At 56.7% G+C, this 57,671-nt stretch carries 49 protein-coding genes, 1 tRNA gene and 2 pseudogenes (2 of these 52 cut by a window edge); 17 read left to right on the top strand and 35 right to left on the bottom strand.

Annotation, left to right across the window (positions count from 1 at the left end; all coding sequences use genetic code 11):
* Together pbpC and ACFPWW_RS18715 are read right to left on the bottom strand one after the other, a co-directional pair.
* Nucleotides 1-1,859, bottom strand: partial view of a penicillin-binding protein 1C gene (pbpC, locus tag ACFPWW_RS18720; protein ID WP_377312896.1) — the 5' portion only. The gene continues 223 nt to the left of window position 1, outside the view; only the first 1,859 of its 2,082 coding nucleotides appear in the window; the start codon lies at nucleotides 1,857-1,859; its stop codon lies off the left edge, out of view.
* Nucleotides 1,856-7,336, bottom strand: coding sequence for an alpha-2-macroglobulin family protein (locus ACFPWW_RS18715; protein ID WP_377312895.1), 5,481 nt, complete (start codon nucleotides 7,334-7,336; stop codon nucleotides 1,856-1,858). Before ACFPWW_RS18715 ends, pbpC begins: the two co-directional genes overlap by 4 nt.
* 201 nt (nucleotides 7,337-7,537) lie before the next feature.
* Between ACFPWW_RS18715 and msrA the strand changes: the two are divergent.
* The 3 genes and pseudogenes from msrA (at nucleotide 7,538) to ACFPWW_RS18700 (ending at nucleotide 9,917) form a co-directional block, all read left to right on the top strand.
* A pseudogene (gene msrA / locus ACFPWW_RS18710) lies at nucleotides 7,538-8,250 on the top strand (peptide-methionine (S)-S-oxide reductase MsrA).
* Nucleotides 8,251-8,476: 226 nt separating this feature from the next.
* Nucleotides 8,477-8,917 carry a response regulator gene (locus tag ACFPWW_RS18705; RefSeq protein ID WP_113500804.1) on the top strand — a complete coding sequence of 147 codons (441 nt, stop codon included), beginning with the start codon at nucleotides 8,477-8,479 and terminating at the stop codon, nucleotides 8,915-8,917.
* Nucleotides 8,918-9,110: 193 nt separating this feature from the next.
* Nucleotides 9,111-9,917 carry a Wzz/FepE/Etk N-terminal domain-containing protein gene (locus tag ACFPWW_RS18700; RefSeq protein ID WP_377312894.1) on the top strand — a complete coding sequence of 269 codons (807 nt, stop codon included), beginning with the start codon at nucleotides 9,111-9,113 and terminating at the stop codon, nucleotides 9,915-9,917.
* Between the two features lie 36 nt (nucleotides 9,918-9,953).
* Here ACFPWW_RS18700 and ACFPWW_RS18695 read toward each other — a convergent pair whose 3' ends face one another.
* From ACFPWW_RS18695 to ACFPWW_RS18620, 16 genes are read right to left on the bottom strand one after another with little or no spacing between them, the layout of a single operon-like run.
* On the bottom strand, nucleotides 9,954-10,748 hold the full coding sequence (locus ACFPWW_RS18695; RefSeq protein WP_112756849.1) for a glycosyltransferase family 2 protein: 795 nt from the start codon (nucleotides 10,746-10,748) through the stop codon (nucleotides 9,954-9,956).
* A gap of 55 nt (nucleotides 10,749-10,803) precedes the next feature.
* Nucleotides 10,804-11,976, bottom strand: coding sequence for a glycosyltransferase family 4 protein (locus tag ACFPWW_RS18690; RefSeq protein ID WP_112704364.1), 1,173 nt, complete (start codon nucleotides 11,974-11,976; stop codon nucleotides 10,804-10,806).
* The gene (locus tag ACFPWW_RS18685; RefSeq protein WP_377312893.1) at nucleotides 11,973-12,923 is read right to left on the bottom strand and encodes an NAD-dependent epimerase/dehydratase family protein; all 951 of its coding nucleotides are present in this window, start codon (nucleotides 12,921-12,923) and stop codon (nucleotides 11,973-11,975) included. The genes ACFPWW_RS18690 and ACFPWW_RS18685 overlap by 4 nt, the downstream gene beginning before the upstream one ends.
* A 6-nt stretch (nucleotides 12,924-12,929) precedes the next feature.
* Complete coding sequence (locus ACFPWW_RS18680) at nucleotides 12,930-13,784, bottom strand: class I SAM-dependent methyltransferase (RefSeq protein WP_113413997.1); 855 nt, start codon at nucleotides 13,782-13,784, stop codon at nucleotides 12,930-12,932.
* Between the two features lie 8 nt (nucleotides 13,785-13,792).
* Complete coding sequence (locus ACFPWW_RS18675) at nucleotides 13,793-14,374, bottom strand: acyltransferase (protein WP_377312892.1); 582 nt, start codon at nucleotides 14,372-14,374, stop codon at nucleotides 13,793-13,795.
* Nucleotides 14,371-15,462, bottom strand: a complete 1,092-nt coding sequence (locus tag ACFPWW_RS18670; RefSeq protein ID WP_113413998.1) for a glycosyltransferase family protein — start codon at nucleotides 15,460-15,462, stop codon at nucleotides 14,371-14,373. The genes ACFPWW_RS18675 and ACFPWW_RS18670 overlap by 4 nt, the downstream gene beginning before the upstream one ends.
* Before the next feature lie 4 nt (nucleotides 15,463-15,466).
* Nucleotides 15,467-16,828, bottom strand: a complete 1,362-nt coding sequence (locus ACFPWW_RS18665; protein WP_377312891.1) for an oligosaccharide repeat unit polymerase — start codon at nucleotides 16,826-16,828, stop codon at nucleotides 15,467-15,469.
* Entirely contained in the window at nucleotides 16,818-17,981 is a 1,164-nt protein-coding gene (locus tag ACFPWW_RS18660; protein ID WP_377312890.1) for an N-acetyl sugar amidotransferase, read from the bottom strand. The genes ACFPWW_RS18665 and ACFPWW_RS18660 overlap by 11 nt, the downstream gene beginning before the upstream one ends.
* Nucleotides 17,974-18,732: a HisA/HisF-related TIM barrel protein gene (locus tag ACFPWW_RS18655; protein WP_377312889.1), complete on the bottom strand. Its 759-nt coding sequence runs from the start codon at nucleotides 18,730-18,732 to the stop codon at nucleotides 17,974-17,976. The genes ACFPWW_RS18660 and ACFPWW_RS18655 overlap by 8 nt, the downstream gene beginning before the upstream one ends.
* Nucleotides 18,732-19,343, bottom strand: a complete 612-nt coding sequence (gene hisH, locus ACFPWW_RS18650) for an imidazole glycerol phosphate synthase subunit HisH (protein WP_377312888.1) — start codon at nucleotides 19,341-19,343, stop codon at nucleotides 18,732-18,734. Before hisH ends, ACFPWW_RS18655 begins: the two co-directional genes overlap by 1 nt.
* Nucleotides 19,344-20,942: a lipopolysaccharide biosynthesis protein gene (locus ACFPWW_RS18645; RefSeq protein ID WP_377312887.1), complete on the bottom strand. Its 1,599-nt coding sequence runs from the start codon at nucleotides 20,940-20,942 to the stop codon at nucleotides 19,344-19,346.
* Nucleotides 20,939-22,042 (bottom strand): DegT/DnrJ/EryC1/StrS family aminotransferase, encoded by a 1,104-nt coding sequence (locus ACFPWW_RS18640; RefSeq protein WP_112704371.1) that lies wholly within the window; start codon nucleotides 22,040-22,042, stop codon nucleotides 20,939-20,941. Before ACFPWW_RS18640 ends, ACFPWW_RS18645 begins: the two co-directional genes overlap by 4 nt.
* 47 nt (nucleotides 22,043-22,089) lie before the next feature.
* A complete protein-coding gene (locus tag ACFPWW_RS18635) occupies nucleotides 22,090-22,581 on the bottom strand; it encodes an acyltransferase (RefSeq protein WP_113500800.1) in 492 nt (163 codons plus the stop codon).
* Nucleotides 22,578-23,642 (bottom strand): Gfo/Idh/MocA family protein, encoded by a 1,065-nt coding sequence (locus ACFPWW_RS18630; protein ID WP_377312886.1) that lies wholly within the window; start codon nucleotides 23,640-23,642, stop codon nucleotides 22,578-22,580. Before ACFPWW_RS18630 ends, ACFPWW_RS18635 begins: the two co-directional genes overlap by 4 nt.
* 31 nt (nucleotides 23,643-23,673) lie before the next feature.
* Entirely contained in the window at nucleotides 23,674-24,792 is a 1,119-nt protein-coding gene (gmd, locus tag ACFPWW_RS18625; RefSeq protein ID WP_377312885.1) for a GDP-mannose 4,6-dehydratase, read from the bottom strand.
* Nucleotides 24,793-25,788, bottom strand: coding sequence for a GDP-L-fucose synthase family protein (locus ACFPWW_RS18620; RefSeq protein WP_377312884.1), 996 nt, complete (start codon nucleotides 25,786-25,788; stop codon nucleotides 24,793-24,795). It abuts the gene before it with no gap.
* Nucleotides 25,789-26,322: 534 nt separating this feature from the next.
* On the opposite strand from ACFPWW_RS18620, the gene ACFPWW_RS18615 reads away from it, so the two are divergent.
* Genes ACFPWW_RS18615 through ACFPWW_RS18590 form a run of 6 tightly spaced genes read left to right on the top strand, consistent with a single transcriptional unit; the run spans nucleotide 26,323 to nucleotide 33,144 of the window.
* Complete coding sequence (locus ACFPWW_RS18615; protein ID WP_377312883.1) at nucleotides 26,323-27,498, top strand: class I SAM-dependent methyltransferase; 1,176 nt, start codon at nucleotides 26,323-26,325, stop codon at nucleotides 27,496-27,498.
* Nucleotides 27,495-28,316, top strand: coding sequence for a phytanoyl-CoA dioxygenase family protein (locus ACFPWW_RS18610; protein ID WP_377312882.1), 822 nt, complete (start codon nucleotides 27,495-27,497; stop codon nucleotides 28,314-28,316). Before ACFPWW_RS18615 ends, ACFPWW_RS18610 begins: the two co-directional genes overlap by 4 nt.
* A 4-nt stretch (nucleotides 28,317-28,320) precedes the next feature.
* Nucleotides 28,321-29,268 carry a glycosyltransferase family 2 protein gene (locus ACFPWW_RS18605; RefSeq protein WP_377312881.1) on the top strand — a complete coding sequence of 316 codons (948 nt, stop codon included), beginning with the start codon at nucleotides 28,321-28,323 and terminating at the stop codon, nucleotides 29,266-29,268.
* A gap of 39 nt (nucleotides 29,269-29,307) precedes the next feature.
* Nucleotides 29,308-30,201, top strand: coding sequence for a glucose-1-phosphate thymidylyltransferase RfbA (gene rfbA, locus ACFPWW_RS18600; RefSeq protein WP_377312880.1), 894 nt, complete (start codon nucleotides 29,308-29,310; stop codon nucleotides 30,199-30,201).
* Nucleotides 30,194-31,342 carry a dTDP-4-amino-4,6-dideoxygalactose transaminase gene (gene rffA, locus ACFPWW_RS18595; RefSeq protein WP_113414011.1) on the top strand — a complete coding sequence of 383 codons (1,149 nt, stop codon included), beginning with the start codon at nucleotides 30,194-30,196 and terminating at the stop codon, nucleotides 31,340-31,342. Before rfbA ends, rffA begins: the two co-directional genes overlap by 8 nt.
* Entirely contained in the window at nucleotides 31,339-33,144 is a 1,806-nt protein-coding gene (locus tag ACFPWW_RS18590) for a hypothetical protein (RefSeq protein WP_377312879.1), read from the top strand. Before rffA ends, ACFPWW_RS18590 begins: the two co-directional genes overlap by 4 nt.
* A 25-nt stretch (nucleotides 33,145-33,169) precedes the next feature.
* On the opposite strand, the gene ACFPWW_RS18585 is transcribed toward ACFPWW_RS18590, so the two are convergent.
* From ACFPWW_RS18585 to ACFPWW_RS18540, 10 genes are all read right to left on the bottom strand, one after another.
* Nucleotides 33,170-34,789: a hypothetical protein gene (locus ACFPWW_RS18585; RefSeq protein WP_377312878.1), complete on the bottom strand. Its 1,620-nt coding sequence runs from the start codon at nucleotides 34,787-34,789 to the stop codon at nucleotides 33,170-33,172.
* A complete protein-coding gene (locus tag ACFPWW_RS18580; RefSeq protein ID WP_377312877.1) occupies nucleotides 34,773-35,147 on the bottom strand; it encodes an EamA family transporter in 375 nt (124 codons plus the stop codon). Before ACFPWW_RS18580 ends, ACFPWW_RS18585 begins: the two co-directional genes overlap by 17 nt.
* A complete protein-coding gene (locus ACFPWW_RS18575) occupies nucleotides 35,131-36,072 on the bottom strand; it encodes a hypothetical protein (protein WP_377312876.1) in 942 nt (313 codons plus the stop codon). The genes ACFPWW_RS18580 and ACFPWW_RS18575 overlap by 17 nt, the downstream gene beginning before the upstream one ends.
* Nucleotides 36,069-36,731 (bottom strand): acetyltransferase, encoded by a 663-nt coding sequence (locus ACFPWW_RS18570; protein WP_377312875.1) that lies wholly within the window; start codon nucleotides 36,729-36,731, stop codon nucleotides 36,069-36,071. Before ACFPWW_RS18570 ends, ACFPWW_RS18575 begins: the two co-directional genes overlap by 4 nt.
* 2 nt (nucleotides 36,732-36,733) lie before the next feature.
* Nucleotides 36,734-37,363 carry a class I SAM-dependent methyltransferase gene (locus ACFPWW_RS18565; RefSeq protein ID WP_377312874.1) on the bottom strand — a complete coding sequence of 210 codons (630 nt, stop codon included), beginning with the start codon at nucleotides 37,361-37,363 and terminating at the stop codon, nucleotides 36,734-36,736.
* 35 nt (nucleotides 37,364-37,398) lie between these two features.
* Nucleotides 37,399-38,100 carry a WbqC family protein gene (locus tag ACFPWW_RS18560; RefSeq protein WP_113414017.1) on the bottom strand — a complete coding sequence of 234 codons (702 nt, stop codon included), beginning with the start codon at nucleotides 38,098-38,100 and terminating at the stop codon, nucleotides 37,399-37,401.
* On the bottom strand, nucleotides 38,097-39,155 hold the full coding sequence (gene rfbB / locus ACFPWW_RS18555) for a dTDP-glucose 4,6-dehydratase (RefSeq protein ID WP_377312873.1): 1,059 nt from the start codon (nucleotides 39,153-39,155) through the stop codon (nucleotides 38,097-38,099). The genes ACFPWW_RS18560 and rfbB overlap by 4 nt, the downstream gene beginning before the upstream one ends.
* 147 nt (nucleotides 39,156-39,302) lie before the next feature.
* Nucleotides 39,303-40,421, bottom strand: coding sequence for an acyltransferase family protein (locus ACFPWW_RS18550; protein ID WP_113414019.1), 1,119 nt, complete (start codon nucleotides 40,419-40,421; stop codon nucleotides 39,303-39,305).
* Between the two features lie 176 nt (nucleotides 40,422-40,597).
* Complete coding sequence (locus ACFPWW_RS18545) at nucleotides 40,598-41,620, bottom strand: hypothetical protein (protein WP_377312872.1); 1,023 nt, start codon at nucleotides 41,618-41,620, stop codon at nucleotides 40,598-40,600.
* A gap of 128 nt (nucleotides 41,621-41,748) precedes the next feature.
* A complete protein-coding gene (locus ACFPWW_RS18540; protein ID WP_377313038.1) occupies nucleotides 41,749-43,926 on the bottom strand; it encodes an acyltransferase family protein in 2,178 nt (725 codons plus the stop codon).
* Here ACFPWW_RS18540 and ACFPWW_RS18535 point away from each other — a divergent pair.
* Nucleotides 43,916-44,278, top strand: a pseudogene (locus ACFPWW_RS18535) (tyrosine-type recombinase/integrase); the annotation flags it as partial. The gene ACFPWW_RS18540 and the pseudogene ACFPWW_RS18535 overlap by 11 nt on opposite strands.
* Nucleotides 44,279-44,479: 201 nt before the next feature.
* Here the strand turns inward: ACFPWW_RS18535 and ACFPWW_RS18530 are convergent.
* A tRNA-Val gene (locus ACFPWW_RS18530) sits at nucleotides 44,480-44,555 on the bottom strand.
* Between the two features lie 159 nt (nucleotides 44,556-44,714).
* On the opposite strand from ACFPWW_RS18530, the gene ACFPWW_RS18525 reads away from it, so the two are divergent.
* On the top strand, nucleotides 44,715-45,332 hold the full coding sequence (locus tag ACFPWW_RS18525; protein WP_377312871.1) for a class I SAM-dependent methyltransferase: 618 nt from the start codon (nucleotides 44,715-44,717) through the stop codon (nucleotides 45,330-45,332).
* A gap of 11 nt (nucleotides 45,333-45,343) precedes the next feature.
* Here the strand turns inward: ACFPWW_RS18525 and ACFPWW_RS18520 are convergent, their stop codons facing one another.
* A complete protein-coding gene (locus ACFPWW_RS18520) occupies nucleotides 45,344-46,369 on the bottom strand; it encodes an NAD-dependent epimerase/dehydratase family protein (protein ID WP_112756894.1) in 1,026 nt (341 codons plus the stop codon).
* A 309-nt stretch (nucleotides 46,370-46,678) separates the two neighbouring features.
* Nucleotides 46,679-46,936, bottom strand: coding sequence for a hypothetical protein (locus ACFPWW_RS18515; protein WP_377312870.1), 258 nt, complete (start codon nucleotides 46,934-46,936; stop codon nucleotides 46,679-46,681).
* Between the two features lie 1,016 nt (nucleotides 46,937-47,952).
* Between ACFPWW_RS18515 and ACFPWW_RS18510 the strand changes: the two genes are divergently transcribed.
* Nucleotides 47,953-48,846, top strand: coding sequence for a DUF3313 domain-containing protein (locus ACFPWW_RS18510; RefSeq protein WP_377312869.1), 894 nt, complete (start codon nucleotides 47,953-47,955; stop codon nucleotides 48,844-48,846).
* A gap of 240 nt (nucleotides 48,847-49,086) precedes the next feature.
* Nucleotides 49,087-49,656 (top strand): hypothetical protein, encoded by a 570-nt coding sequence (locus tag ACFPWW_RS18505; RefSeq protein WP_377312868.1) that lies wholly within the window; start codon nucleotides 49,087-49,089, stop codon nucleotides 49,654-49,656.
* A gap of 18 nt (nucleotides 49,657-49,674) precedes the next feature.
* Here the strand turns inward: ACFPWW_RS18505 and ACFPWW_RS18500 are convergent, their stop codons facing one another.
* From ACFPWW_RS18500 to ACFPWW_RS18485, 4 genes are all read right to left on the bottom strand, one after another.
* Complete coding sequence (locus ACFPWW_RS18500) at nucleotides 49,675-50,436, bottom strand: ABC transporter ATP-binding protein (protein WP_113500634.1); 762 nt, start codon at nucleotides 50,434-50,436, stop codon at nucleotides 49,675-49,677.
* A complete protein-coding gene (locus ACFPWW_RS18495) occupies nucleotides 50,433-51,422 on the bottom strand; it encodes a FecCD family ABC transporter permease (RefSeq protein ID WP_377313037.1) in 990 nt (329 codons plus the stop codon). The genes ACFPWW_RS18500 and ACFPWW_RS18495 overlap by 4 nt, the downstream gene beginning before the upstream one ends.
* A gap of 47 nt (nucleotides 51,423-51,469) precedes the next feature.
* Nucleotides 51,470-52,492: an ABC transporter substrate-binding protein gene (locus tag ACFPWW_RS18490; RefSeq protein ID WP_377312867.1), complete on the bottom strand. Its 1,023-nt coding sequence runs from the start codon at nucleotides 52,490-52,492 to the stop codon at nucleotides 51,470-51,472.
* Between the two features lie 196 nt (nucleotides 52,493-52,688).
* Nucleotides 52,689-53,672 carry a zinc-dependent alcohol dehydrogenase family protein gene (locus ACFPWW_RS18485; RefSeq protein ID WP_377312866.1) on the bottom strand — a complete coding sequence of 328 codons (984 nt, stop codon included), beginning with the start codon at nucleotides 53,670-53,672 and terminating at the stop codon, nucleotides 52,689-52,691.
* 188 nt (nucleotides 53,673-53,860) lie between these two features.
* Here ACFPWW_RS18485 and ACFPWW_RS18480 point away from each other — a divergent pair, with 188 nt between their 5' ends.
* The 4 genes from ACFPWW_RS18480 to ACFPWW_RS18465 all read left to right on the top strand — a co-directional run.
* On the top strand, nucleotides 53,861-54,208 hold the full coding sequence (locus tag ACFPWW_RS18480; protein ID WP_377312865.1) for an SPW repeat protein: 348 nt from the start codon (nucleotides 53,861-53,863) through the stop codon (nucleotides 54,206-54,208).
* A complete protein-coding gene (locus ACFPWW_RS18475; RefSeq protein ID WP_377312864.1) occupies nucleotides 54,205-55,467 on the top strand; it encodes an MgtC/SapB family protein in 1,263 nt (420 codons plus the stop codon). The genes ACFPWW_RS18480 and ACFPWW_RS18475 overlap by 4 nt, the downstream gene beginning before the upstream one ends.
* A gap of 144 nt (nucleotides 55,468-55,611) precedes the next feature.
* A complete protein-coding gene (locus ACFPWW_RS18470) occupies nucleotides 55,612-56,436 on the top strand; it encodes a universal stress protein (protein WP_377312863.1) in 825 nt (274 codons plus the stop codon).
* Between the two features lie 13 nt (nucleotides 56,437-56,449).
* On the top strand, nucleotides 56,450-57,671 hold the 5' portion of the coding sequence (locus ACFPWW_RS18465; protein WP_377312862.1) for an acetyl-CoA hydrolase/transferase family protein. Its footprint extends 269 nt past the window's final position; 1,222 of the gene's 1,491 nt are visible here — the first part of the coding sequence; the start codon lies at nucleotides 56,450-56,452; the stop codon falls past the right edge of the window.

Raw genomic sequence — 57,671 nt, 5'->3', positions numbered from 1 at the left:
CCCTCCGGCGGATAGACGATCTGGGGCGACGGCTCGCGTCCGGAAGCGGCGACCAGCCCGTTGGCATTGACGGCAAAACGGCGCTGGCTGAACGGCAGGTCTGCCTGGGCGATGCGCACGGCCCCTGCCGGTGCGCGCGGCAGCGGTGTCGTGGCGACGCCGGATTTCGCGAGCGCCTCGAAGAGAATGGGTGCGGCTGTGCCATAACCCGTCAGACCGGGTACGGCGCTGTTATCGGGCCGACCGACCCAGACACCCAGCACGTAGCGTCCGTCGTAACCGACCGACCAGGCATCGCGATAGCCGTAGCTCGTGCCGGTCTTGTAGGCGACGCCGCGTTGCGCTGCGCCGGCCGGCGGTATGACGCCCGAGAGTATGTCGGCGACATTCCAGACCGCGACCGGCTCCAGCAAGGGTTCACCGTCGATCTTGCCTGGCTCGCTCTTCACGCCGTCGCCGATCCTGACCGGCTGGCCGCGATTGGCAAGCGCCGTATAAAGCTGGACGAGATCCTTCAGCGTGATACCGACGCCGCCAAGGCCGATCGCCAGGCCCGGCGCCTCGTTCGGCGGCAAGGTCGGGCGCACCTCGGCACGGCGGAAACGCACCATGAGCCGTGACGGGCCAACCGCATCGAGCAGCTTGACCGCCGGCACGTTGAGGGAAAGCTGCAGGGCCTCGCGCACCGTCACGTCGCCCTGATAGCTCATGTCGAAATTGCGCGGCCGATAGCCGAAGAAATCGGCCGGCCGGTCCTCGATGATGGTTTCCTGGCTCACCAGCCCCTGTTCGAAGGCAAGGCCGTAGATGAAGGGTTTGAGCGTCGAGCCCGGCGAGCGGCTGATGCGCGTCATGTCGATCCAGCCGGAGCGGCTGGCATCGAAATAATCGGCCGAACCCACCTCGCCGACGATCTCGCCGGTTCCGGCGTCCGCCATCACCATGGCGAGCGACAGCTTCGGTCCGAGTTTCATCGTCGCGGCACGCGCGACGGATTCGAGACCGGTCTGGACCTGCTTTTTCAGCGTCGTGCGGTGCTCTACCGCCTTCGGGTCCTTGCGCAGGGCTGCCTCGGCAACATGCGCGGCAAGGGCCGGAAGCTGCAGCCTGCGGGCGGGAATGGCGACACCCTCGGCGCGCTCGGCCTCACCATCGCCGACGACCGCGGCCACCGCGATGCGGTCGAGCACCCGCTTGCGGGCCGCTTCCGCCGCCTTCAGATTTCTGTCCGGGCGGCGTTTTTCGGGCAATTGCGGCAGGGCGACCAGAAGGGCGGCCTCTGCCACGGTCAGCCGTTTCGGCTCCTTGCCGAAATAGGCAAGGCTTGCGGCGCGCACGCCTTCCAGGTTGCCGCCATAGGGCGCATGGGTGAGATAGAGATCGAGGATCTGTTCCTTGGAAAGCCGCCGTTCGATCTGCACGGCGCGCGCGATCTGCAGCAGTTTTGCCGAAAGGGACCGGCTTTCGCGCGGCTCGATCAGCCTTGCCACCTGCATGGAGAGCGTCGAGGCGCCGGACACGATGCGGCCGTTGCTGACAAATTGCAGCGCCGCGCGCCCGAGCGCCCAGACATCGATGCCGGCATGCTCGTAGAAGCGCTGATCCTCATAGGCGACCAGCATGCGGACGAATAGCGGATCGACATCGGAGACGGCGGTCTTCAGCCGCCAGCGCCCTTCCGGTGTCGCAAAGGCGCGCAGCAATTGCCCGTCGGCATCGAGCACTTCGGGCGAGACGGAGACGGCCTGTTCGAGCGGCGGCGGAAAGGCCCGGTCGGCGGCTTCAAGCGCAAAAAGCCCGGCGCCGGCAACGACAATGCCGGCTGCAGTCCCGATCGCAAGCTTGCGCCACCGTCTCATTGTTGAGCCGCAACCACCTCCATCTTGCCGGTCGCCGTGCGGGCAGACATATCGGGACGATACATGTCCTCGACGGTCGCTGCCGGATGGTCGTAGACGCCGGGAGTGACGGCGCGCACGACATAGGCGACGTTGAAATCGCGTGCCGCATTTTCAGTACGGTTGAAGGCGGCGACGAAGCGATCGTAGCGGAATTCGGTATGAGCGGCGGACATTTCGCCGAGCCAGTCGAAATTCGTCATCTGGGCGCTGTCGACAAGGCTCGGATTGTCGATCTCGAAACCGGCCGGCAGCAGATCGGTGATGACGATGCGCGAGGCCCAGTCGTTCTGCTCGGTCACATGAAGGACGACGACATAACGCTCGTTCTGCTGCGCCTCACTGACATTGGCCTCTTCGCCGTCGAGCGTGTAATAGCTGCGCTCGATGGTAAAGCCGTTACCACCGGCCGGCAGGGGCTTGACGGGGGCGGCGACCGTGGTGACGACGGCCGAGACCGTGTCGCCGGTGGCGCTCGTCAATGTCAGCGGATGGTCGATCAATGCGTCACCCGTCATCTTCGCCATATAGGCGCCGGTCCGCTCGGCGCCATTGACGTTGATCTTCAGGTCGTCGTCGCCGTTTTGCAGGGCGCGTGCGGCAAGCAGCATCCAGGCCTGTTCCTGAGTGCTCGTATATTTGCTGCGGTCCCATTCGCGGGCGACCGCCTTGGCAAGCTCGGGAATGACGGGCGGAACCGGCCGGCTCTCGGCCGCAAGCGCCAGGATCGCGGCGCCATCGCGCAGCACCGAGCCGTAGTCGGTGCGCGAGAAGTTCACGCGGGTGACCATCGACTGTTGCGACATCTGCAGCGCGTCTACGAAAATGTTTTTCGAACGCATTGCATCGCCATAGAGCGCCAGTGCCGCGGCGATATGGGCCTTGGCAAGCGGTGTCGGGAAATCGTTGATCATCGTGTCTGCATAGTAGCGCAGGTCGCTGACGGCAGCCTTCTTGTTGCGGGCAAGCACGTAGAGGGCATAGGCGATCTCATCGCCCTTGCCCTTCACGTCCGTCGTGTAGGAAAGCGAATTCTGCAGATTTTCCAGCGCCTGCACCAGTGCGCGCTCCGGCACGTCGTATTTCTGCTCGCGGGCGCGCGTCAGGAAATCCGTGACGTAGGAATCGAGCCAGAGATCGCCGGAATCCGGTCCCCACAGGCCGAAGCTTCCCGCATAGGCCTGGTAGGAAAGCACACGGTAGATCGCATCCTGCACGCGCTTGTGGATATCGTCATCCGTTTCATCCATGCCGGCCTGCTTGGCGACCTCGGCAAGATAGAGCAGCGGCAGCGCGCGGCTCGTCGTCTGCTCGGCGCAGCCGAAGGGATAACGATCGAGCGTCATCAGCAGGGCCGGAATGTCGAAAGCGGCGGAGCGCGTGACGTTGACGCTGATCGAGGCACCCGGCAGCACGCTGTCGGCCAGCAGGTTCTTGTCGATCGTCAGGCTTTTGCCGGGCGCAAGCGCGATGACGCGCCGTTCGGTGACCGGCAGCGACGACGGCCGCACCGGCACGTCCACGACCTGATCGAGCGACAGGCCCTGATCGTTTGACAGGTTGATCGCCACGCGGCCAGCGCCCGGCTCGCCGCCGATCAATGTCAGCGTCAGGTCGGACCTGGCACCGGCCTCGAGCTTCAGGGTCTGCTCGGCCGGCCCATCGATGCTGAGCGCGCTATTGCCCGTCAGCGTCAGTTTGTAGTCGCCGGCCGGCGCATCGGTATTGGCGATGTCGAGGCGCAGGTTGGCTTTGTCCCCCGGAGCAAGGAACTTGGGCAGGCTTGCGGTGACGACGACGGGATCGCGGATGATGACATCCCGGGCAGCGTGGCCGACACCGGTCTTCGTCCAGGCAACGGCCATGACGCGTGCCGTGCCGTTGAACTGGGGAATATCGAAACTGACCTTTGCCTTGCCCTCGGCATCGAGCCTGACCGGACCGGCGAAGAAGGCGACGAGCTTCTGCGTCGGCGGGCTTGCCTGCAGCGCGATCGCGCCGCCGTCGCCGCCGGTGCGCAGCTTGCCGGTCGCACCCAGCGAGCCGTCGATCAGCCGGCCATAAAGGTCGCGGATTTCAAGGCCGAGCTGGCGCTGACCGAAATACCAGTCTTCAGGGTTCGGCGGTTCGTAGCGCGTCAGATTGAGAATGCCGACATCGACGGCGGCAACCGTGACATAGGCCTCCTCATTGGCGCCGGCGCCGGCAACCTGCAGGCCGATATCGAGCGGGGCGCGCGGCAGCATCTTTTCCGGCGTGTCGATCCTGACCTGCAGTGCGCGGTCGGCCGGATCGACCTTCAGCCACTTGATGCCGATCGAACGCGCCGGCATGTGGGTGTCGAGGGAATCGCCCGGGCGGAAGAGGGTCGCGGTCACATAGGCGCCGGCACCCCAGTCGGCGGTAACGGGAATATCGACCTCGCCGCCGGCCTCGCCCACAGTGGCGTTCTCAACGGCAATCAGCTTTTCCGTGCCGGCCGTGATCATCAGTTCGCCGCCATAGCGCGACGTCACTTTCAGCTTGGCAGTCTCGCCAACCTTGTAACTGTCCTTGTCGAGCGCGATCTCCAGGCCGTCAGGCGTTTCCGTCGAGGTCGAGGCGACGAACCAGCCGGCATCGAATTCGACGCTGGAGGTCGGGCCGTCGGCATCCGGGCTTTCCACCTCGAGCCGGTAGCGGCCCCACTCGACCGGCGCCTGGATCTTGCCGCCGTTCTCGGCCGTCGCATCCAAGGAACCGGAGGCGACTTCCTCGGGCGTGTAGGTGGGCTCGTATTTCCAGGCCGTTCCTTCGCGGTACCATTGGTAGTCGCGGCGCAGCTTGTAGAACTTCCAGCGCAGGCCCTTCATTTCCTGCTTCTGGCCTTCAGTATCGAGGCCGATCACCGTGAAATTCGCCAGCGCGTTTTCCGGCAGGTCGCCGTCGAATTCCGGCTTGATGCCGATCGCCGTCTGGTCGGTCTTGACCGAGATTTCCAGCGAACGCTCGATGGCGCGGCCACCCGGCTCCTGCATGCGCAGATAGACGGTGGCATTCAAAAGCTGGGTCGTCGCCGGCAGTTCGCCGATCGTCAGATCCGTCGATGCCTCGCCATTCTCGTCGAGTGCCGGCAGGCCGTCGATCGGCTGGCGTGAATCCTCGCTCGCCTCCTCGTCGGCAAGGCCGAACTGGTATCCGGGATAGGCCGCGTTCGCCCGCGTCGGTTTGACGACGACGTCGCCTTCTATGGCGAGGCCGGCCGCCGGCGCGCCATAGAGATATTTGCCGGAAATGGTGATCGTGGCGGGCGTATCCGTGCCGATCTCCTTGGACGCGGTCTTGATCTCCATGTCGGTACGGTCAGGCACGAAATCGTCGACGAGGAAGGTCTTTGTCGCGATGGCCGAGGCCTTGGGGTCGGTATAGACATTCATCGTCCAGGTGCCGCGCATGGCGTTTTCCTGGGTCTGCAGGTCCACCTGATAGCCGCCGAGATCGGTCGTCTGGCTGACGATGCGCCGGTCCTCGACGCCATCCGGCCGTGAGAAGATGAAGGTGAGCGGCAGGTTCTCGATCGCGTTGCCGTCCGTATCGCGGGCAAGGGCTGTCGCATGCACGGTCTCGCCGGCGCGGTAGATGCCACGCTCGGTGAAGGGCAGCACGTCGATCGCGCCGGGCGAGGCGCGCCCCGTCACGCCGCGGTCGGACAGGTCGAAGCCGGCGCGCGTCATGTCGAGGAAGACATAATCCGACGTGCCGTTCCTGGCGGTGATGACGGCAGGTGTGAGGGCCGCGGTGCCGCGCATCAGGCCGGCCGTGAAGGTGGCGCGGCCGTTCTGATCGGTCGTGGCGGTGCCGAGCACTTCGTTGTTCTTGGCAAGCAGCTGCAATTCGACACCGGCCATCGGCTTGGCGGAGGCGAGCGAGCGGGCAAAGACGTTCAGGCCATCCGTGCCGGCATAGGTGGTAATGCCGATATCGGAGACAAGGAACCATTGTGTGGCCTGCGAATCCCAGTCCTGCACGGGACCGGTCGGCGGGGTGGCCACCATTACATAGATGCCGGGCTTGCGCTCGGGCAGGGCCTCGTCAACCGGGAAGGAGGTGACGACATCCTTGTTGAGCTCGTTGGCAATCTCGATCGAACCCTGCCAGACGAGTTCGCCGCTCTGGTCCTGGATAGCCTGGGCGCTGTAGCCGTCGAGCTGTGTCAGGAACTGGGAGCCGGTCAGGAGCGGTGCGATGCCGCGATCGCCGATGCGATAAAGCTTCAGATTGGCCGAGGCCATGTTGACGGAGACAATCGGGATGCCGCGGCGCGCCGTCGACGGCAGTACGAAACTGTCGCCGGTAAAGCGCACCATCTGGCTGCGGTCCTTGATATAGACGTCGATCGTGACAGGCGCTTCCAGGACTTCGTCGACCGAGGAGGGCAGGCCGGTGCGCAAGCCGATCTTGTAGGTCTCCCCGTGGACGAGGCCCTCGACGCAGATCTGCCTGTCCTTTGCCTCCAGCGCCTTGGGGGCTGCGCCGTTTACCGTCACGAAGGGCGCATAGTCGACCGTCTTGACCAAAGCCTCGGAGAAGGTGACGCAGGCGCGGGGCGTGGCGCTGTCGGCATCGACCGTATGTTCGGTGATGCGGAAACCCTGCGTCTGCTTGAGCTGCAGGTAGTCCGCCTGCACGTCCCTGGCGCTGACGAGCGCAAGGCTCGCCTTGTAGGCATTCAGCGCATCGCGATAATTGCCATTCCTTTCCAGGGCCTTGGCAAGCACCGCCAGCGCATCGGCGCGCCTGGTGGTCGTGCGCGTCAGCTGGTAGCCGTTCAATGCGTCGATAACCGCCTGGCCGAAAATGCCGCTGTCGGGCACCCCGAGCGAGGTGGCGGCACGCGCCGTTTCGATCCAGAGATCGCCATCGTCGGGGGTGATCGAGAGCGCGCCATGGAAGGCCTTCAGCGCATCGGCAAGATTGCCGCCGGTAAGATCGAGCCGCGCCCCTGCCGTCAGGCTGTCGACGCCCTGGCCCTGCTGGTCATCGGCAAGCGACAGATCGTTGCGGAAATTGCGGGCCTGCTGGACGAGATCGTCGGAGAGGAAGGGCAGGCGGGGGGCAGCGCCGATGTCCGGCTCCTGCGGGACAGGGGCTGCCGCTGTTTCGACGATCCTGCCGGCGATGGCGCCCGGGAAGGCGTTCATCGTCTTGAAATCGGATTTCAGGAAGCACCACTTCACCTTGGGATTATAGGTGAAGGCCTTGCAGCTCTTGTCGCCGATGCAGGCCGCCTTGCACTGATCGAGCGAGAGGTTCTGTTCGGTGCGCAGGTCGAAACCGAAATAATCCGCATCCTTGACGGTCACGATATCGCGCCTGGCCTCGGCAGCCGAAGCCGAAAGGCCTGCAAGAACCACGGATGCGAGGATGGCGGAAAAAGCAAAGAACGAGCGCGCAGACATTGGTCCCCCCGGATGCTGGCTCTGAACCGGCGGCACTGTCCTCACTCCCCGGGGAATTGTCAACTCACCTTCAAAGCTGTTCCAGTTTCGCACATTCGCTTTCGCGCAATCGTCACATCGGCGTGAGTGACCAGCTTGTGATTTGCGGCTTATGAGGCGATCGGCAAGGATTTTTGGCACATTGTCCCGGAGGTAGTTCCCATGTCTTTCCGCAGATCAGGCAAATTCCTTGCCGCCCTTTTCGCGACCGCAGCCCTTTCGCTCGCTCTCGGTTCCGTCGCCAGCCGCGCCGCCGAGGAAGCCGTCGTCATTCCTGCTCCCGCCATCGACGAGGCGGGCAAATCCGGCACGGAGACCGCCGTCTTCGCCGGCGGCTGCTTCTGGGGCGTGCAGGGCGTCTTTCAGCATGTGAAGGGTGTCAAGAGCGCCGTTTCCGGCTATGCCGGCGGCGAGGCCGCAACCGCGCAGTACGAAACGGTCAGCACCGGCACGACAGGCCATGCCGAATCCGTCAAGGTCGTCTTCGATCCGAAAGAGGTGAGCTACGGCAAGCTTCTGCAGATCTTCTTCTCGGTCGCGCACAACCCGACGCAGCTGAACTTCCAGGGACCGGACGAGGGCACCCAATACCGCTCGGCGCTGTTTATTTCCGACCCGGAACAGCGCAAGGTCGCCGAAGCCTATATTGCCCAGCTCGACAAGGCGCATGTCTTCAAGAAGCCGATCGTCACCAAGATTGCCGACTATACCGGCTTCTATCCGGCCGAGCAGTATCACCAGGATTTCCTGACGCTGAACCCGACCTATCCCTATATATCGTCTATAACGACCTGCCGAAGATCGAGAACCTGAAAGAGATATTCCCGGCCGACTACAGCAAGGAGCCGGTTCTGGTCCTGAAGGCCAAGGGTTGAGGAGCCTCCGGAATGAGGATTTGGGAAGGCGGCCAGGGCGGCCGCCTTTTCTGCGAACCGCCCGGATCTTAAGAATCTATCAATCTTAACAAAAGTTTAATTGCGAAATGCTGCGTTTCACGCCGGAACATATCGCCGCATCGCCCGTTTAAGCTGCGAGCCTGTTCGACGCAGTCTGTCGTCGACGAGGCGGAGTCTCCTCAGTGTAGCGTCAAGGGGATCTGTCATGGCCACGAATGTCATGCGTAGCTGGCAACGGGAACATCTGATGGAACAGCGAGTACTGATTGTCGAAGACGAACTTCTGATCGCGCTCGATCTCGAAATGACGATCGAGGAGATGGGCCTGCGTGTCGCAGGCCTCGCATCGGACCGACAGGCGGCCCTCAGGCTCGCCCCTCTTGCCGATATCGCCTTTGTCGACGTCAATCTTGCCGACGGCGCGACCGGTCCGGATATCGGTCGCCACCTCGCGCAAGAGCACGGCATCTCCGTCGTCTTCATGACGGCAAATCCCGAAGCCGTTGCCGATGGCGTGCGCGGCGCGATCGGCGTGGTGCAGAAACCGATCATGCCGAGGGTGGTGGAACAGCTGCTCAGATATGTCGCCGCACGCCGCGCAGGCATGCTGGCGGTGGTCCCGCCGCAGATGATGGTGTTTGGGTGACTTGGTCCGAGTACTTGTTAGGGCATCGGTGGAGCTCCGCAGCCTCTTGGTTAGACGTCAGGACCCAGTTCCACTGATGCGCGATGAAATGCTTCGAACATTGACTTAGGCGCGAGGATGCGGTTGAAGCGGTTTGTGGACGAATGAACATACTTCGCTCGAGCTCAGTTTGTGAACGTTGTCGGGAGCCACCATGAACGAGAAGCGATTTGACGACGAAATAGATCTCTTCGTTTTAGCTTCCTTTCTTAGGAGAAACTTTCTTCTGGTTGGTGCTTGCTCGGTCATAGGCCTAGCGGTTTCGGGTGTGCTTGCGGGCAAAGCGCCGGTTGTTTTCGAGGCATCAGCGCAGTTGGCCCTTGCAAAAGTCAGTAAAGCCGGATCTGACCGAATCGTCACCGTAGTTCCGCTGGAACCACGAGACAGGTTCCTATTCCGTATGCGTTCGCCGGCTGCATTTGACATGAAGCTTGCTGCCAGCTGTTCTGAAGGCGGTACCGCGACACGCGAGCAACTGGCACGAAGCGTTAGAATCACGGCTCCGGCGATACCTGATGACGTGATATCGGTATCCTTCAGCGCATCCGCACCGGAAGTCGCAGAGCGTTGTGTGACGGCAGTCGTAAAGCTTATCCAGGAGCAGCAATCGACCTTGGCGTTGCAGAGCGAAGCTGGCATCAAGGCACAAATTGCTGCAAGCGAGAGTCAGCTCGCAGACAACTTGAAATTGATGGAATCGTCGCAGGGATCGGATTGGCAGAAAGCGATTTATCTGGCTACCCGCGACGATTCCAATTATCTTCGCGAGAGGATTACGAATCTAAATGCACAGTTGCAGCTTGATGAGCCTGCGCAGCTTTTGTCGCCAATCTATGCGTCGCCGTCTCCTGCGTCGTCCGATATCCTCAAGAGAATGGTCGTTGGGCTGATCGCCGGTGTTGCGGTTGGTGTTTTCGCAGCAATCGCAAAGACCTGGTACGGCTCCCGGCGGATGAACTAAGTCAGAACTCTCGTCAATCGGGATTGGTCGGCGGATTTATGGAACGTTTGATGTACTGGAAGTATGGAACCTGCCGCGAACAAACTGCAGGCCTCGTGAAAGAAATTTTCCGCTCAGGAATTTCAACGGGTGTGCGTTCAAGCCGTGACTGTGCAGCGCACGAAGGATTTCTTTGTTCTGATTGATGATGTTGGCAAGGTTGCGGTTGGTCGTTCCTCCCATCCGCATCTTGACCATCACGCCCGGCACGTACTGGACACGGATCCGATGACGCTCCAGGAGCCGCATCATCAGTTCGACGTCGGCGGCAATCCGGTATCCGAGATCAAATGAACCAAATCGCTCATAAACATCGCGGCGAACGAAGAAAGTGGGATGAGGTGGAGCCCACCCTCTTTCGAATGAGGCTGGCACAAACGGTGACGAACGCCAATAGCGAACGATGGTGTCGGGATCGTTTTGTTTGACGTAACAGAGATCCCCATAACAGGCTTGAAGCTGCGGGTTATCTTTGAACGTTTTTGCAACCTTGGCCAACGTCCCGGACAGATAAAAGTCGTCTCCATTGATAAAGCCGATGATATCGCCTGTCGCCAAGGCGATACCTTTGTTCATCGCGTCATAAATGCCGGCGTCCTTTTCGGAGATCAGTTTGCTGATGATCTCCTTGCGCTCCCTGATCCTGTCGAGGGTCCGGTCCTGTGAGAGACCGTCGATAACGATATACTCCAGATTGGAGTAATCCTGCGCGGCAACAGACTCGATTGTTTCGGCAATTGTGTCTTCATTGTTGAAGACGACCGTGATGACAGAAATCTTTGGCTCGCTCATGGCGTTCTCTTATGCTCAACTGAAGCTGAATGACGTGTTTTCGCCAAGTGCTCTATCATTGCGCTTGATTGCAGGCGTGGCGAACAAGCAACGTGAAGTCAGAAACGAAGCGAAGGACCCGTTCATTGGACATGGCCTGCGCTAGGTCTCCGCTGATTTCGATCTTTGCAGCGGTGCGTGGACGAACGGAGGCCAAAGCGTCGGCGAGCGACCGTGCATCGTACCGGTCGAAATAAACTGCTGCAGCACCTGCCTGCTCTCGATTTACGTCGAGATCCGAAAGGACCAGTGGCACGCCCCACGAAAGCGCCTCTTCGACTGTGGTGCTCCATCCCTCGAATAGCGAAGGATTTAGCAATGCCATACTTGCAACGCCGAGGGGGGCAAGGTCCTTGTAGGGGATCAACCCGAGCAGACGGAAGCTCTGATCCAGCCCGGCTTCTTCGATAGCTGCTTTCACCCTTGGAAAATATGTTGGATCACGCGGATCCGATTGATTGCCACTCGCCGCGATTGTTATTTCATGATTTCGCTGACGAAGGATCTTCAATGCCTCGAGGACGAGGAGATGGTTCTTATGCTTCCAGAATTGATTGGGCAGAAAGACATAGCGCTCTGGCAAACCGTATTTGTCTGCAGTCGCTCGTGCCACATGATACTCGATCTTTCCCTTTGGCGGCACCGCAAAGCGAACAACATGCGTACGCCCCCGAGATGACGGATAGAATTGCTCGCAGGAGCGTCTGGAATCTTCGCTGCTCAGCATGACCGAGCGATGGGCCGCAATCTGAAGCCGAAATCCGATATCACGCTTCCAGTATCCAAACCTGCTGAAAAGATGCGCCAGATAACGATGCTGGAAGTCCGGAAACCATGCGATGGCTGGCAGACCGAGCCTGAAGCCAAAGAACTGGGCGACTTCAAAGACAACATTGATATCGTGCCTATTGAACTCCGCCCGGATGCCCCTGTCCGCGCCGGTCGCAACGCTTAGCAGCAGAGAGCGAAAGCTTCGAGATCTGTTGAACAACGAATGGCGGACAATCTTCACGCCATCCAGGCGGGCGAATGGTGCAATCTCCTCTTCCCCAATGTCGGTTCCGAAGAAAACGACGGGACAAATCTCCTCCTTCCGGTAGCAGGCCAAAAGCGTGACGAGATTTAGCAAATAGTTGTACCCGCCGGTCCAATTGCGACCGCTGATCATGGTGAAGCCGATATTGATCATCTCACCGTGCCAGCTTCCGAGCGAAACCAGTCGACATAGGCGGAAAGGCCGTCCTTTAGATCGCTGTGCGAGGCAAAGCCGAGGGATTTGAGTTGTGTCGAATCCGCGATCAGGCTTTGGGGATCGCCCTTTCTCGCCTCGCCGGAAAAGATGATCTCGGGTCGCGAAGACGCTTTCTCGAACCAAGCGTCGACAACCATTTCGACGACAGAGCGAACGCTCGTGCCAATGCCGGTGCCGACATTGACGATCCTCTGGGGCTGGCCGGCCTGTCGCTCGATCACTGATAGCGCTCGCACTACCTCGTTAACTTCAATCCAGTCTCGAAGTTCGCCGCCCCCGCCACCGAGGCTAAGACGTTCCGGATTTTTCTCAAGCTGTGAACATATGTCCCACAACAACTGCTTACGCAGCCCTTTTCCGTAGACCGAAAACAGGCGAGCAATAGTGACTCTCAGCCCATATGTGTCGCAATAGGACTGACATAGAGATTCCATTATGCTTTTGTGATGGCCGTAGGGGGAGAACGGGTTCTTGACCGTCGTCTCCGTGATGGGACCCTTGTGATTTGCGCCATAGACCGCGGCGCTTGAAATAGCCACCAGCCGGCAATCAGGTGCTTCCAGTCGCAGCCACTCGAGGAGTTCAGCTGTTGAATTCACTGTGCGGTGAAAATCCTCGCGGGGGTTTGCAATCGCGACACCGACCGAAGAGCCGCCTCCAAGATGATACACGATCTCCGGAGTGCCAGACTGTCGCTGAATTAGCCGAAGATTGAGGCCATCAATCTCACCATTGTGCCACAGCGTCAGCCCCCACCGCTCCGCGTGGAGTGAAGGCCAAATACCGTGACCGAGACCAACCACGGCATGCCCGTTCTCCGCAAGATACCGCGCCAGATATCTTCCTATAAAACCGTGGGCGCCTGTAACGAGTATTCGAGCCATTCTTCTCTATCTGGGCCTCGTGGCAATGAAGGAGTAAAGTCGTCCGGGCCGATTGTCGAATGTCTGCGCGATCCGCAAAATAGCAGCCCAGACGAGGCCGAAATGTAATACTGAGGAAGCGATAGCGCCGATCACGGGCAGTCTGGTACCGAGCCGTTCACCCATTTCTTTCCTTAGGTCGTTCTTGGTGTAAGGAGCGAAATTTATCGCGCTCGCGAGAGGCTTAAGCACCTCGTCCATCTTAAAACCAGCAGAAACGATGGCATTTTCATACTCGGCCAACAGGAACGCATTTTCTCCACCGTAGAGCCTGTGGAGAGGATGCTGATCAAGAAACACCTGAAGATCGTCTTTTGATGAAATGACATGCTCCCGCACGGCGATGAACCGGCCGCCAGGTTTCAGGACACGAAAAAACTCCCGACACGCAGCTGCGAGATCCGATGTGTGGTGCAAGACAGCTCTCGCAAAGACGACGTCGAACGCCTCGTCAGGAAACGGCAACTTTTCAGAGAACTCTTCGACCGCCTCGATCGGCAAACCAGTTTCCTGCGCGAGACCCTTGATCGCTCCTGAACCCACGAGGTCGCTTTTGTCCGGCTCAAGAGCAGTGACGTCGAAACCTTCCTTTGCCAGTGCGAAACTTGCGATACCTCTACCTGCGCCTATATCAACCGCCCTGCCCCGCTGATCGGGAAGAAATCCACGGATCACTCTCCACTCATCGCTTCGCCAATAACGTTCGGCCGCCTTTGAAAGGGGGTCGTCGTAATAGGCATCGATAACGAGCTTCTGCTGGTCGGGTTGTTCCCGAAGCCATTGGACGGCTTTTTCCCATGTATCCAGCTGCTGCGATGTCATCGTCTATCCTAGGTTAACGCCGCTTCCGGCGTTATGTGGCGAATGATCCGGGCCGGGTTGCCAGCAACAACTGTGTAGGGTGCTACGTCGCGCGTTACAACGGCCTGGGCTCCAATAACCGCACCTTCGCCGACTGTCACTCCCTTCAATATGCTGGCCCCAAATCCGATCCACACTTTATCTCGGATGATGACTGGCTTAATCGAAACTCCGGACCAATCCTTGCGACCCAAACCCCAATCGCGAACATCGTTTTTTCGCAGTCCCCAATCCTGGGAATGGGAGTCGTGATCCACGATCGTCACACCCCAGGAGATAATGACATCGTTTTCAATTTGAATGTCTGAATGACACACCAAATGGCTTGATCCAATATAACACCGATCGCCAATGCTGACACATCCATTCGGATCGTCGAAACTGATGATGCAATTTATGATGCTGTTTTGACCAATTTGAACCGTGCCGCCCCGAATGGACCGCAGCGCCAACCAGCGCACGGTACTCCGCGGTCCCACAATGAATCGACTTTTGCGTCGCACCAGAACGCCAGCCACCATGTCGATCATTGCCAAAGGTTTCAGCTTCATGCGATCTCGATAAGACGATTGAAATGTTGCCACTGAGCTTCCTTGTTGTACATCGTCTTGACAAGAGTGTGGCCCCTTGCTGCGACGGACAGCAGGCGATCCCGGTCTGCAAGCAGTTCGCGTAGGACTGATACTGCGGCTTCGGTGTTGTCATACGTCACCATACTCTCCCCATCTATCATGCCATGAGGGTAGTTGCCGGCATCCGAAACCATTGCTGCACCACAACCAAGTGTTTCCCAGCAACGCATGTTGCCTCTGTCCGGCCCGGCCATATCCACTGCACCATTTAGCACGATCTTTGAGTGCGAGATCGCCTTATACAGGTCGCGTCCGAATACCGCTGGCTGTGAAACGGCTCGAATGCTCCTTGGTCGTTTGTGCTTACTAATCGGTGGCAGCCAGCCGATCGGGCTCTCCGCGAGACGCGTAAGACGTGAGCGGTCCAGGTGAAACACGATCCGGAATTCGTTGCAGAGTTCCGAAACCGCCTCAAGAACTTCAGCACGCTTTCGATGATGGCGAGTATAGCCCCCAACAAATAAGACGTCGATCGGCCGATTGGTGTTGGCAGCGTATTGATCCATTGCAGGATCGTGCGCCGGAGCAAAATACTCTGCATGCCATCCGCGCTTGCGATAACCTTCCAAAATCAACGGAAAATTGCAGATGATGAGATCGTAAGCCCCGAAATCCACATTGCCGGAAGGAGCAGCTCTCCACATGATCGATTTGCGAACGCAGCCTGGCAGCTTTTTTAGAAATTCGCTGCCATAGCGCATGGGATCCATGTTGTAAAAAATTTCTGTTCGGTGATGCTCTATCTGGGCAAGAAGAATTTCTTCCATAGTGGTCGAGTTTGGAAGACCATTTTCCGCTGCCCAGAATTTCTGAAGCCTCTCGTCATCGCCATTCGTAAAGAATACATCCTCGGTTGATTCGGCGGGAGGCTTTAGGATGTGGCAAGCCCCGTAGGAGTCGTTCAGAAACGTTTTCAGCCGCTTCTGGAACTGCATGTCATTCTTCGCAAGGCGGTCGAGCCGAGGCAGATAGGATGCGTAGACACCGGAATTCTGGAAAATGCGCATCGCTCTAGGCCTGCTCAATACGAGCCATGTTATTGAAACTTTTCGAATGGCCTTTGGTAGAGCGCCACTTGAAGGCGGAAGATATTCCCATCGTCAACGGAACCACCAGCACCAATCCACCTGTGACCATCGCTGTCTGCAATGCCGTTGAAAGCATGATGAAGACGCCATATTGGCCGAGGGCCAGGCCAGCAATCGTCGCAGCCGTCTTCCCTCGCTTTAGGATTAGCTGAATATCGAGCCATCGGACGAGAAAGCCTGCGAGAACGGAGTAACAAAGGATGCCTGCCCAGGAAAAGTCTGCCCAGGCGTCCGCAATGAACATGGCAGTTGTGGTCGATCCCGTGACGCCGCGATGCACGGCACCAACCAGCAGATAGGTGGGTGGCGATGGTTGTGACTGCAGACTACTTACCAACCAGCTGAATTGGCTACCCCAGCTGTGTGGAAGTACGTTTGGTATTGCGGCGAAATACTCAAGCAAACTTTCGTTGACGATCATGAATATGCGATAGAAAAGGAAATCAAGCGTTGCGCTTATGCCGCTAACCTCGCGAACAGCCACCGCCGTCATCGCTCCAAATAGAACAATGCAAATAGCAACAAAACCCAGTACCACTCCCAACCGTACCCGCAGCGATCGACGCAAGTACTCAACGACCATCAGCTGTAGGACGAAAATCGCCAATGGCGCCTTGCTTAAGGTTGCTGCTTTTTCGAAAAGTACAACAGCAATGAATGCATATGCCACGAGTTTAAGCCGAATGGCGTCCTCTCGCAGCAACACAAAACAGCAGAATGCCACATACGGGAACACATTATTGTTTAAGAGATTCAATAGATAAAAGCGGCTGCCGCCATATTCACGACGCATCGCTATCTTCTCGAACTCAAATGCGTCCGATGAGAAGTAGGTTATAACATGCGGGATGCTGTTTTCGACGACGATAAAAAAAACGAGAACCATCACGCCTGTAGCTGCTACGACCTCAATCCGCTCGGCAACTCCTCTTGGGATACGGACGGTCTCGCGGCTCCAACTGCTGATGGCATCTTGCATCTTCAGTCGACTGCTACCGAAAACGCTGTCCGAAAGCACCATTCCGGCACATATGCCGCAGAAAGATAGTGCTAGTGCCAGGTCGAGAGAGGGGATAACTTCCCATTTTGGCGCGGCAAAGAGGATCGTTGTAAAAAAGGCGGTTTCTGGTCCCCACACCCGCGTATAGTAAAGATAAAGCGGACCGTGCAGAATAAGCATCAGCCCAAGCAGCAGCGAGGAGAGGGTGAAATTGACGCCAATATACCGGATGTAGAACACCGCCGATATTGCAACCGTGATTAAGAAGATCAGGCTAGTCGACATCCGCTACCTTTGCGGCCGTGTGACGCGCGGTTGGCGTGAATTTTCTGGTGAAATTACGCAATTCCATCAGTATTTTGTGCAGTATCATGCCGTTAGGATAATGCGTATGGGGAATCGGCGGCGATGCGATGTAGTTTTGCAATTGCTGTTCGGATAATCCCAGCTTTTTGGCGATGAATTTGGTTTCCCTGCGTGCTTCTCGTTCCGGTATTATTGGCTTTGCAATCTCTGCCAAGGCATCGTCGCGGGTCATCTGTCCTGCCACAATCAGGCTCGAAAGATGAAGCCTTCTCTTATCGAAGTTAAATTTCGCGGGTAGGTAAATGTCTTGGTAGAACTTCGTAAAACGTGACTCGCTGTGTTTGCTGCCGTATTCGCGCCAGCCGTATTCGCGCCGTAGTTCCTGCTGTGCCTTCTCCTTGTCGTAGTCGAAATAGTTCAGCGGTCGATGAATCGTCAGCTGCTTCCTTACCCGTGTCATCCAGATATATTCCGGAAAACTCATGAATGGGTAAGTTGAAAGTGTCGTCGTGCCGAAGCGCTTCTGAATGGCGTTTGCGTGCGTGCCATCGATAGATGGGTAGCCGAAGCCGGGAGGAACGACCGATTCTGACGCGAAGTTGACGCCGCTCAAGAAGTGGCGAATTCCGAACTTGGCAGCTGTGCGGTAGAGGGTGGAAAAGAACGCATGGTCCTGGGGGATGTCCTGGTTGAGGACGGATGCTTTCAAGAAGGAGACCTGAAGATCCCGCATTTCCTGCCATTCTACAACATAGGTGTGAAGGTCGAGATCGAGTTTCCGCACCAGCCGCTCGATGTTGTGGACGGCAGGCTCGGAGTTCCAACCGCCATCGACATGGACGGCGAGCAAGCGGAGGCCGTGCTTGCGACTGGCGAGATGGGCGAGAAAGGCGCTATCGATACCGCCGCTAAGCCCAACCATTGCGTCATAGGGCTTATTCTTTCCTTCCTCCTTTAGCATGGCGACTAGTCGCTGCATTTTTAGATCGCCCTCTGGGCCAGGCAGCCATTCGTGCGGTTTTCTGGCCAGAGCGTCGCGGCAGCAATTGCACTGACCGTTCGCGTCGAACTCGATCACCGGATTGGAATCGTCCATAACGCAGAAGGAGCATATTCTTTGCATCTCACGCATGGGTGTCGCGCTCCATTCCCTCCAGCATTTCCGGATCCGGGTAGTTGACCAGAACGGCGCGCAACCCGCCGACAAAGGTAAAAGTGCTTCCGGACGCGGCCGCCGAGGCGCCTGCACGCAAACCCTCAGTCAAGTGTTCGTAGTTTCCCGCGCCACCAAGTGCAACGACCGGGATGCTTAACCTGCCGGTTACCAAGCTTATGAGTTCGAGATCATAACCAGATCGTCTTCCGTCGAGTGTTTTCGATTGGAGGATAATCTCACCGACGCCCAGATCCTGAAGTCGAAGGCAGAACTCCACCGGATTCTGCGGCACATCAGCATTCGGCCGGAAGCATTTTGCTGCAGCGCCTCGTCCCTGGACGTCCACACAGACAACCAGCGCCTGACTCCCCAGATCCGCAGCAATCCCCTTTAGCAACTCCGAGTCGCCGGCTCTGCTCCCGATGACGAATTTTTCGACACCGAAGCGATTCAGCTCTTCACATTCCTGTGGCTTGCTTATTCCGCCGCCATAAGCCAGTGGCATGAAACATTCGGCTGCTAATTCGCGCATGAATCCAATATCGGGTCCGCGACCCCTTCTGGAGGCATCGATATCGAGGATGCATATTTCATCGACCTCCTTCTCGTTGAAGAGCCGCACCACATTGAAGGGATCGCCGACATAAGTCCGCTCTCCGAACTCAATTGTTTTGACGAGGCGATGTTTTTCGTCGACCAGCAGAACTGGGATCAGCCTTTTTCTCATCAGATCTTCTCGAACGCTTCAAGCACGCGCATGCCGAAGCGATGGCTCTTTTCCGGGTGGAACTGCACCCCGCTTATATTTCCCGAGCTAACGGCACAGCAGAGTTCTTGACCGTAATCGATCGTAGCCGTGACATCCTCAGCGTTGTCGCATTGCACATAGTAGCCGTGGTCAAAGTAAAAGCGTTCGTTTTGCACAGCCGGATCGAAAAGATCACTTACGCGAGACGGTTTGACTCCAAGCCAGCCAATATGTGGCACTTTGAGAGGCGATTCAGGCGGCAGTGCGATCCGAAGCACATCCGCCGCTATCCATCCAAGGCCGGGTCGAGTGCCCTCGTCGCTTCCGCGCGCCAGCAGCTGCATGCCAAGGCAAATGCCAAGAACGGGAATCTGCCGCTTCAATACGGCCTCGTTGAGCGGTGCGATGAGTCCCCTCGCTTGCAGGGTTAGCATCGCCTTGTCGAAAGCGCCTACACCTGGAAGAATGAGCTTGGAAGCGGTCCTGATCTTTTCGGGATCTCCGCTTGCTTCGGCATCGATCCCGAGATAATCCGCCATATTGATGATTGCACCAATATTACCAACACCGTAGTCCACTACAGTGATCACTCAGCGCCCTCTCTTATGTCTTGCAAGACTAACTAACATATCAAGATGCCGATCTATGATTGTGTTTCTAACGGACCGATAAATCCGCGACAAGATAATACGCCCGGTTTTTGACGCCATGGTAGTGAACACAATCGCAGCTGCGACGATGACGAAGAATAAGGTATAAGCGAGGCCGAGCAGGAACCAATTGCCGATCCATCGGAATTCCATTTGGTAGAAAGCAATCGACAGTGCGGAACCGACAGCAGATGGCCCAAGGGTGCTTGCAAACATCTGCTCAAGGCTGAACGCTGGGAAGAAACGCTGGCGGAGCACTATGAGGGTAAGGCCAGAGCGCACGGTGGTTGCCGCCAACAGGCCATAGCCCGCTGCGATGGGGCCGAAATATCCTATGAATGCGATAGAGAACATAACTGTCATCGCGGAATATGCCAGCGATACTGTGGTTGCGATAGCATTTTTTCCCATGCTTGCAGCATAGTAGAAAAACACATTGTAGCCGCAGCCGATCAAGCCTCCCAGAATAAGAACCTGCAACAGATGGCCAGCAGCCTCAGCCGTCTCTTTGCCGACCCAAAGAGTGAGCAGGGGGCGCGAGAGGATTGCAATCGGCGACAGCATGATTGCGCCGAATGCTGCGTTAACCCACGATGAGCTGAGGAAAAAATCAAACCGTTCAGATTCACTGCTGGCGGCCATGCTGCCGAAGCGGGGGAAAAGTACCTCGCAGGCTCGTATCGTGGCAATGTAGCCGGCCTCCTGCACGCGGTTGCAGATATTGTACTGTCCCACCACGGCAGCAGGAGCCAGAGACGCAAGCACATACCTGTCCATTTGATTGCCGAGAATACCTGCAAGTTGGGATAGGCCTTGCCATGTCCCGAAATGCAGCAAAGCGCTCAGCTCATCACCTGTTTTTGGGCCAGCGGGCTCGTCCCGGGCCAAGAGGTGGCGCGTGACAAGCAGCCATCCCAGCGCAGAAAGGATGAGGCTGCCTGCAAAACCGGAGAGGTAGCCGTTCAGTGTCGGGATGAACCAGGTACATCCCAGGGTAAAAAAAACCGTTGCAAAAGAACTCCAGGCGGAAGCCTTGGCGATGTTCTTGAAATGCTGACGCCCCACCGAAATGGCCTGCAGCACCAAGGAGAACTGCTGGGCAAAAATTCCGGTTGCCGTGATGAGGAACGGAACCATGAAATTTTGAGAATTGGAAGCCTCAGGGCTCGCAAGCCCTCTCATGATCCATGGGCCGATCAGGATAAGCGCCATGCATCCGATCGACGATGCGATCAAGCAGGTCTTCAATGCGATGGCTGCCACATGAAATGCAGCGCTATATTCTCCGCGTCCCGTTCTTGTCGATGTTTCCCGGACAGTCGCCTGACCCAAGACCGTACCGATGAGTGTAAGGGGCGCTGTGATCGCAATGACAATACCTGCATTACCAAAATCATGCAGTCCGATCCAGCGGACTACAAATGGAACGGTGGCCAAATTCGCGATAAGTGTGAAAACGAAAGCTGCCATATTCCAGCCGGAGTTGCCGAGGAGGCTTGAGCGCGCCTCTCTCTGGCCACCGGTTTGCGGCTTACTCACGCGGCAAATTCCCTGATGACATCAGCCACATAAGCGAGCTGATTTTCGGTCATCTCGGGGAATATTGGAAGCGACAGGATCCGGGATTGATTGTGGAAAGCGTTGGGGAAATCCTCCGGACTGTGCCCCAGATGCTCGTAGGCGGGGAGGAAGGGCAGTGCGACGGGATAGTTTATGACTGTCTGTATGCCGTGATCGTTCAAGTAGGCGGCAAAGGTGTCGCGGCGCTCATGCTTGACGACGAAAAGATGGTAGACATGCGTTCTGCCAGGTGCAGTTTCGGGCAGCTTCAGTCCACCGACATTGCCAAGAGCCGCGGTATAACGCGCAGCAATCTCTTGCCGCTTTGCTGTCCATTCGGTGAGGTGAGGTAGTTTAACAGATAGAATTGCCGCCTGCAGCCCGTCGAGCCGGCTGTTGATGCCTTCGATCCGGTGATCACCTTTGGTCAGGCCGCCGTGACGGGCAAACATTGCCATTCTGTCGGCAAGAGATTTGTCCTTGCAAGTAATGGCCCCGGCATCGCCCATGGCGCCAAGGTTTTTCCCCGGATAGAACGAATAGGAGGCCGCATCCCCAAAACTACCGATCAGCCGTCCATCGATCTGCGCAAGATGTGCCTGGGCGCAGTCCTCGATAACCCACAGGCCATGTTTGCGGGCAATCGCCATGATCGCGCCCATGTCGGCGGGCTGCCCATAAAGGTGAACGGGAATGATGCCGACTGTGCGCGACGTTATTTTCTCCTCCAGCTTCGTCGCGTCTATTGTGAAGGTTGAGGCATCTGTGTCACAAAAGACCACCTTGCCACCGGCCTGCGTAATCGTTTCGCTGGTGGAAATCCAGGAATGTGCTGTCGTAATGATTTCGTCGCCGGGCTTTACGCCCAGCGCATGCATAGCGATATAAAGCGAGTCCGTACCATTCGCACAGGAGACGCAGTATGGGGCGCCAACTGCGACGGCGAATTCTTCCTCGAACTTCTGAACGAAAGGACCTCGAATGAAAGCCGAGGACTTGATGACCGCAGCAATCGCAGCATCGACCTCGTCCTTTATCGACAGATATTGCAGATGGAGATCGGCGAAGGGGACTTTCATGATGTCGTTCTCGATATGTCGATTGATGTTGATGCATCCGCTGTATTTCAGGTCTCGGCAGGCCCCGGTCCCACGGGACGTATGAAGCGTGCCGGGTTGCCGACGTAGATGCCGGCAACCTTAATATCACGGGTCACGACCGCTCCAGCGCCGATAACCACATCGTCACAAATGGTCACCGGCAGGATTGTGGCATTTGATCCGATGGATACTCGATTTCCTATACGCGTTTCCTTCCAGAGTGTCCGGTTCCCTCTTGCCGGCCCCCCGTTGGAGAAAAGATCGTTGATGAACATCACCCCGTGGCCGATGAAGCAGTCCTCGCCTACCTCGACAAGCTCGCAGATGAAGCTATGCGACTGCACCTTGGTACGGGCGCCGATCCGAACGCCCTTCTGGATCTCGACAAAAGGTCCAACGAAACAGTCGTCGGAGAGCGTACATTCGTAGACGTTGGCAGGCTCAACGATCTTGACGCGATCGCCGCAGGTAACATCTCGGACCTGCGCCTTCCAGAGTGTTGGCGAACGACCTGTCACGAGGATCGGCTTCCTAGTTTCGAATGTTTGACCTCCAGGGGCAGGTTCACTTCCTTCTGCGATGCAATCGATTCATAGAGCGCCATGATGAGTTCCAGGCTCTGCCGGCCCTCATGACCATCGACAAGAGCCTTGGTGTCATTCGTCAGGCAATCAACGACATGTTCATAATAGGCCTGGTGCCCGAAGCCATAGACATTGGGCGGATTGACCGAATACTTTTCCATGACTTCAGCGTCTGTCACATGATTGTCGCCGAATTGCCAGGTCCGGATCTTGTTGACCGCAAAACCTGCAATTTCCACTGATCCTCCCGCGCCAAGAATGGAAATCGAGCCCTCGATATCCTTGGGACGTGTTGCCGAAGTCGCTTCGATGATCCCAAGAGCACCATTGCGGAATTTCAGTGTGGCGACGGCCGTGTCTTCGGCCTCGATGTTGACAAGGGCTGTTGTCGCGCGAGCATGAACGCTCTCGACTTCGCCCATGAACCACGTCAGCATATCGATGTGGTGGCTCGCTTGGTTGGCGAGGACACCCCCGTCATAAGCCCAGGTGCCACGCCAGCTATCCTGATCGTAATAGCTTTGGTCGCGACACCAGCGAACGCGGACGGTGCCAAGGACAAGTTTTCCGAAACGGCCAGCGTCCAGCGCTTCGCGTGCCTTCACTACGGGAACGTTGAAGCGGTTCTGCTTGACGACGAAGAGGCGCACACCATTGGCGTCGCACGCCTTGATCATCGCCTCAGCGTCCGTCAGCGTCAGCGCCATCGGTTTCTCGACGATGATGTGCCGCTTATATCTGGCCAATGCGATGACATGTTCAGCATGCATGCCGCTCGGCGTCAAAACCGAGGCGACGTTAATCTGCTCGTTCTGCATCATCTCGTCAAACGACTGGTAATAGGGTACACCGAAACGTTCGCCGAATTCCTTTGCCTTTTCGAGAACAATGTCGCAAACCGCGGCCAATCTTGCACCTGCGATCTGCTCAAGACCGAGCAGTTCAGAATGTCTTTTTGCGATCCGCCCGCAACCAACAATAGCGAAATTTATCACGATCTCTTCCCTGATGATTTTGGGTCAGTAGTTATTCGGTGCTGACCCTGACGTCAAACCCGTGGCGTTTGAGCAGGGCGTGTCGCTTTGCTTCCACAAGGTCGTGCGAGACCATTTCACTGCACATGTCTCGCGCAGAAATTTCCGGAACCCATCCGAGCAGATCGCGGGCCTTGCTTGGGTCCCCAAGCAGAGTTTCGACTTCGGCAGGACGAAAGTATCGAGGGTCGATCTTGACGACAATGTCGCCTGGTTTCAGCGCCGCCGCATCGTTTCCGGAAACGGATTCCACAACGCCTTGCTCTTCCAGGCCGCTTCCCTCAAAGCGCAACTTGATTCCAAGATCTGCCGCCGCCCACTCAATAAACTGGCGCACGCTATATTGCTTGCCAGTTGCGATGACGAAGTCCCGAGGATGTTCCTGCTGGAGCATCATCCACTGCATGCGGACATAATCTTTTGCGTGCCCCCAGTCGCGCAACGCATCAAGGTTGCCCATGTAAAGGCAGTTCTCAAGGCCTTGCGCGATATTTGCCATCCCGCGGGTAATTTTTCTTGTCACGAACGTCTCACCGCGACGGGGGCTTTCATGGTTGAACAAGATGCCGTTGCACGCATACATGCCGTAGGCTTCGCGATAATTCACCGTAATCCAGTAAGCGTAGAGCTTTGCGACTGCGTAGGGACTGCGGGGATAGAAGGGAGTCGTTTCCCTCTGCGGCGTTTCCTGGACGAGTCCATAGAGCTCGCTGGTGCTGGCCTGGTAAAAGCGCGTCTTTTTTTCAAGGCCCAAAATCCGGATCGCTTCCAAAAGTCGCAATGTCCCTAGGGCGTCCGTATCGCCAGTATATTCAGGACTTTCGAAGCTGACGGCCACATGACTTTGAGCTCCGAGGTTGTAAATCTCGTCAGGCTGCGTGTCCTGGATTATGCGGATGAGATTGCTCGTATCCGTCAGATCTCCGTAGTGTAGCTTGAACCGCATGTTCTCGTTGTGCGGATCTTCGTAGATATGATCAATTCGTTGCGTATTGAACGAGCTCATGCGCCGCTTGATCCCATGGACCTCGTATCCTTTCGAAAGAAGGAATTCCGCAAGGTAAGAACCGTCCTGGCCGGTAACGCCGGTTATGAGTGCGACTTTGCTCATCTATGCGCCCCTCTCTCGGGATAGGAAATCTTCGTAAGCCAACTTGAGCCCTTCCTCGAGGTTGACTTTCGGCGACCAACCCAGATTTCTTGCGATTTCGCTGTCCATCAGTTTTCGAGGCGTGCCGTCGGGCTTGTCTGTGTCGAGATCGATCCTGCCGGTGAAGCCGACGATCTCGCTTATGACGGTTGCAACTTCACGTATCGTCACATCACTTCCATAGCCGACATTGATATGGCTTTGCCCTACCGGCATCAGTCTCTTGTAGTCTTCGTGAGGCAAAGTCATGATGTGAACACTCGCGGCAGCCATGTCATCGACGTAAAGGAACTCCCTTAGCGGCGTACCGCTGCCCCAGAGCGTCACGCTTTGGGCCCCCCTGACCTTCGCCTCATGGAAACGCCTTATCAGAGCGGGAATGACGTGGGAATTCTGAGGGTGGTAGGAGTCACCGACGCCATAGAGATTGCTCGGCATTACGGCGCGGTAATCGACGCTATGGCTGTCACCATATTGCCGATTATAGCTTTCGCAGAGTTTAATCCCGGCGATTTTTGCAATGGCGTAAGGCTCGTTGGTCGGCTCTAGGGGACCCGTCAAAAGTGCGCTTTCCTTGATCGGTTGATCGGCGAGCTTTGGATAAATGCAGCTCGAGCCGAGCAACAGCAGCTTCTTGACACCCGTTCTGAACGCTGCGTCGACCACGTTAAGCTCCATCATCAAATTGTCGTAGATGAAGTCAGCCGGGTAGGTATTGTTCGCATAAATGCCGCCGACTTTTGCGGCAGCAAGGTAGACCTCGTCAGGTCGTTCTTTTTCGAAGAACCTTCGGACGTCCGCCTGTTCGATAAGATCGAGTTCTTGGTGCGTTGCCGTCACAATGCGATCGGCCGGATGGCCGTCAGCCAACAGTCGCCGTACGATGGCGGAGCCGACCATCCCCCTATGTCCTGCTACGAATATCCTGGGAGGCCGGATCATCGTGTGCCCATCCATCTAGTGCTCGTCGAGGCCTTTGAGCCTGCCAATCTGCAACTGCAGCAGCGCCGACCTGAGGCGTGCAACAGATGTCGGTCTCATTGATTGTTCCGGCCCGAAATGTCAATCGTCGGTCCCTAAGCGTCAAGGTTCATAATCTGAAGCTGTGCTTGGCAGAAGTGGTGGTCTTCGACAGTTCCCGCAATTCCTCGATTGCCGGCTTCCGACGTTTGACGGCTATTTGTGATCACCAGTGGGTTCAGTTCCACCTGATTGCTACAGCGCGTTTAAAAGTGCCAGCGAGGAACGTTAACCTGAACCGGATTGCGACTTCGCGACAGGCCTGTGAGATGCATTGCGTACAAAACCCGCTGGCGTGATCCGAATCCCGTACACTGCCTTGCTCCTCGTGCAGGCACCCAAGCGCTACAACTACCCACAAGCGCAACTTGTAAACGGTTCGCCCGGGGTCGCCGATATAGTATTACGGCTTGCAAGTTGCCGGCAAGGTGCGATATGGGCTTCGCGTAGCCCCGGTGCGGGAGATATGGCTTGACAGAATACAATCATATATGCCCCGCATGCGGTTCCCCTGACTGTCATGTTTTGCCTGTTCCGCACCCGACACGCTCGATGATCAGCGATGGGGCCGTTATAGGCAAGCCATTAAAGCGATCCAGTTGCGCGAATTGCGGTCATGGCTTTCACTTCGAAAGCATTTCGGAACGGGACGTAAGAGAAATCTATGGCGAGAATTATTCTATCGGTCTGAGGGACACGGCTGCAGAGGTCGAGAGATCCCTTGAATACGACCGGCAGGTGAGAGTGTTTCTTGCAGGGCTTGTCGGTGAGGTGAATTTTAAGACGATTATTGAATTCGGGTGCGGGAGCGGCACGCTTCTAAATTCCTTGACAACCAATCTCGAAGCAGAATTTGGGATTGGGGTAGAGCCCAGCGGCAAGGTCGCGGCATATGCCCGTTCCATCGCTGGTGAGCGCATTTCCATCCAGCAGGGCTTCGCAGAGCAGTTTGCTCATACTGCGCAGAAGTATACTTTGTGCCTGTCTGTAAATGTCATAGAACATGCAAGCAATCCGCTCTCCTTCCTGCGGGCCTGCGCCCGAACAATCGACGAAACAGGTAGAATTCTCGTCGTATGTCCGGATGGAGAGACGGCCGGATCGGAATTGCTTTTCTATGATCATATATCAAGCTTTTCATCGACATCTCTGGCCACGATCGCAGCAAAAGCTCAGTTGACAGCCGTTGCGAATGCGCCTCTGACCGGTGTATTGAAAGGCTTTAGAATTTACCTTTTCCAGTTGGCGGCGACACAGGTGGGGCCGTCTTCTGAACACTTCCATTTTTTGGCCAACCAGCGGGCCGAGTATCTGCGGACATGGAGCAAGATTGCGCGCGCAATCGATCAAATGTCATCTGGTCAAAAATATGGTGTTTTCGGAGCGGGCGAATATTGCGACCTACTTCATGCCTATTGCCCATCGGTCATCGAGGGAGCCATGTTCTTGGTCACCGATCGCCCGGTCGGTAGCCAGCTGTACGACAAACCAGTGATTTCAACTGAAGAGTTCCTGAATTCAGTCCCGATTTCTTTGGTTGCCGCTGTTCACGAACGAAATTGGCGGGTAGTTCATGACCGGTTCGAGTTAGCAGCTGTGCCGATCATTCATCCTTTCGAAGTTGTAAGTCAGGGTGCAATACGATGACAGAGATCTCACGCTACGGAGTCCTTGAAACTACCAGCGCAAGTGACGTCTATGACGTTCTGGCTGAGGAAGTCAGGCTCCTCGGGTACAGCGCTCTAGACGCAGCCTTGTCCGAAAGCGAGCTTGACAGATATTCCAACCTTTTTGATGAAGCCGCGACACGGTATGGTGCCGACGCTTCTACAAAGGATTACAATCTTGAGGATATAAACGAGCGCGACACAGTTCGGCTTCTCCCGACGATAAGTCCGATTTTTTGGAACATCGTTTTTGACGAACGGCTCCATCAATTGTTATCGAGGCTGTTGGGAGGGTATTATATCCTGAATCAGGTAAATGGGCTTATTAACCGCGGCCATCAGAGCAAGTACCATCAGGCTCAATACCATCGGGATTTGCCGTACCAGCACTTTACGAGTTCACGTCCCCTCGCGATCAATGCGCTTTTCGCCTTAGATGACTTCACCATTGAGAATGGCGCCACTCGCGTCATTCCTGGTAGCCATCATCGTGAAGCATTTCCGTCCGACGAAGTTGTTCGGCGTTTGGAAAAGCAAGTCACCGTTAGGCGTGGGACCTTCATTGTTTTGGACTGTATGGTGTATCATGCAGGTAGCACCAATCTGACTGTCAGAGATCGCCGGGCCATCAATCACGTATTTACGATCCCCATGCTTCGGCAACAGTTTCACATTCCGTCTGTAATTGCCGACCCTTCGGCCTTTTCCGACCAGCAGAAAAAGATTCTTGGTTACGGATTGGAAGAGTATCGCTCTGTCGATGACTGGCTTAGGTCTAGGAAGACGAAAGCCGTATAAGATAATGACGTGCAAGCTTTCGATAGTCACCACACTTTACCGTTCTCGAGAGACAATCGAGGAATTTATCCGACGCGCCATAGCCGCGGCCGAAGCAGTCACCGACGACATTGAAGTCGTGATCGTCGATGACGGTAGCCCGGATGATTCCGCGGCAATCGTTCGGAGGAGCGTTGACGCTGATCCTCGTATCTTGCTGGTTGAGCTGAGTAGAAACTTCGGCCACCACCGCGCGATGCTCACTGGGTTGGAGCATGCCAGCGGCGATCTTGTCTTTTTGATCGACAGTGATCTTGAGGAGCCACCGGAGCTGCTTTCGGAAATGGCCAACGTCCTGCGAGAAAAATCCGTAGACTGCATCTATGGATTACAACGGAAGCGTAAGGGTGGTTACGTCGAGAGGGTATCTGGGCGACTGTTCTACTGGCTTTTCCGCACTTTGAGTGACGTCGGCATCCCAGAGAACGTGTCGACGATGAGATTGATGACCCGTCGATATGTCGCTTCGTTGCTTCGCTTTCGGGATAAGAACCCTGTCTTCGTTCCGCTCAGCATTCTTGCGGGTTATCGTCAGGCACCATTCGAATTTATCAAGTCCAGCACGTCGGAAACGACTTACTCCTTCGGCCGAAGGATTGCTCTCATGGTTCTCGCAATTACAACGTTTTCAGCGCGACCGCTCATGCTGATGCTGTTTTTCAGCCTCATCCTGGCCGCTTCAGGCTTCCTCTACGGCAGTTATGTTGTGTTGAGCGCGTTAACTGGGCCGGTTCAAGATGGGTGGTCATCGCTGATGGCGGTAGTGGTGTTTTTCTTCAGTTTGAACGCGGTCTTCACCGGGCTGATTGGGCTTTATGTGAAACAGATCCTCGAGGAGGTGAAAGACCGGCCTCGTTCGATCGTCCAGGAAATTTACTCACATAGAAGACCGTCCGAGACGACGCGCGTCTGATCGGCCGATCAATTATCCGGTGTCCCTGAGGAGCAAAAGTTGTTGAAACGAAAAGGCATAGTCCTCGCAGGAGGCACAGGTAGTCGACTATTCCCTCTCACACTGAGTGTTTCGAAGCAGCTCCTGCCGATCTTTGACAAACCGCTGATATATTATCCGCTTTCTGTCTTGATATTGGCAGGCATCCAGGAAGTCCTTTTTATTACAACGCCAGACTCGGCAGAGTCATTTCGCAGCCTGCTGGGCGATGGCTCCCGATTTGGAATGTCGTTTGAATATGCTGTGCAGACGGAGCCACGCGGCCTGGCTGATGCCTACAAGATTGGGCGAAATTTCTTGAACGGTTCACCGAGCGTTTTGATCCTTGGTGACAATATTTTCTTTGGGCATGATTTTCAAACCCACCTTGCGAGAGCTTACGCGCGAAAAGGCGCGTCAATATTTGCCAGCTTGGTCAAAGATCCTGAGCGCTTCGGTGTGGTTCAAGTTGACGAGAGGGGTAAGGCTCTTTCCGTCGTCGAGAAGCCATCGAAACCATTGTCACGATGGGCAATAACGGGGCTGTATTTCTTGGACGAAAGGGCGCCCGATTTTGCAGAAGAAGTGAAACCTTCGGCTCGCGGAGAGATTGAAATTGTTTCCATCCTTGAGCGCTATTTGGCTGAAGATGAATTGAGTACCGAGATGCTGCATCGCGGTTTTGCATGGCTTGACGCAGGCACTCACGAGAGCCTGCATCAGGCGTCGGATTTCGTTAAAACCCTCCAAGATCGGCAGGGCTTGCTGGTTTGTTCGCCCGAAGAAATAGCGTTCCGGATGAAATTGATCTCGCTGGATCAATTGTCCCGACTCGCCAACGACCTCAAACAGTCGTCATACGGGCAAGCTCTGCAGGCAATTGTGCAGCAGGAAGCGGGATCATATCATGGCTGAAATTCCTTTTAATCGGTCCCCACTTCTTGGCAGAGAAAAAGCATATGTCGAAGACGCGATCGGACGACGTCGCCTGAGCGGTGACGGTTTTTACACCAAGTTGGTTTCTGAACATCTCAAGCAACGATTGGGTGCAGCGGAGGTTTACCTCACGCATTCCTGCACAGCCGCACTTGAGATGGCGGCGCTGCTTATTGACCTAGGCCCAGGTGACGAGGTCATTATGCCATCATTCACGTTCACTTCTACAGCGAATGCGATCGCACTGAGAGGTGCCAAGCCAGTTTTTGCGGACGTTTCAATAGGATCGATGAATATCGATTTGGATGAAATTGAAGCACTGGTAACCCCCGCCACAAAGGCAATTCTCGTCGTCCACTACGCCGGTCGTGTCCCTGATATGGATCGAGTGAACGAATTCGCGCGCAAGCGTGGACTTGTCGTTATTGAAGACGCGGCGCAATCCTATGGCTCCCATTATAAAGGGTCTCCTGCAGGAACGCATTCCGCGCTATCGACGATAAGTTTTCACGACACGAAGAACGTCACTGCGGGCGAGGGTGGAGCACTGGTGATCAACGATCCTCGATTTATCGAGCGAGCGGCGGTGCTGCGCGAAAAGGGCACAAATCGACAACAGTTCATTCAGGGACAGACCGACAAATATACGTGGATTGACTTAGGCTCATCTTATCTTCCATCGGAGTTGATTGCGGCATTTCTGCTCGGCCAACTTGAGTGTTCAGACCAAATCACGGATGCCCGCAGGGATCATTGGAAAAGGTACCGGGAAGGATTCGAAAGGTTGATGAACCGATTCCGCCTGGGGCTACCGGATCAAGAAACAGCTGACCAGCCGGTAAACGGCCACATATTTCATATTCTGCTGCGGGATGCCCGCCATCGACCAGTATTCCTTGAGGAGATGAAGGCGCGGGGCGTTAACTGCACGTTTCACTATGTTCCCTTGCACTCGGCACCGGCCGGCATCCGCTTCGGGGTTGCGCCTCGCGGATGCCCAGTTACAGAAGATGCGGCTGCCCGTCTCGTCCGTCTTCCGCTCTTTTATGAGCTGACGCCCCAAGATATTGACTATATCCTATCTCAAGCAACTTCGGTACTCGGAAGTCTCGAAAATTGAATCGCGCGCTTTCTATCAGAGCAAGTTTTTTGCGATTAAGAGGCCTTGTGAAACGCTCATTTGAACAAGAAACATTGCCGCTCGCTGTTGCTTGGTCAATGTTTGCAGCACTCCTCTTCTTTATTTTAGTTCGACTTGATGCCGGCGTTGATATAACTGACACAGCGTTCTATCTTATCAGCGTAGCACGCCACGCACAGATTATAGCGCAAGTGACACTGTTTGGTGCGTTGTGGGACGGGATATCACCTTTCTCGTCAATCTACTGGAATCGAATTCTCGCTCTGGCCCTGATTGTGGTCTCGAGTTCGTATCTCGCGTGGGCCGCAACCAAGTATGTGACATCATCCCAGCCTGCACATCGGTTCCTATTTGTCAGTCCGCTCTGTGCTGCAACAGCACTCGCGTTCTACAATTTTTGGCTACCGGACCCTTCTTATGACTTAATGAACCTGATCCTCGTGAGCACGGTTTTAGGTTCCTTTTTTCAACTCATCGACCTCTTCGGCAAGGCAAAAACGCCAAGTGCTCGCAGTGTATTGCTGCCAATGGTGATTTTGGGTGCAGCCGGGCTGAGCCTTGCATTGGTGAAGGTAACGACAGCCGCGTTGATTGCGCCATTGGTCATTATTTGCCTTCTCTGGACTGCGCGTCGTGTAACCGAAGCAAAGGTGTGGATCGCCTCAATCGCAGGCGCGCTTTTGGGAATTGCTCTTACGGTACTGCTGCTAATATCAGTCGGCCTTTACCCCGCGAAAGCGATCGATGTTCTCATCGAGGGATATTACGTCGCCCAGATGATCACAGACCCTCATTTTAATATCCTGGGATCTTTGAGAATACACGCCGGGGACATCCGAAGTGTCATCGAAGGGAATCCGTACCTTCTTGTATCCTTTATCCTGCTTGGGGTTCTTTCGACCGTTGTGGCGCCATGGCGGACAACGATGTTTACTGTCCTACCGTGGATAAGGGGTGCTCAAGCTGCGACGTTGATCGTTGTTATTGTCATCCTGTCTTTTGATGGAGCGTCGCCGCAAGCCCGACTGTCAATGCTCGGGTTGCTGGCGCAGATGATGGTGATTTGCTCCATTGCAGCGAGTGACGTCAAAGCTGACATCCGTAGGCGTGCTCTGTCTGTCGTCGGGGTCGCGGCCTATGGGCAGATGGCTTACTGCTTCGGGACGAATTCTCCTTGGTCCAATCTGCTTTCCTTGGCTACCCTTCTGGCGTTAATCCCCGCAGCGGTGTTTTATGGAACGCTAGCGCGATCGAAGGTTATCTATGCACTCGCATTGGTTGGCGGGTCGGCGCTCATTACTGCGACCTCGATAGAGCGAAGTCCGTACCGATTGAACTCGACATTTTCCGCGCTGACAGAGTCTGTTGAAATCGGCCCAAATAGCGAGCCATTCAAGGTTAGTCCCGCTTTGGCGCGGTTCTATCGCAATCTCCAGGATGTCAGGGGCAAATATTTCGGCCATGGCGATGTCCCTGTTCTTCTTGACATGACCGGCAGGGCGCCGATGGCTGCCTATCAACTCGGTGCACGGATTCCTGGAACGGCGTGGACACTAGCGGGATATAGCGGGAGTTCTGATTTTTTTCGGTACTTCGTGTCAAGGCTCTCTGATGCTGATCGAAGGGCTGCGTGGCTACTTGTGCCGGATGGGACGCACCCAGGTATTCCTTTGAGCCTCCTGCCTCAGTTGGGCATCGATTTTCCGGGACATTACGTGCCGGTGACTGAAATTCCGATCCCCTTCATTGATGGGCACGCGATCCTGTATCGTCCTGGTTGAAAATTTGCACGTCAGTATATCTTTCCTAGGGTGTCGGGATCACGCATTGGACCTTCCGAAGTGGAGAGTCGGCAATCTTACCAATATCTTGGACATCCAGGTTACCGACAAAGTGCTCTTTGCAGTAGCTGCCCAAGGTGCGTAGATCTTGCGAAGATGCCATCATGAACAATCCTTGGGAGGACCGTAATTGCTGTTCGAACGAACGCCCTCCCGCTACTTCTTCAGCCGCAACCGAAAAAGGTGCAGGCGTGAAGACACCAAATCCATAGATCTTCAGATCAAGACCGTTGGTCAAATCGCGTGTTGGCCCATAAACCTTTTGAAACGGAAATTGATCGCCCCAAACATAAAGGGGTGCGCCGTTCAATAGATTGAGATCAAACAGCGCGTCCTTTTGGATCAACGTGGAGCGAGATGCCACGGCGGATATGTGAGCGGCATTGGCGAGCAGACAATAAATAACAATACTGGAGACCAGATATTGCCGAAATGCTGATGGCCTCGATAATAAAGGGGCCACCGTGAGAAGAACAAGAAGCGGATAATAGACCCTCATGATTGCGGGCCTGCCGAGAAGCGCCAGCAGAATGATAGTGGCAATGCAAATTGCCCAGGATGCAATCATTCGCCAACTCAGCCGACATAGTACAAGCAGAAGCAAAGCCGCGGCAAGGGGATACAGAAGATAGGGATGCTTGAACGCATTGATTGCCAGCATCACGTTTTGCGCGGCGCCACCCGTAAACACGACAAGGCCTAGCTTCCTTAACATTTCGGTAAGTATGATGGGATTTGCCAGAGTGGGAACCGCGTACAGACCCCAGCCCGTGATGAGGGTGGCATCGTTGCTGGAAAATCCATAAGCCTTGTAGATATCGGGCCGATCGCGCAACATTAAGCCAGCGCCGAAGTCGGTATATGGTGCACGCGCGAAATTGACCTCGTTGAACGTCTGCCACTGGGGCGTTTGGTAGCTCATATAGTCCATGACCGATGAGACTAGGACGGCTAAACCGACGACAATAGCTGCAATCCACGTCGCCCGGTTTCCAAAGATTTCACCTTTAAGAATGAAGGGGAGAGCAACCAAAAGGACGAGGAATGCTTCCTGACTTCGGATAATGTAGGAGAGGTAAGCCAACAGGCAGCTGGCCGCTAGCAGGTATAGTCGTTTCCTTTGACAGAATAAGTGAAGAACACATATTGAGGCGACCATCGTTAAACCGGCAGTAAGCGTGAATTGCGGAACCGACCATGGCCGAAAGAGAAGCAGGCCAACGACCGAAACGCACAGAATGTGCATGCAGCCGGACTTTCGCAGGGTATAGTAAATGATCGTGCCGCTTATAGTAATTGAGGCGAAAGCACCAATTGAATAACCAACATAACCGAATATTGCTGTCAGCAGTCGAACTGCCTGACCCCAGATGTAATTTGAAAAGATAAGCTGCGATGACGGCTCGGCGGCCAGGCCTCGGCCATTCGCGATCATCGCCATCGCTGCGTCGTCGTTCGTTTCCCATGCCGGGGGCAAGAAAACACACGTCCCTATGCCGAGTATCAAATTGACGGCAAATGCGATGGGAAAATTGTAACGACTCCCGATCGTCTGGCGGTCTTGCTTCTTACCCTCGAGCAGCAAGTATCGTCCCCAATACGATTAGGCCCAGGCCCGCGCTTTTTTGTGCGGAGATAGGTTCGGCCAGAAGCCAGTAGCTCAATACTCCGACCACAACGAAGTTCAAGCTCATGAATGGGTAGGCATGGTTCAGAGGGAATTTGGTCATCGCTGCCATCCATGCGAGCGATGCCAAAAAGCCTGCCGCAAAACCTGTAAAAATTGCAGGATCAAAAAGAAGCAGAACAAGAAACTTCAGCTTACTGAGTGGGTCAGAGGGAAGAGCGCCAAACTGGCTTATCCTCCATTTCAACATCATTTGACCGTAAACTGTAAAACAAATCGTCGCTGCAATGTATCCATAGTCAAGCAACCGAAGCATTGTGGCCCTCGAGTACAGCAAGACCGAAGCCGCTTTTGCCAAATCCATTTCCGTTATAGAGCATGTAAACTGCACCTCTGTGTGTGAAGACGAAGGGATATTCGATCATTTCACTATCCCAACCGCTCTCAGACGGGTGAATGGAAAGCGAATCAAGTGCCAACATCCAGGTAGCGCCGTCATCAGTACTCTGCGCGTGGCCTATCCGATACGTCGAGCCGTCTCCTGCTCTGTATGAAAACCACATATGATCGATACCATCGTTCAATCGTATGACCGTTGGGCGAGAAAACGCTTGGGCGGTGCCGAGAATATAGGGGACAGCTAGGCCGGTCTTCCGCCAGCTTCCTCCGTCTGGAGATATGGCCCCCTTGATCACATGGACCATTTCACCGTTTCCGCCATCCCAAGTGTCTGTCGATCCATACCACATTTGGTATTCGGCATTGTGTTTGCGAACCCACGGATAGGACAAGCTAATACGGTCCTCGGAATCGCTCACAAGATAGGGATGTTCGTCTATAATCTCCAGATTGACCTCTGGGGTCACCCTGAGGCGTCCGATGTCTCCGCGCCAGTGATCACCTGGCTTATTTTGCCACCCCATGAAGAGAATGAAGCGATCGCCATCCGCTGAGTATTCATTGCCAATACTGATCCCAGCCTCGTAAAAGCTGCCTTCCGGGCCATGCACAACAAATGGCTCAATGTGATCGCAAATCACGACCCCTGTGGGAAGCTCGATGTCTACCGCGCCGACCGAGGATCGATTTTCACGATCCCTGCCGCTATAGAAGATTCGGAAAACATCGTTTTCCAAATGGACTGCGAGTGGATTGGCTTGGTGGGTAATTAGCTTGGGATGCCTCTCTCCACTTGCTACAAATAGCCTTCCACGTTTTCTCCAGACCCAGTTCGCCGTCATATATTTCTCAATCGATTGCTTGGAACGCGGGATCGTTCGGTCTCTGGAGTGCTGTAGACACTGTATTCTGCAGCATCGGAAAGAAGTACGGTCCCAGCCCCCAGCACGCAAAAGTTGCCGAGGGTGATATGATCTCGCAATGTCGAGTTTACGCCAATGAAGCAGCTTTCTCCTATGGTTACGCCGCCGGAAACAACAACATGAGATGAAATGAAGGTGTGGTCACTGATCGTCGAATGATGACCGATGTGATTTCCACTCCAGAGTGTCACATTATCGCCGATTTTTACGAAGGGCTGAATCGTATTGTCTTCCAGGATAAAGCAATTCCTTCCGAGGGCGGCGCCATTCAGGGTTGTGGCCTTGGAGCTAACGTAGCTACAGAGCTCATAGCCAGCGGCAATTGCAGCCTCAAATTTCTGCTTGCGGATCTGGTTGAGCTTTGCGTAACTGAGGGCCACGAACATTGAATATTCGGTCGGAGGATACCGGTTGGTCACCTCCTCAAAACTGACGACCGGGAGGCCACAAAAGCTATCCTCGTTCAGAAAGGCCTTGTCGACCGTGAAGGCAACGACCTCATATGCGCTATCAGTGCTGAAGTAATAGTGTGCAAGTTGTGCAATGTCGCCAGCACCAAATATCACAATTTTGTTCATCTTCATTTCCGTACGATCATCGTGAATTCGTAGAGTCCATAGTCGTGCAGGAGTGCCACATGTCGCGAGTAGCGGCTTTTACAAATATGGAACAGATGAAGGGGGTCCGCGTAAAATAAGTCTCTACGCATTTTATCTGCGTCGGAGTAAGACGTCAGGCAATTAAACGCAAACCCGCGTGTACTGACCTCGTTCATCACGTCGAGCGTCTCAAGTAGATATTCTTCCCACTCCTCCTGAGATCTCTCAAGTTTAACGTTGAAGATCCCTGAGGCGACACTGTAATCGACAAGGGTGTCGGGGCGGCTTGCAATCTCAAACCGAGCGTTTGGATTGTGAACGAAACGCTGCCGAGCAGCGTTGACCATTGCCGACGAAACGTCCAGCCCGATGTACCGGATCGAATGCCCAAGGTCCGAGATATAATCGAGGAGGGCGCCGTAGCCGCAACCGATATCGCACAGGGTGTATGGCTTCGCAGCCGCAACAAGCTTCAGCAACTGATCAAAGCGAAGAATTTGACTGTCCGTGTCTCTCCAGTCTACACCCGCAGCGGTCTGCCCATGTTGCGCAAGCCGATTTGAGTAGTAAACTGCAACCTCACCCAGAAGCTCGTTTGTTCCATCAGTCATTCTATCACCTTGGATCCAGCAAATTTGTAGAAGTCCTATCGTCCAATGTTTAGATGCTGCATATAAAGTTTGCTGTCGTGGCCGCAATTAAACAGCAAGTCCAAAATGGAGACGCTGTGCTCAAAATCACCCCAGAGTTGAGGGTAGATCGGGTATCCGCGATAATCAAACCATTCTACGGCAACACCAGCGTCCGCGAAAAGGGATTGGTCGAGATAATCCTGTGCTGCAGGGCCGGATACGTATGTGGTAGCGCCGGTCGCAAGACAAACGCCCAAAAGGCGCTCGCTTTTCCCTTCAAGAAGGTCAAATTCAGAAGCCTGCCGGATATAGGTTGTAATTCCTAGATAGCTGCAGACCGCTTTCAGCAGGTCTGCGTTCAAATCGGAAAGGAATGTTTGCTTTCCGTGCAGGAGAATGGGTTCGATTAGTGTGGCGACGTCATGATAATAGGGAGCCTTGCCATAGTTGTAGGCCAGGCTTTTCCAATGAGCTTCACGCCAACCGTCGCCATCGATCTCAGTCTCTTTGATGGTTTGAAGGTAGCGACCCTTGACCTTTACGGGTACGGTCAACCATTGCAGTCCCTGTGGCGTCTTGAATTTATTGCGATTGCGCCAGTCACGCCGCGTATATTGTACTTCGTCGTAGAGGATAAACTCGTCTACCGAAGCAATCATGTCAAAGTATCCCTTCCAAGGAAGGTAGTTTGACTGAACAATCGCAACTTTCTTCATACGCCGGCCCCCATACGCTGCAAGCGGTAGCTTCCATCGAGAATTGCTCGCCACCAATGCGCATTGTCTAGGTACCATTGAACGGTTTTGCGAAGGCCGGTCTCGAAATTCTCCCGAGGTTCCCAGCCTATCTCGCTCTTGATCTTGTTGATATCCATCGCATAGCGATAATCGTGTCCAGGCCGATCCACGACATGAACTATCTGGCTTTTGTAACTCTTGCCATCAGGCAATGGCCGAAGCTCATCCAATATTGAGCAAATTTCGCAGACAACGTCGATATTTCGACGTTCTGCCAAGCCGCCGATATTATATGTTTCCCCAGCCGTCCCCTTTTCCGCGACAAGGGCCAAGGCACGAGCATGATCTTCGACGAAGAGCCAATCCCTAATCTGGTGCCCGTTGCCATAAACTGGAAGATCGGCTCCACTGAGAGCGCTCACAATCATGTGCGGAATAAGCTTCTCTGGAAAATGATAGGGTCCGTAATTGTTGGAGCAATTGGTAATAAGGGTGGGAAGCCCGTATGTCCGATGCCAAGCGACAACCAAGTGATCACTTGCGGCCTTACTCGCCGAATAAGGTGAATTTGGACGATAGCGATGGATTTCAGTGAAGGCGGGGTCACCTTCGTGAAGTTCACCGAAAACTTCATCAGTACTCACATGATGAAATCGAAATGTCGTCTTTCTTGCAAGCGGAAGCTGATCATAATATGCCCGCGCCGATTTCAGCAGGCTATATGTGCCGACAATATTCGTCTGGACGAAGACGTCAGGTGCGTCGATTGATCGATCGACGTGGCTTTCCGCAGCCAAGTGCATGATAATATCAGGCCTAAAGTCGAAAATGAGCGTCCTAATGTGGCTGGTGTCGCAGATGTCTAGGCGGTGAAAGCTGTACTCCGCCAATCCATTAACCGAATCGAGTGACCTCTCATTCCCAGAATAGGTCAGGCAGTCAACGTTGCAGACCGTCCATTGCCTTTCTAAGACCATATGCCTAACGACAGCGGAGCCTATAAATCCCGCTCCGCCAGTCACCAAAACTCTCATACTATACCGACGATAACGTCTTCCCTAGCTTGTCTCTCTGTGGATGGAACGCATAGCAGTCGATCCTCTTTGTCGCAAGGCGGAGCCATTGCGATAACCAAGTCGTCGGGAATATTATTGTTCAGTCTACGTGGGCGAGATCGAAACTCAATTCTGCGATGGAGCTAGTTGGATCCTGACACGATTGTAGCTGTAGACCGCTTGCCGGCCGAAAAACCGTGATATCTGGATGGCGAGTCTATTTACGGGAATCATGGGCAACGCAACGAGAACTGAGATCACGCAGATCCCGACATCAATGGCGAATTTCGATTGCGCCGTCCCGCCGAAGTTGTGAACGAGCGGCTCTCCAATTAATACCAAAATGGGTCCATGAACGAGATAAAGAGGAAACGATATTATGCCAAGAAGTTTGGAGAATTGGCATGACAGGAAGCTATTCACTGGCTTAATCCCTATGCACCCAAGCGTCAACGCGACCGTGGCTAACATATTCCAAGCATCATAGGCAGGCGGCAAATAGGCGGGGGCGGATATGCCGATTGCAAGCATTCCTGCGAATAACCAAGGCGAGATATCTTTAGCATATCCCCTGTGAATGAGGCCTGCGATCATGGCGCCAAAAAGGAACAACGAGTAAAATTTAAAAACCTGGGTCACCGAAAACATAAGTATGAAAGAGACAGCAGAAATGATCGCGAGATAGTATGCCGATCGGCAGCTGAGCAAAAGAACAGCGAAAAGAAGGAAAGAGCCAATTAGCTCGACGCTCATCGTCCACATCGGGCCAGCGTAAGTTAGACCTGGATTGTAGTTAAAGAAGACATCGAAAAACGAAAAGCGCAGGACGTTTTCTATCGTGGATTGAAAACTCAAAGCGTTTGAAAACGGCGCTATTCTTTCTTTGGATAAGCTGTGTAGCCCAGCGATCATTGCAAGGTGCACAGCAACTGCAACCACGAAAATAGGGATCGCTAGCCGAAAGTAACGAGAGCCTGCGGCTGCAATCAGTTTCTCAACATTCCGTTCTCTGAAATAACCGTACGACAGCGAAATTCCCGACACCACAAAAAATACAAGCACGGCGTATAAACCGCTGAACGGCAGAAGCCGACGCAAATAAGCACCACTCTCAGCCGTTACTGGCAAGCCCTCGCAGAAGACATGAAAAAACAGGACGAATATAGCTCCCCATCCGCGCATTCCGTCCAATACATGTAAGCGTTCCTCCTGGCGGGCGAAGCTATCGACATGGGCCGAATTCATGCATTTACTTTCGTTCGTTTGCTTATCAATTCTTCGACCGCTATTGCTTGGTCGTGGTGCTGCTGTGGCGTATCCGACCAATAGCGATTCCTTCCAGTTAGTGGGAAAGATTGCGCCATCAAACTTGGGGGCGAAATACCTAGTGCCTGCCCGATACGATCCGATTCATGAAGCCTTCAATGCTCGTCTTTCGGCGAGGGGATGTTGAGCTCCCATACCTCGTTGGTGATTGGGTCAGCGTGACCGCCGGCAACGAAAATCTTGTCGTTGAAAACGTATGTCGATTGCTCGTGTCTCCCTCGCCAACTACCGGCCAAAGCTAGGCGTGTCCATTTGATGCCATCACCCGAGTACCAGATGTCGTCAAGATTCAACGTCTTCTTACTCCACCCTCCTACAATCCACATGAGGTCCCGATATACGACCCCGGAGAACCAAATCCTTCCATGCCATGGGGCGTCAGAAACTTTAGTCCAATTGACACCGTCAACCGAGCTCCACACATCATTCAAGGCAATGAAGTCTGGGGCATAAGACCCTCCGCCAATTACCCAAAGTTTACCCTTGTAAGCGAGCGCCGTGTGGAACGCTCTCGGTTGCCAAGCCGCGTGCTCTGTAACTTTCGTCCAGTTAATACCGTCGCTGGAACGCCAAACGTCGTTTCTGAGAATAGGCTTACCATTGACCACCTCCTCGCCGCCAAAAATCCATAGTTCACCATTCCATTCGATGATTGGAGTGGCTGTTCTAGGGCTCCATGCTGCAGCGTCTTGAACCTTCGTCCATTGGATCCCGTCATCGGAATTCCAAATTGCGTTACTGGTGGGATGCTCTGGGTCTGAAAGTCTATTGCCACCGAGTACCCACATCTTGTCCTTGAACACAATTGTCATCGGCAAGTCGGTGTAGTCGAAGGGAAGCTTAGGCTGAACGAGGCTCCACTTCACGCCATCGGTCGAGTTCCAAACATCTCGAAGTAGTTCGACGGGGCCAGTTTTCCATCCGCCCAAAATCCAGAGTTTACCTTTGTAAACAAACTCACCGGCAGAGTCCCGCGGCTGCCATTCGGCAAACCCTATTCGTTTTAGATTTGCTTCTGGGGAGACACGCAAAAGTCCTAGAGACCACAGGAGACAAAGACAGAGAAAACCCAGGATAAAAAGACGTAACAGTAGAGGGCGCTTGATGTTTAAATGCATGACTGAAGCCTCTATGGCTGACGAGGGGCTGATTGGCCCCGACTTGGCCCGCGAGAAAGGAGTTGTCAATTGGCGTCCAAACTTTGCGCGCCGGAACGCAAAGGAATAACGCACCCGGTCAACTATTCTTAGTATCCTAGGTTAGCAAGTAACCTGTCACCGACAAACTTCCCTGCGTCGGTGGTTAGGTGGCCGTAGTCCCATGAAAGCAGGTCAGATGGGTCGCCCGACCATGTTGTAGCGCAAGCGTCATTTCGGCAGAGTAAGTTGGTGAGGGACAGATACTCTAGGTGACGCGTCTTGGCGAGCGTGCTCAGTGCAGCCTCTGCCGACGCAACATCGCTGGATGGCATACCCTCGATTGCAATCGGTATTCCGCCTGATCGGCTCGAAAGCCACTTCTTGAACACTAAGTCCGGAAGCTTTTCCGAATAATTCGGGAACGGTCCGACAAGCGCCACTCTTATCCCTGCGTGTTCCAGTGCGTCAATCGTAGCATTTAGGCCGATCGCGAAAGAGTTGTCCGCGCTGAAAGTGTCGGAATAGTGTGACCAGTGAGCGTAGAGAACGACGATGTCTGGTTTACTGTCAAGGATGGATTTCAGTGCGCGAGATACGAAGAGACCGCATGTTGAGGCCGCGCCGACGATCGGAGGGCAGGCGTCTGCCGCATAGTCTCCCACTTGCGCTCTTCCTTGCGCCGCAATTGCAAGGCCGGGGTATAAACGGCCGGCGTGCGAGTCACCCCAAACAGCTATTCTCGGGAGACCTTGCACATGCTTTGGAGCGCAGTTACTCGTATAATCCTGGCTTTCGTCATAAAGCCAGCATGTGCCAATTCGGGCGTCTGACCGGAAATCGTAGCGAGAGTATACGAGTATATCTCTCATTTTCTCGGGATAGAAGAGGGATCGCATGTCGACCTGACTGTTGGCTGCGCCGAAGCATCCGATACCAATAAGAGCCACCAGGAATGCAGACGCAACTTTGGTCGCGGGGACACGATGCAAAGGTCTTTCAATTCCAAGGTAGGTGACGGCAGCAAGTGCAGTTGCAAGCGCCACAAAGAGGCACGTGACAAGGGCGCTTGGCTGGCCGTCGATCTTGCGGGCAAAAACCAGAATGGGCCAGTGCCAAAGATAGAGTGGATAGCTGATAAGACCGATCGCGACGAATGGCTTGGTTGAGGTCGATAAACGAGAAAGCGGGCTATTTTCGCCACAGCTTATCATGAGGGCGGCGCCGAAAACCACCATGCCATTGTGCAAAGGTTCGATAGTGGCCTCCTGAGCTAGTACGAGGGCGGCAACTACTAGCGTTAACCCTAAGCCAAGCGCAACTGTTCGAATGCGGGCAGAAAGGGCGATTGGCGGGCCGGCCGCAAGTATTGCCCCCGCCGCCAGTTCCCATGTGCGACTTAAGGGCGAATAAAACGCCGCGATCGGATCGTGCGTCGACAGGTAGATATTGTGAGCCAGAGACAGCGCGGTAATAGCTGCCAGAACAATGCGCAGCGGTATCTTGGTGAGAGCTGCCATCCACAGCACAACTGGCCACGCAAGATAGAATTGCTCCTCGACGCCCAGCGACCATAGGTGTAGCAGTGGCTTGCTCAAAGAGTTTGTGTCAAAATAGCCGGACTCTCCCCACAGCAGTAGGTTGGGTATGAATAAAGCCGATCCAAGAGTGTGCCACCCCAGTTGCTGAAACTCGGTCGGCATCAATAGTGCAAGGCCTGCAATTAGCGAAGCGATCAGCATGAGAATGAGTGCAGGATAAATCCGTCGAATGCGACGTTGGTAGAACGCCAACAACGCAAAACGCCTCTCTCCGATATCCCGTAAAATAATGCCGGTAATCAGATAGCCGGAAATAACGAAGAAGACATCGACGCCTAGGAACCCCCCCCGGTAAGAGTTTTGGAAAGGCGTGGAAGAAAACCACCGCGCTGACAGCAATTGCCCTAAGGCCATCGATGTCCGGTCTGTAATTGTCTTTTTTTGTAATCTTGGGTTGATCAAACATGGCGGCATTTGCGTAGCCTGAGATTGACGGTGTGTCGAGATTGTCGTTGCAAATCGCAATCTGAATTCCAACCGTTCTTCCACAAATAAAGTCGTCGATATGGAAATCGGCTTTACCACGCCTCGGGCAGCGATTCGGGCGAATTGAATGGCATGGTGCTCAAGCTGAAGGTGCTGGAGCTGAGTTCTGACGAATTCCTTTCGGGGATGATCGTGCGATGCAGACAAGACAAGCCGCACTGGGGCGCGTGCAAGATCCGCGAGCTCCTGGATGGAAATCATGATCAACGTTGGCGCCCGTCGTTCCGACGCCTGCAGCCTCGGCCCACGCAATGAAACGATAATTGAGGGCCAACGCTGGCTTCGTTTCACCGCATATAAGAACCGTGATCGCTTCACTGTGACGATCGAAGCGTTGATGACCAAGGAACTTGAGGCCGCACTAGCAGCCACGAAAACAGGGCATGATGCGTATCTGGTCACATCGTTCGGCAAGCCGTTCGTGATCGACCGGCTCGGGAACAAGATGCGCGAATGGTGCGATAAAGCGGGTTTGCCGAAATGCTCAGCGCACGGCCTCCGAAAGGCCGCGTCCGTTGCCTTCGCGGAAAGCGGTGCCTCAGCGCCTCAGCTGATGGCGGTGTTCGGCTGGACTAACATGAAAACGGCGCAAATCTACGTGGACAAAGCCAACAGACGGAAGCTGATCGCCGGCGCCTATCGAGGCTTAAAGCAGATCGAGGAGAAGCAAAGTGTCTCACTTTCGCAGCCTCAAAATTCAAATGAGACAAACGAGGAAAAAAAGCGATGCGTAATCAAAGGGGGAATTCGGGAATGGTGGGCGATGAGAGACTCGAACTCCCGACATCCTCGGTGTAAACGAGGCGCTCTACCAACTGAGCTAATCGCCCGCGATGCTCTGTGTCATCGTTCGGTGCAGCGTCTCTAGCGATATTGAGAAAGAACCGCAAGCCTCTTTTTGAATTTCTGAGCAATTTGCCTGTGCATGCCGCTCTTCCCCGCGAGGGGTATTGTCTGTAGAGGTGCGTCTGTCAGAATATGGAGCGAAAATGACGACGCGAGAGCAGCGAGCAGCCCTTCGGCAAAGCACCCCACGGGTCTTTTTGGACAACGTCCACACGGAACATGCCAGGTTGCTGCCTGATCGCGGCAGGCTGCTCGACAATCTGCCGAAGGGTGGGGTCGTTGCTGAACTCGGCGTGGCAGAAGGGGCTTTCAGCGAGGAGATTCTGGCACGCAACCAGCCCCGGCAGCTCTATCTCGTCGATCCGTGGAATATGGACCGCTATTCCGAAGGCCTCGGCATCATCAACGGCAAGTTCGCGTCCGAGATCGCCGACGGCCGTGTGGTGATTCGTCAGGGTACATCGCTCGACATGCTGTCCCGGTTCGACGATGCCACTTTCGATTGGCTCTATATCGATACCGATCATTCCTTCGCGCTGACCTGGGAGGAACTTCTGCTTGCGGACCGGAAGGTGAAGCAGGATGGCCGGATCGCCGGCCATGATTTCTGTACCGGAAACACGGTCAAACCCGTCGTCTACGGGGTTGTCGAGGCGGTCAACAAATTCTGTGTCGAATATGGCTGGCGCTTCGAGTTTTTGACGCTCGAACCGGATGCTCACTTTTCCTATTGCCTCAAGCGTATTGACGCATCGCAATAGCCGTCAGCGGGTCAGATGTCGACCACGCCGAGTTCCTGCCTGGCTTCCAGATACCAGTCGACGAAGGCCCTGGCGCCCTTTTCCAAAGGCGTGCTCGGCTGGTAGCCCGTCAGGGCCTGGAGAAGATCGGGGCTTGCGAAGGTGCGCGGCACGTCGCCCTTTTGCATCGGCAGCATGACACGTTTTGCCTTGTGTCCCATCGCATTCTCCACCTTCTCGATGAAGTCCATCAGGCTGACCGGCTGGCCGCCGCCGATATTGACGATGCGGAAGGGGGCCTGATGCGAGAGGGTTTCGATTTCAGCATCGGCGACGCGGTTGGCTTCCGAGGGAACGACGCCTGACAATCTGACCACGGCTTCCACGAGATCGTCGATATAGGTGAAATCGCGGCTCATGTTGCCCTTGCCGTATATCTCGATCGGCTTGTCCTCGATCATGTTCTTGACGAATTTGAAGAGCGCCATATCGGGCCGGCCCCACGGGCCGTAGACGGTGAAGAAGCGGAAGGCCGTGGTCGGGACCTTGTAGAGATGCGAGTAGCTGTGCGCCATCAGCTCCATCGACTTCTTGGTGGCGGCATAAAAGCTCAGCGGCTCGTCGGCGCGGTCGGTTTCGCGGAAAGGAACATGCGTGTTGGCGCCGTAGATCGAGGAGGTCGAGGCCAGCATGAGGTGGCGCAGTTCGATGCGGCTTGCCAGTTCCAGGATATTCCAGGATCCTTCGATATTCGAACGCAGATAGGCTTGCGGATGTTCGATGCTGTAACGCACACCGGCTTGCGCTGCCAGATGAATGAGAACGTCCGGCTTTGCAGCTGAAATGGCGGCTTCCAGCGCTGCCTTGTCCTCGAGCATAGCGATGACCGGGCGGAAGGCAGGATATTGCGTCAGCGCCGCATGACGCATCTCCTTCAGCCGGACATTGTAATAGGGTGTCAGTCCGTCGAAGCCTGTTACCTCATGCCCATCCTGCAGCAGCCGACGGGCCAGATGAAAGCCGATGAAGCCTGCCGTTCCCGTAATGAAGTAGCGCATTTCTACCTTTTTCTCGGGTCTCCTGCCGGTGGCAAAGTAACCGAATCCCTGTTTGATCGCTTCCCTTACCGGATAGATGCTCCCGAGATCAACAATCACCTGGATCTTCGGGGCTCTTAAGCGGCTGGAGGCCAGCGAAACTATGCCTCGGCATGGGCCGGCAGCAGTTCGAAAGCACTCGACTGATGCCGGCCACGTCGTCAGGCGGCCTTTCTCACAACAGGACAAGACCTGATCGGGGGAGGGGGCGCCGGCAGCCATATGCGCCCGCTTGCGTCGACATCGAAATCCTGGCTGTGGGCTGGGGCTTCATCGCTTGAGCAGCCAAACGGTTTTGCCGTTCTGCGAGGCTTCGATGCCGGCCTTCGTCCGGGTCAGCCGAAGGCATTTTTCCGGGTCTTCCGGCCGCGGCCTTATCCAAATTCCGTTCGGAACGGCCCTCCATGTCGGGTTGATGCTGACCAGGCTGTCGCTGATCGTGCCGCCGCCATCCGGACGAAATACGAGGATGTTGGAAGCCCTTCGTTTGACGACGACCATCTCCCAAGGCTTGCCGTCGGCAATCACGCTGGAAAGAGGTTCTTCGGCGTGCGCCGGTGCGCCGGCCAGAACCGCAAGGGCGAGCAACGGGATGAAAAATCGGCCGACTGGCAAGCGAACTGCAGGCATTTCGTGTTCCTTTGTTTGAATAGGATTCCGGTGGAAGGTCGCGATCGAGGAGCAGAATCGAGCGGCGGAGCATGGTCCTTGCGCCGGCGGGGATCGCAGGGCCGCCGCCCGGCGGGGTCACGCGGCGCGTCTGCGGCAGCGGGCGCCGGCGCAGAGGCCGCGTACCGGGATATTGGCCTGCCGGTTCGCGTCATCACAGCGCAAGTCGCTCCGAAAGCAAAATGAGCATCACGATCGGACCGCCGAAAAGCGCTCCGAACAGGATCGTTGCGAACAACAGGTTTGCGAGCAGGTGGAGCATGGTCTTGTGCGTCACGGCTGCACGCTGACCCGTGCTGCAGGTTCGAACCGCACGAAATCCGCTTTCATCCCGCCTGTCCCGAGACTGATCGCCCTTCCCACTCTCCCGAAGATCGGGATGACAGGCCATTGCCGGATGTTGCCCGTTCCCCATGCCGCAGCGAGATATGCGACGGCAATGGAGCTGGATGCGATAGCTGCCAGCCTTGCGGCCGGTCCTGCTGTCCGTTCTGAAGCCATGGCCTGTTCCAAAGTTGAGGACGGGGAAGGTCAGGTCCGTCCTTTGCGCGTTGAACGGATTTCCATTTGGGCTCCAATAATTGCGGAAACATGACCGGCTCCGCCTTTCGACATGTCGTCTTGCCGCAATGCGAAAGAAACAGATGGATTTGCCTGACGGCGAAGGCCCGTGTCTGTTCCGCCAAGCTGAGGCTTGCCGGAACAGACACGCCGGTCATCGTGCCGACGGTGTGAAACCGGCAAATGGAGCGGGGCAAGGGAATAGGGGCATCGATCCGGCTTCAAGATGCCGGACGCGGCGGGCCATGTAATTCTGCGGCAATGGTTCGCTCCGAGTGTCCGGTCATCGTCATGACCGGAGGCCAACGACAGACATGCCCAGCAATTTCCATTCGCGCCGTCGATTTTTCAACCAGCCGCCTTTCAGGCGTCCATCCAGGGCATTGCTCCTGGGATTCATTGTTTTGCTGGCAGCGGCGACCGTTTCCGGATGCGCTGCCGTACCGCTCAAGGAGGCCGGAACGCTTGCTTCCTACCAGAAACTCGGTCCGCAGAAGGGGACGTTTGCCAAGAAACGGCTCTATGTCGACGGGCCACAGCTGGCGCGGGTAAAGACGGTTGCCATCGTCCCGACGGTCTTTTCCTTCGGCGCTGCGTCCAAAATCAGGTCCGAAGCCGACCGGTCGATGGTTTCCAACGCTCTCGATCGGGCTCTTTGCGTGGCGCTGAGCGACAAATATCAGATGGTTCCGGCCGGCCAGCCGGCCGATCTGACGATCCGGTCGGTTATCGCCGACATCGTTCCGACCAACAAGGCAGTTGCCGGCGTCGCCACTGTCGTCAGCGTCGGCTCCGGCTTTGCCCTGCCTGTCGGCGTGCCGCGCCTCCCCTTCGGCCTCGGCGGCCTGGCGATCGAAGCCGAAGCGCTCGACGCCGCGGGAACGCAAAATGCCGCGATGTTGTGGTCGCGTGGCGCAAATTCCATTCAGGACAAACCCCGCGTTTCCGAAGTGGGCGACGCCTATGGACTGGCTGCGAAATTCGCCGACGACTTCTCGCGAGTGCTGATTGCCGGAAAGGAGCCGAAGGGATTGAACCTTTCGCTCCCGTCGAGACAACGCACACGCTCCTGGCTCGGCGGAAAACCGAAATATGCGGCCTGCGAAGCGTTCGGGCGCGCGCCCGGGCTGCTTGGCGCGCTCGCTTCGAGGTACGGCGCTCCGCCTCAGTGGACGGAAAAGAAGTCAAAGCCGGCAATGACGCATTGACGGAAGGGTCGGCGCTGTCCAGCGCGTCTGCGAAGGTTTGGGACAGGTGCCAGGAAGATCGGCCGGCTTGCCGGTCGAGGACGGGCAGGGACAGGGCCAGAACCCCGGGCACTGCTCTGCCCGTCCTTTGTCTTAAGGTCACGTCGCAGGCGCGGGCAACGACCCGATGCAACGTTCTTTCCTTTGCATCGGGACATTGTATTCTGATATCGCCAGACGCATTTCGACGTGAGGAAGACCATGCGGGTCGATAATCGTGACGTTCGTTCGAAGACGGGATCCGGCTTGCCCGGCGACAGGAAGCGTCAGGGCGCGGGATGGCGGAACGGCTGGCGCCACCCGGGATGCGTGGCCTTCAGCGCGATCGTCATTGCCGCACCGCTTTTGAGTACGCCGGCATTCGCGGCCAATGTTCTCGAACGGGCGATCGCGGCCGCGCAGCCCTGCAAGCCACTGAAGGTCAGGCAGCCGGTTTTCGGCGTGAAAGTCGAACTGGGCATCGACCGGCTCGACTTCGTTAAAATCGACACGATCGAAATCAGAGTTGACGGGGATCAGGCCGAGGCAAACGCGCTCGGCACGCTCGCGTGCAAGACGTCGCAGGATTCGCCTCTGGAGGGCGGATTCTCGGCAAAGGCCCGAATTCACCTGCAGGCAAATCTCGCCACCTGCGCGACGGAGGCAAGTTCGATCGATATTGTCGAGGCAGCGGGAGAGTTCGGCGACGTTGTCACGACGTTCGAACCGGAGATAGCGGCTGCTCTTCGCAAAGGCGTGGAGAATGCGCTGAAGAAGCTCTGCGCCAACTGAAATCGCAGGGCAGCATCGTCAACGGCGATAGTGGATGTGCGGCCCGGCATGATAGGGTGAGGTCTCGACGTGGGCGTCCACCGAGAAAACGTCCCTGAGCATCTCTTTGGTCAATACGTCGGCCGGCGTGCCGGACGCGACAATCTTCCCGCCTTGCATGACGATCAGCGCGTCGCAGAACATGGCCGCGTGGTTGAGGTCGTGCAGCGCGATGATGCTGGTGACGGGCAGGCTGGACACGAGCCGCATCAGGCCGATCTGGTGCTGGATATCGAGGTGGTTGGTCGGTTCGTCGAGGATCAGTTCTTTCGGCGACTGCGCCAGAGCCCTCGCAATGTGGGCGCGCTGCTTTTCCCCGCCGGACAGGCTCTGCCAGCGATCGTGCCTCTTGCTGCTCATTCCGGCCCGCTCCAGCGCTTCCTCGACAGCCTGATCGTCGGCAAGCGTCCAGCCGGAAAACATCGAACGGTGCGGAAAGCGTCCGAGTTTGACGACATCCACGACCCTGAGATTGGCGTTGGTCGTTGCATGCTGTTCGACGAAGGCGACGCGCTGCGCGATCGTGCGGCGCCCGATGGCCCCTATGTCCTTGCGATCGAGCAAGATGCGCCCGGAATGGGGGCGCTTCAGGCCGGCGAGAAGCCGCAGCAGCGATGTCTTGCCGGAGCCGTTCGGGCCAAGAAGGCCAAGCATCCTTCCCGGCGGCGCTTCGAAGGAGACGCCGTCAAGAATGGTCTTCCTGCCAATTTTCCAGACGAGGTTTTCTGCCTTGATACTCATGACGCGCGCTGGAACCGGTAGAGAATGACGGAGAAGAAGGGCACGCCGACCAGCGCCGTGACGACCCCGATCGGCAGGACCTGCTGCGGGATGAGGGCACGTGAGGCAATGTCGGCAAGCACCATGAAGATCGCGCCGGCGACGACGCACGCCGGGAGAAGCCGGACATGGAGCGGCCCGACGACGAAACGCGCCGCATGCGGTACGACAAGGCCAACGAAGCCGATCGAGCCCACCATGCTGACGATCGTGGCCGTCATCATCGCTGTCAGCGCAAACAGGACGATGCGGGTGCGGCCGACGTTGACCCCGAGGGATGCGGCCGCTTCGTCGCCAAAGGCAAAAGCATCCAGAACCCTTGCATGGAGCAGGCAGACGGCGAGCCCGAAACCGATAACGACCGAAACCAGCGCAAACGCCGGCCAGCGCACGCCGCCGAAACTGCCGAGCAGCCAGAACATGACGTCGCGGGCCTGCTGCGCATTGGCTGATGTCGTGACGATGTAGGATGTGGCGGCGTTGAAGAGCTGCGAAGCGGCAACGCCGGCGAGAATCGTCCGGTCGGCGCCGCCACGCGTGCCGTTGGACAGTAGCGCTACGAAAAGGAAGGCCGCAAATGCGCCGGCAAACGCCCCGGCCGACAACGAAACCGCGCCCGCACCGAGGCCGAGAATGACGATGGCGACCGCGCCGGTGGATGCGCCGGCGGAGATGCCGAGCACATAGGGTTCGGCCAGCGGGTTGCGCAGCAGCGATTGCATGATCGCACCCGACAGAGCCAGTCCCGCGCCGCAGAAGGCGGCCACGAGCGCGCGGCTGAGACGATAGTCCCAGATCACCGTCTCGTGGATGCGGTTGAGCTCCACGGCCGTCCATCCCAGCCTGTTCGTGATGGCGGCAAACGTCGTTGCAAGCGGGATCGGCAGGTCGCCGATCCCGACGCTGATGCCGACGACCAGGCCGACCGCCGCAAGGGCGGCCAACAGGAGAAGGGCGAAAAGGACGGCCTGCCGGAGCGGACGGTTCGAGGCGGTCACTTGATCAGGCCGAGTGCTTTCAGCTGCGCGGCCACCTGCTCCGCGCCGTAGATCGTGCGGATCGTCGGGTTCATGGCCTGGCCGTCCATGACGACGATCGCCTTGTTTTTCACCGCCGGCATCTGGCTGACGGCCGGGTCGCTGTTCAGGAAGCTGATCTTGGCCTCCGGCTTGTCGAGTTCCCAGCGGTTGCGGTCGAGATTGGCGACGACGATGACGTCAGGATTGGCGGCAATGATGCTTTCCCATCCGAGCGTCGGCCATTCCGCCTCGGCGGTGATGGCATTCCTGCCGCCGAGCAGATCCGCGATGAAGCCGGATGCCGCGTTCTTGCCGCCCAGATAGGCGTCCGCGGAGGGCGACTGGCTGGAAAACCAGAAGACGTAGGAAAGCTGTTTGCCGTCCCTGGAGGCGTTGGCGCGCAATGTCGCTTCACGCTTCTTGAAGTCGGCGATCAGCGCCTGACCGCGATCGGCGACGTCAAAAATCTGCGAGAGTTCGTCGATCTCCTTGTACAGGAGATCCATGTTCCACAGCTGGTCGCGGCTGCCGTACTGATCCTTGACCTTTTCGGTGCTGAGGCAGGTGCTGGGAGAAACGTAGCTTGGCACGCCGACCTTGTCGAAGTCCTCACGCTTGGCAACTTTGCTCGTCGGTCCGACCAGGCTCGGCAGGGCGGCGGCCACGAAATCCGGATTCTGCGCCAGAATCGATTCGAAGGTCGGAAATTCAACGGACAGAAGCTTGACCTTCGCATTGGCTTCGGCGAGCTGCGGCAAAACCTTGCTCGGCCAGAATGCGGTACCGGCCATTCTGTCTTCCAGGCCGAGAAGCAGCATGATCTCGGCGCTGTTCTGGCCGAGCCCGATGGCGCGCTCCGGAGCCTTGGCAACAGTGACCTTCGCGCCGCAATTGTCGAGCGTCAGCGGATATCTGGTCGGCTCGGACAATGCCGGCGTGGCGATCAGGCCGAGTGCGGCGGCAAGCGCGGGAGTCGTGAGAGACTTGAAAACCTTCATGAAGTGTCCTGTTCTTCGAGTCCCCGACATGGGGATTCTAAGGGCGCGCGCGGTATAACCCGCTTGCCTGCAGAAAAACAAGAGTGATTAAGTCATCTTTATTGACGGCGAAGATCTGCTGGCACTCTCCGGCGGCCGAGCGGCTTGAGAACATCACCGTCCGGCCAGTCAGTGGCGTGGTCCGACGCAGGACCCTTCAAGGGACCAGGACCGCCGCTCCGCTCAGGCGGCCGGCACGCAAATCGTCAAGCGCAGCGTTGGCGTCTTCGAGCCGATAGGTCTTCGTGTGGGTGCGCACGCCTGCCTGGCGGGCGACGGGGAAGAATTCCTCGGCGTCTTTCCGCGTCAGGTTGGCGACTGAAACCACACTTCGCTCGCCCCAGATCAAGGCATAGGGCATTGCGGGCAGATCGCTCATGTGAATACCGCCGCAGACGATGCGGCCTCCCTTCCGCACCGCCCTCAACGCCGCCGGCACGAGTTCGCCGACGGGCGCGAAGATGATGGCTGCGTCAAGCGCAACGGGCGGGCGCTCGTCGGAGCCTCCTGCCCAGGCGGCGCCGAGACCGCGCGCGAAGCCTTGCGCCGCTTCGTCGCCGGGGCGCGAGAACGCATAGACGTCGCGGCCCTGCCACCGGCAGATCTGCGCGATGATATGCGCGGCCGCGCCAAACCCGTAAAGCCCTATGCGCTTGCCGTCGCCGGCTTTCTTCAGCGAACGCCAGCCGATCAGGCCGGCACAGAGGAGCGGGGCAAGCGCGATCGGATCGGCCTTGCCGTCGAGCGCAAAGGCATAATCGGCATCCGCAACGACATGGGTGGCAAAACCTCCGTCGCGGGTGTAGCCGGTAAATTGCGGCGCATCGCAAAGGTTTTCCTCGCCGCTGCTGCAGAACGGGCAATGGCCGCATGTATGGCCGAGCCAGGGCACACCGACCCTTTGTCCCAGGCGCGACGGCGCTATTCCTTCTCCCACTGCTTCGACGATGCCGACGATCTCATGGCCGGGAATGAGCGGCAGCTTCGGCTTCGGGAGATCGCCGTCGCAGACGTGAAGATCCGTCCTGCACACCGCGCAGGCTTCGACCTTCAGCATCAATTGGCCCTTTCCCGGCAGGGGATCCGGCCGCTCGACCGGACGCAGGGGCGTCCCTATGGCCTCCAGGATCATCGCCTTCATGAACTGTTCCTCATCCTCATGATGCCATGATCCCCCAACCGCGGCAAACCGGCATTGACGATCGTCAAAGACGGTTCGCGCCTCCGCTCCTTCACTCCCACGGAAAATTTCCCAGGCGGCATGTTGATCCAGCGCAATGATCGCAGGCGCGTGCCGTGATCGGCTCTGCGGGAGGAGGAGAACGAGAAATGGACGACCCTCGCCGGCAGGACCATGCCGTCCCTCCCTCCGGGATATGGCTCAGGGCCACGGCCTGGAGACCTGTGCGTTCCCGTTCGGGCCGTGGTCTTGGCGTTGCCATGCCGCGTGCGGCGGGGACTGCATCCTACCACCTGCGGGAGGAATGGGTTAACCTGCGGATCGGTATCCGGCTTATCCCTTCGCCATGGGCACGCCATGACGCTGCAAAGCCGTCCTTTGTCTGGAATGCGTTGATTTGCGGCATCCTTCCCGCCGTCCTCGGATCGCTGCTTCGCGACGCGAACCGTCCAGGCGCCGCTGAGGAAAAGACCGGCAGCGACTGGATCGGCCGATGATGACATTGCTGATGACAACGGAAGCATTCCAGCGCCTCAGCCTGGCGCTTGCGATCGGTATCCTGGTCGGCATCGAGCGCGGCTGGCAGGAGCGCGAGGCGGCAGCCGGCGAAAGGGTGGCCGGCATTCGCACCTATGGCCTCTCGAGTTTCCTCGGCGGCCTGTGCGGTTTCATTCAGCCGGTGACAGGCCCCATCCTTCCGACGGCTGTGTTCGTGTTCTTTTGCATCACCATCCTCGTTTTCAGCTCCATGCAGGTGGCGCGCGACAAGGATTTCAGCGCGACCGCAGCCATTGCGGCGATAACCGTCTTCGTGCTCGGTTTCAGCGCCGTCGTTGCCGACATGACGACGACGGCAGCGGCTGCCGTTGCCATAACAGTGCTTCTGGCGGCGCGCGAACCCTTGCACGGCTTTCTTCGGCGGCTGACCTGGCTCGAGCTCCGGGCCGCCCTGATCCTGCTGACGATGACGGTCGTCATCCTGCCCATCCTGCCCGACACGCCGATCGATCCCTGGCAGGCGATCAATCCCTTCGAACTCTGGATGCTGACAATCCTTGTGGGCGCCGTCTCCTTTGCCGGCTATATCCTGATCAGGATCGGCGGCGCACGCGCCGGCATCCTGCTGACCGGCGCAAGCGGCGGCATCGTTTCCTCGACGGCCCTGACGCTTTCCTTTGCCCGTCAGTCGGTCCAGGTGCCCGCTCTCTCCTCCCTGCTGTCGGCCGGGGCAATGCTGGCGGGAGCCGTATCCCTGACCCGGGCGCTGCTGATCTGCGGCGTCGTGGCGCCGGCGGTTCTGCGGGAGCTTGCGCCATTGCTTGCCCCGGCGGCCGCGGTCTTCGTGATCGGCGGCGGGCTTGCCGGAACGCTGCGGCGCCCGGATAACAGTCCCGATTTCTCGCCGCGGAACCCGCTCGAGGTCATGGTCGCGCTGCGCTTTGCTCTTGTTCTTGCCGTGGTGACGATCCTGACGCGGGCGACCCTGGTCGTTTTCGGAACACAGTCGCTGCCTGTCCTTGCCTTCGTGACGGGACTGGGCGATCTCGACGCGATCACGCTCTCCGTCGCGAAGCTCACCTCGATCCAGCTCCCTGCGGAGGTGGCCGCCCGCGCCATAGCGGTCGCCGCTTTCGCCAATCTCCTTGCGAAAGGGGTTCTGGCGGCAGTCACGGGAAGCCTCGCCTACGCGCTTCGTCTGGCGGCAGCGACCGCTGGCGCGGCTCTGGCCGCATTTGCCGGCTTTCTGCTGACGTGAGCTTTGGCATCAGCACTCTCGCAGGGGAAGCTGTCCGTCTCGGGCGCGTTGCCTGTCAGAATTGAGGTATGTCAATGCGAGACTGTCGACGGATGCGAAAGTGATGAGGATCAGGCCTCACCATTTTCCGTTCGGAGCCTCCCGATGAAACAGCACCTCTTTCTTCCGCTCCTCACCTATCCGGACATGACGTCCGAGTTCATCATCGCCAATGCGGTCGCACTTGCCCGCCACATGCAGGCAACGCTCACCGTTTGCCCAGTGGTGATCACGATCCCCGATGTTTCCAATGCGCTGTCGTCATTGATCATCGATGCGGCGAAGATGGCGCGGGACGCCGAGGCGCTGAGCCGCAGCCGGGCCTCCGCGCTCACCCAGAGGGCGCTCGAACAGGGCAAGGACGCCTGCGTCGAGGTCTGCGTGCGCGAGATCAAGGCCGGTGAACCTTTCGTCGCCGAAGCGCTCGCCGAGGCCTCGCGCGCATATGATTTCGTGCTTCTGGAATCGGGGGGCATCTCCCGCCCGATCGTCGAGGCAGTGCTCTTTCTCTCCGGCCGGCCGCTCATCCTCTATCCCGCCGCGCCGTTCGGCGGGCGGCTGGATCACGTCGCCATCGCCTGGGACGGGAGCAGGGCTGCCGCGCGCGCCGCCCATGACGCTTCGCCCTTCCTGGAGAGGGCGGCCAGGGTCTGCCTACTGTCTGTCACCGACGAGAAGCCGTTCAAATCCGATACGGGCGACCAACTTGCCGAAAACCTGCGCAAGAGCGGGGTAGCGGCGGAGACGGTGCGGGCGCAGGCAGGCAGCGGGCCGATTGGCGAAGTCCTGCAGGCCAGGGCGTTCGAGCGGCGTGCCGATCTGCTCGTCATGGGCGGGTTCGGCCATTCGCGCCTGCGCGAATTCGTGCTCGGCGGCGCCACCGAGGGCGTGCTGGCCAATATCACGCTGCCTGTCCTGCTGTCGCATTGAGGATTGACCTGCCATGTTCAAGGATCGTCTCCGGAGCAAGCAGCTCTGGGATCGCATCGTCGGTGCCGACGAAGCTGCCAAGCTGATCACCGACGGCATGACCGTCGGCATGAGCGGCTTCACCCGCGCCGGCGAGGCCAAGGCCGTGCCGCTCGCCCTGGGGGAAAGGGCAAAGCGTGATCCGCTGAAGGTTACGCTGATGACCGGCGCCTCGCTCGGCAACAATCTCGACCGGACGCTCGTCGAAGCCCATGCCATCGCCCGCCGCATGCCTTTCCAGTCCGACGCGGTCATGCGCAAGGCGATCAACGCCGGCGAGGTGATGTTCATCGACCAGCACCTGTCCGAAACGGTCGAATTTCTGCGCAGCGGCCAGCTGGCACCCGTCGATGTCGCCGTTATCGAGGCAACCGCGATCACCGAGGAGGGCGGCATCGTGCCGACCACCTCCGTCGGCAATTCGGCGAGCTTCGCCATCCTAGCGCCGAAGGTGATCGTCGAGATCAACCTGTCGCAGCCGGAAGCGCTCGAAGGGCTGCACGATATCTATATCCCGACAAGGCGGCCAAGCCGCGAGGCGATCCCGGTCGTGACGCCCGACAGCCGCATCGGCACGCCCTTCATCCCGATCCCGCCGGAAAAGATCGCGGCGATCGTCGTCACGCAGAGCGGCGACAGCGCGTCCACGGTCGAAGCGCCGGACGCGGAGACGAATGCGATTGCCGGCCATCTCACCGAATTCCTGCTCAGCGAAGTGCGGCAGGGAAGGCTGACCGAGCGCCTGCTGCCGCTCCAGGCAGGTATCGGCACGATCGCCAACGCGGTCCTTCACGGATTTGCCGAAACGCCTTTCCACGACCTCACCATGTATTCCGAGGTGCTGCAGGATTCGGCCTTCGATCTCATGGACGCCGGCAAGCTGAATTTTGCCTCCGGGTCCTCGATGACCTTGTCGACGGCGAAGCATTTGCAGGTATTTTCCGCGATCGAGCGCTACAAGCGCCAGCTCGTCCTGCGCCCGCAGGAGATCAGCAACCATCCCGAAGTCATCCGCCGCCTCGGCATCATAGCCATCAACACGGCGCTGGAACTCGATATCTACGGCAACGTCAATTCGACCCATGTCGGCGGCACGCACATGATGAACGGTATCGGCGGCTCCGGCGATTTCGCCCGCAACGCCTATATGTCGATCTTCGTGACGAAGTCGCTTGCCAGGGACGGCGCGATTTCGC

Source organism: Rhizobium sp. GCM10022189, from assembly GCF_042656325.1.
Lineage (GTDB): Bacteria > Pseudomonadota > Alphaproteobacteria > Rhizobiales > Rhizobiaceae > Rhizobium.
This window is presented reverse-complemented; position numbering and strand designations above follow the sequence as displayed.

What these genes read in the sequence shown, in the direction of transcription:
- ACFPWW_RS18690 (WP_112704364.1), bottom strand. Translation starts at nt 11,976, where the DNA reads ATGATCAATATCGGCTTCACCATGATCAGCGGTCGCAATTGGACCGGC.
- ACFPWW_RS18550 (WP_113414019.1), bottom strand. Translation starts at nt 40,421, where the DNA reads ATGAATTCGGCCCATGTCGATAGCTTCGCCCGCCAGGAGGAACGCTTA.
- ACFPWW_RS18565 (WP_377312874.1), bottom strand. Translation starts at nt 37,363, where the DNA reads ATGACTGATGGAACAAACGAGCTTCTGGGTGAGGTTGCAGTTTACTAC.
- ACFPWW_RS18510 (WP_377312869.1), top strand. Translation starts at nt 47,953, where the DNA reads ATGCCCAGCAATTTCCATTCGCGCCGTCGATTTTTCAACCAGCCGCCT.
- rffA (WP_113414011.1), top strand. Translation starts at nt 30,194, where the DNA reads ATGGCTGAAATTCCTTTTAATCGGTCCCCACTTCTTGGCAGAGAAAAA.
- ACFPWW_RS18655 (WP_377312889.1), bottom strand. Translation starts at nt 18,732, where the DNA reads ATGAGAAAAAGGCTGATCCCAGTTCTGCTGGTCGACGAAAAACATCGC.
- gmd (WP_377312885.1), bottom strand. Translation starts at nt 24,792, where the DNA reads ATGAGCAAAGTCGCACTCATAACCGGCGTTACCGGCCAGGACGGTTCT.
- ACFPWW_RS18545 (WP_377312872.1), bottom strand. Translation starts at nt 41,620, where the DNA reads ATGCATTTAAACATCAAGCGCCCTCTACTGTTACGTCTTTTTATCCTG.
- ACFPWW_RS18670 (WP_113413998.1), bottom strand. Translation starts at nt 15,462, where the DNA reads ATGCGCATTTTCCAGAATTCCGGTGTCTACGCATCCTATCTGCCTCGG.
- ACFPWW_RS18480 (WP_377312865.1), top strand. Translation starts at nt 53,861, where the DNA reads ATGGACGACCCTCGCCGGCAGGACCATGCCGTCCCTCCCTCCGGGATA.
- ACFPWW_RS18700 (WP_377312894.1), top strand. Translation starts at nt 9,111, where the DNA reads ATGAACGAGAAGCGATTTGACGACGAAATAGATCTCTTCGTTTTAGCT.
- ACFPWW_RS18680 (WP_113413997.1), bottom strand. Translation starts at nt 13,784, where the DNA reads ATGACATCGCAGCAGCTGGATACATGGGAAAAAGCCGTCCAATGGCTT.
- ACFPWW_RS18715 (WP_377312895.1), bottom strand. Translation starts at nt 7,336, where the DNA reads ATGTCTGCGCGCTCGTTCTTTGCTTTTTCCGCCATCCTCGCATCCGTG.
- ACFPWW_RS18570 (WP_377312875.1), bottom strand. Translation starts at nt 36,731, where the DNA reads ATGAACAAAATTGTGATATTTGGTGCTGGCGACATTGCACAACTTGCA.
- ACFPWW_RS18620 (WP_377312884.1), bottom strand. Translation starts at nt 25,788, where the DNA reads ATGGATGGGCACACGATGATCCGGCCTCCCAGGATATTCGTAGCAGGA.
- ACFPWW_RS18505 (WP_377312868.1), top strand. Translation starts at nt 49,087, where the DNA reads ATGCGGGTCGATAATCGTGACGTTCGTTCGAAGACGGGATCCGGCTTG.
- ACFPWW_RS18695 (WP_112756849.1), bottom strand. Translation starts at nt 10,748, where the DNA reads ATGAGCGAGCCAAAGATTTCTGTCATCACGGTCGTCTTCAACAATGAA.
- ACFPWW_RS18685 (WP_377312893.1), bottom strand. Translation starts at nt 12,923, where the DNA reads ATGGCTCGAATACTCGTTACAGGCGCCCACGGTTTTATAGGAAGATAT.
- ACFPWW_RS18575 (WP_377312876.1), bottom strand. Translation starts at nt 36,072, where the DNA reads ATGACGGCGAACTGGGTCTGGAGAAAACGTGGAAGGCTATTTGTAGCA.
- ACFPWW_RS18675 (WP_377312892.1), bottom strand. Translation starts at nt 14,374, where the DNA reads ATGAAGCTGAAACCTTTGGCAATGATCGACATGGTGGCTGGCGTTCTG.
- ACFPWW_RS18660 (WP_377312890.1), bottom strand. Translation starts at nt 17,981, where the DNA reads ATGCGTGAGATGCAAAGAATATGCTCCTTCTGCGTTATGGACGATTCC.
- ACFPWW_RS18525 (WP_377312871.1), top strand. Translation starts at nt 44,715, where the DNA reads ATGACGACGCGAGAGCAGCGAGCAGCCCTTCGGCAAAGCACCCCACGG.
- ACFPWW_RS18605 (WP_377312881.1), top strand. Translation starts at nt 28,321, where the DNA reads ATGACGTGCAAGCTTTCGATAGTCACCACACTTTACCGTTCTCGAGAG.
- rfbB (WP_377312873.1), bottom strand. Translation starts at nt 39,155, where the DNA reads ATGAGAGTTTTGGTGACTGGCGGAGCGGGATTTATAGGCTCCGCTGTC.
- ACFPWW_RS18640 (WP_112704371.1), bottom strand. Translation starts at nt 22,042, where the DNA reads ATGAAAGTCCCCTTCGCCGATCTCCATCTGCAATATCTGTCGATAAAG.
- ACFPWW_RS18485 (WP_377312866.1), bottom strand. Translation starts at nt 53,672, where the DNA reads ATGAAGGCGATGATCCTGGAGGCCATAGGGACGCCCCTGCGTCCGGTC.
- ACFPWW_RS18500 (WP_113500634.1), bottom strand. Translation starts at nt 50,436, where the DNA reads ATGAGTATCAAGGCAGAAAACCTCGTCTGGAAAATTGGCAGGAAGACC.
- ACFPWW_RS18580 (WP_377312877.1), bottom strand. Translation starts at nt 35,147, where the DNA reads ATGCTTCGGTTGCTTGACTATGGATACATTGCAGCGACGATTTGTTTT.
- ACFPWW_RS18475 (WP_377312864.1), top strand. Translation starts at nt 54,205, where the DNA reads ATGATGACATTGCTGATGACAACGGAAGCATTCCAGCGCCTCAGCCTG.
- ACFPWW_RS18560 (WP_113414017.1), bottom strand. Translation starts at nt 38,100, where the DNA reads ATGAAGAAAGTTGCGATTGTTCAGTCAAACTACCTTCCTTGGAAGGGA.
- ACFPWW_RS18520 (WP_112756894.1), bottom strand. Translation starts at nt 46,369, where the DNA reads ATGCGCTACTTCATTACGGGAACGGCAGGCTTCATCGGCTTTCATCTG.
- ACFPWW_RS18470 (WP_377312863.1), top strand. Translation starts at nt 55,612, where the DNA reads ATGAAACAGCACCTCTTTCTTCCGCTCCTCACCTATCCGGACATGACG.
- ACFPWW_RS18540 (WP_377313038.1), bottom strand. Translation starts at nt 43,926, where the DNA reads ATGATTTCCATCCAGGAGCTCGCGGATCTTGCACGCGCCCCAGTGCGG.
- ACFPWW_RS18665 (WP_377312891.1), bottom strand. Translation starts at nt 16,828, where the DNA reads ATGTCGACTAGCCTGATCTTCTTAATCACGGTTGCAATATCGGCGGTG.
- ACFPWW_RS18610 (WP_377312882.1), top strand. Translation starts at nt 27,495, where the DNA reads ATGACAGAGATCTCACGCTACGGAGTCCTTGAAACTACCAGCGCAAGT.
- ACFPWW_RS18490 (WP_377312867.1), bottom strand. Translation starts at nt 52,492, where the DNA reads ATGAAGGTTTTCAAGTCTCTCACGACTCCCGCGCTTGCCGCCGCACTC.
- ACFPWW_RS18705 (WP_113500804.1), top strand. Translation starts at nt 8,477, where the DNA reads ATGGCCACGAATGTCATGCGTAGCTGGCAACGGGAACATCTGATGGAA.